Genomic DNA, 56,953 nt, shown 5'->3' with positions numbered 1-56,953 from the left:
CATTCGCCTCAGGCACTACACCGCTACTGGGCGCGTGCTTATATCGGCGTGGCCCAGATGCGCTCTGTTGCCCCCAACCGCAACCACTACGCGCTGGTGGAGTTGGAACGCGCCGGTCTGGTCAGCGGGGTGATTACCCAAAACGTCGACGGGCTCCACGGGCGTGCTGGCACGCAGCGCCTGGTGGAATTGCACGGAGATATGGACCATGTGGTCTGCCTCGACTGCGGATACCGTGAGCCCCGCGGACAGTTCGACCAGCGCCTTGAGGTGGCGAACCCCGGCTACCGCGAGTCGGTCGATGTGTCGCAGCACCAGATCAATCCGGACGGCGACATCGAACTTGACGACGAGATCACAGCACGCTTTACGACGATCACCTGCACCAAGTGCGGCTCACCCCGGTTGAAACCGGACGTGGTGTATTTCGGTGAAGCGGTACCACGTGCTCGTCGACAAGCGAGCCAAGCCTTGGTCGACGCATCGACGGGGCTGGTAGTGGTGGGATCTTCGCTGGCGGTGATGAGTGGCTACCGCGTGGTGCTTGAGGCGCAGAAACGGGGAATGCCGGTGGCTGTGATTAATGGTGGGCCGGGGAGGGCTGATCACCGGGTGGAGATTCTGTGGCGAACCCGCATCGCGCCGGCGTTAGATGCGGTGTTGGATGCCTGCGACCTGTAGGCAGCAGCGGTTGTATTTTTTGCTAACACGTCAACGGATGTCCTTGGGCTTTTGGCGAAAGCCGGATTTGCGAGAACCCGGCAGATGTGGTGGTAACACCTCAGTTCGGAGCATCGGCGCGAGTGAAGGAGTTAGTGGCTGGGTGCTCATCGGCACGCGCGCTGTCATCTCTAACTTCAGAGGTTGCAAAATGGCCGTCTTCGGCGCGATCCCAGGTTGTCTGGTCAAGGATTCCGGCGCGTTTAGCGACGACCGTGGCCACGACATTTTGGCCGGTGACATTAGTGGCGGTGCGCCCCATATCAATGATGGGCTCGGTGGCTAGCAGCAGGCCTACCCCTTCGAGTGGAAGACCCAACGTTGACAAGGTGAGGGTGAGCATAACAGTTGCGCCCGTGGTACCCGCAGTAGCAGCGGACCCAAGAACTGCGACAATGATAACTAACACATAGTGAGTAACGGTCGTTTCGATACCGTAAAACTGGGCAACGAATAATGCTGCGATAGCAGGATAAACCGACGCGCAACCATCCATTTTAGAGGTTGCGCCCAGGGGCATGGCGAAGGCTGCGTATTCACGTGGAACACCCATGGATTGTTCAGCCACGCTCTGGTTGACCGGCATAACGCCCATGGATGAACGGGTGACAAATCCTAAGGAGGTTACTGGCCACACGCGCTTGAAATAGCCGAACACTGGGATCTTTGCGAAAGCCAAGACAAGCGGGTAAAGCACGAACATGACCAGTGCACATCCCACGTAGATCGCCACTACGAATTTTCCCAGTGAGCCCATGGCTTCCCAACCGTAGGTGGCGACGGCCTTGCCGATCAAAGCCAAGGACCCCACCGGGGCGAGGCGGATGATCCACCATAAGATCACCTGGACAACCTTCAGGAGAGACTCAGAGAATTTAAGGAAAGGCTCAGCGGCCTGCCCAGCCTTCAGAGCGGCGATGCCGATGGCGATAGACAGCACAAGGATCTGCAACACGTTGAAAGCTATACTCACGTCACCGTCGGCGTTGGTGTTCGTACCCACGCCCAAGAAATTGGTTGGGACAACAGAGTTGACAAAGCCTAACCAAGATCCTTGGCGAGACGGCTCGGCTGCTTGGTCGGTACTGACCCCGGCACCGACACCCGGCTGCATGATCACACCCACCACGATGCCGATCAGCACAGAGATAAACGCGGTGATGGCGAACCACACCAAGGTGGACACCGCAAGCTTGGCTGCGTTGGCCACTTTCCGCAGGTTTGCCACAGAAGTCACCACTGCGGTGAATACCAAAGGCGGGATCATGAGGCGGAGCAACTGTACATAGGTGTTTCCGGTCCATGTCAGAACCCCGGTGAGCCAGGAGGTTTGATCGTCAGCAAGTTCTGCGTCCATGTCACGGGCGAGAAGTCCGAGGATTAACCCGATGATCATGCCGACTATAACTTGGGCACCGAACCCGGTTGCCCACTTGGGTAAGCGCATGTCTGCTCCTTTGCTGTATGAAATAATAATCGAGACCGATCGGTCTATGATCTGTGTAATTGAACAGCATAAGCCCAAGAAATGCAATAATAACATTTATGAACAAGGTTGTCTGTTTATTGAAAGTAAAGGGGTAGGGGACGGTAGGGGATTGTTCGACGCCTCTGGAATTAGTTAGGCCACATGTTCTTAGGTCATAACGAGAGATGTTTGGGCACAGAATTAGGCAGGTCCGCTCTTTTGGTATACCCACACTTGGGCCTGGCCTCCTGGGCATGTATTGCGACGAGCGCCGTCCCCTATACGAATATACGAAGTCGGTAGAGTGAGGTGCATGACCGCCTTGCTGTTTGGCCTCTACGGTGTCCTGATGGAAGACAGGACTGCCGAAGGTTGCCGTCGTATGGAAACGGCAGCCGGGGTCACAGACATCGATCGGATGTGGGCGGCGTACCACCATTTGCGCCCCGCTTATGAAGTAGGAACGTACTCGGCTCATCATTGGTGGGAAGACGTTGCCGTGCGTGCGCGAGCACCAGAATTAGATATTGAAGCTGCGATCACCGCAGACTGGGAAACCATGATGAACCCGGTCTATCACACCGTGGACGCTGCTCTTAAACTGCATGATGCCGGATATACCTGCGGGGTGTTAGGTAACCTGCCACTATGTATTGCCGAGCGGTTGCGTGACAGCCAGGAATGGCTTGCGGAGTTCGATGCCGTGATTTTCTCGTGCGATTTGGGGGTGCGTCAGCCGGATCCGCGGGCGTATGCGGTGGCCGTTGATGCCTTGGGGTCCACCGCCTCCGACACCATTTTCTTTGACCGCAACCCTACTCATGTCGCCGCAGCTGAGGCAGCAGGGTTACGGGCCCGGCTTTATACCGGCCCCAACGACATCACTGAACTCGGGGAATGAAGTTTTCGGCACTCGCCGGTAAGCGCTGTTAAGCACTGTTAAGCGCGCTTAAACTAGCACTGGGTAATCGATAATGGCTCACGCAGGACATAGTCAAGTGCTACAGCGCGGGCAATATCGCGTACAACTTCGCGGTGGGTGGGGATCATGCGCAGCTCAACCTGCCGGTCCTCGGGCAGGTTGGCGCGCACCGACCGGGCGAAAATGCTAGGTCCTGCTTGGTCATCCACGAATGCGGATCCGGCGACGACCATCGTGGTGGGTTCGTGGTCACGGATCAGTGATGCGGCCACCTCGCCGAGGGCTGCGGCGCGCCTGTCTAGGGCGGTGCGTGCCGACGAATCACTCGTGGCGTGTGTCACCGCCTCGATGAGGGTGTGCACGTGTGGGGAGTTGATGTCGTCGAGAAGCCCGGAGGTGGTCAGGTCTGGCCGGTCGATGTCGATGTGGTGCACGCCGTCTGCGGCGGAAACGGCGGCACCGATAGAGTCGTCGGCAAACAGGGTCACGATGTGCTGGGCGGCCACGGTGGTGGTCGACTGGATTTCTGAGCCGATGATGGCGGGTACCGCTGAGGAGACAGTGATGGGAACCGAGAACTGTTCGCGCAGCTGAGAGGCGATGTCCACGTTGCGCCACCCGAGGTTGGGGGCGTTGACGACGCCGTCGGAGGTGACGGTGCCGGAGGTGGTCACGCCCACGCTGGCCAATGGGCGGTCGAGGCCTGCGGTGAGCCGGTTGAGGCCGGCCATGATGTGCTGGATGAAGTCATCTTGGCTTAGTTCTGCAACCGGAGTGTCCAGGTCGGTGTCGCGCAGGGTGTGGCCTTTGATGTCGAAAAGTGCCACGTAGGTGGAGGTGGTGCCTACTGCGATTCCGGCGTGGATGCAGCGGGTTTCGGCAAGTTCGAGGGGGATGGTGGGGCGGCCTCGTCCCTGGGAGCGGGTAAGATCATTGCGCTCAACGACGTAGCCGCCCTGGACGAGGGATGCGATTGCGCGAGTGACTGTGGGTTGTGAAAGGCCGGTGGCCTCAACAAGTTCACTCCGCGACGTAATCGGGTTAAGCCTAATGAGATGCAGGCACTTTGCTGCGGGGGTGCGCAGGCTCGAGAACGGGGGATGTGACGTTGTCATGATGTAAATTCTAAACGAGGAGTAGACCGGATAGTCTTTAGGTACCCCCATTTTATAGACAGAGCGGTTTAGTTGGGCCTTCTGTAGTGCGAGAACTGTGGGAAGAGCAGCATGGACACCCTCACACCCAGGATGACTAAGATTCCTCCGATAAGGGTGGTTGTGCCTGCCCCGAGGAGCTCGGCGGACCATCCGTGGAGCAGATCGGCAATGCGTGGCCCACCAACCACAATAATTATATATACACCCTGGGGTCGGCCTTGCATATCAGGGGTGGCAGACTGCTGCAAAATCGCGTTGCACAAGCTGGCCGAGAGCATGTCAGCCGCACCACCCACAACGAGCATAACGACGACCAACCACGCCCAGACCATCACAGCAGGAGGGCTAACCACAGTAAACGAACCGGCAAGGGCAACCGCCATAAAGCCCAAAAATCACGGCATCGAACTCCGCAAACCATTCCAGGCTGTCACGCATCGCTAAAAATCCTGGGCAGCCCCTGCGCCGCAGTGGTTTCAACAACCACAGAGGCGATCGTCGATAAGTCCGTCCTTTTCGGCGTTACCTCAATAATTGGCGTGCCGCGCTGATACGCGATCACCGGCAAACCAGCAGCAGGATACACCACCCCGGACGTTCCGACGATCACCACAAGGTCTGCCTCATTCATCCGCTGCTCCGCCTTCTCCCATTCGCGGGGCGGCAACGCTTCACCAAACCACACAACTCCAGGACGCACTAAATTGCCACACAACGGGCAGGTGGGCGGGGTGAGACGTTCGACGGGTTCGTCGGGAAGCTCGACGGGTGCTTTCCACGGCCGCGAGCAAATGGAACAACGGTAGTGGAAAAGAGAGCCATGGAGATGTGCTACATCAGAAGAGCCGGCGCGTTCGTGCAAATTGTCGATGTTCTGGGTGGTCACCGTGACCTTCACGTCGTGATGCGCGCCGTTGCGGGTGCCGCTACGCATGCCCCAATCAGCGATGGCGCGGTGGCCAGCATTCGGCTCGGCCTGATTAACAAGGTGGGCGCGCCACAGGTACCAAGCCCACATCGGCTCCGGATCCTGCGCCCACGCATCAATGGAGGCCAGGGCGGTAGGGTCCACGTTCTCCCACAACCCCGTTTGCGCGTCGCGGAAGGTGGCGATGCCCGAATCAGCCGACATGCCGGCACCTGTGAACACCTCGATATGTCGGGCATTGGCTACTAAGGCCTGAGCCTGTTCGGCTGCTTGCTCTACTGTTTCCTCAACTGTTTCCTCTACTGTCTTTTCCAATGGTGGCTGCATTAAAGAGTCATGTCCCGTCATGCTGCTTAAGCTTAGGCGCGCAACAGCTGAGGCGCGCAACCAATTAGGTGTCGTGTCACCTGCACAAACGGGGGTCTCAACACGAAATAGCCGATAAATAAGTAGGCAGTGACAGCGGAATTGGATACACTTTCTAGTCATGACTTCCCAGTCTCATGATTACGATTCTGAGTCTCCGGCTCGACAACCATCCCTCCTGGACGCCACCTGCGAAAACTTCGTATACGACTTGGTGGACATCTCCCCAACACGGGCCACTGAACTGGGCCTTCTCGGCTACGATGACCGGCTCCAAGACTTCTCACCCGAATACTGGGACTCCATCGCCGACCGCATCCGCGACCTCATCGCCGACGTCGATGCACTGAACGACGGCACCGACGACTCCGACGACGACGATGACTTCGACGACATCGACCACGTCACCGCAGCGATCCTCCGCGACCGCCTCGGCCTGCACCTCGAACTGCACCACCAAGGTGAGTGCCTGCGCCTGCTGAATAACATTGAGTCGCCAGTGCAGACCATCCGCGACACCTTCTCCCTCATGCCGCGCGACACCCCCGAGCAGATCGACAACATCGCCTCGCGCCTCTCCCAGGTAGCACAATCGTTGCACGGATACCGCGAGTCGTTGGCGGAAGCCGCCTCCCAAGGCAATGTTGCAGCGCACCGCCAGATCGACGCCGTAATCAGCCAGTGCGAGGAACTCTCCTACGAGGGCAGCATGCTCGAAGAACTCGGAGTTGATCCGGAGTCTGCCCCCGTTGAATCCGCAAAGCGGGCCTTTTCCGAGATGGCCGACTGGCTTTCAACCGAACTTTCACCGCTGGCACCACACGAAGACGCAGTCGGACGCGAGCGCTACGAACTACTTTCCGAGTACTACCTGGGCTTCCAAACCGACCTGGATGAGGCCTACGAGTGGGGCCTGGACCAGCTGCACCAGATCGTCGGCAAGCAAAAAAAGCTGTCACGCACGCTTTTCGACGATGACTGCCCCGTGCGCGTCGCGTACCGCCGCCTCAACGAGGAGCCACGCTATCGCCTCAACGGTACCGAAGAGCTGCAGGAATGGATGCAGAAGGTATCTGCGCGGGCAATCGAAGACCTCGATAGCACGCACTTCACCATCCCCGAAGAGCTAAAGACACTTGAATGCAGGATCGATCCGGCCGGGTCTGGCGGCATCTTCTACACCCCGCCCACTGAAGATTTCTCCCGGCCGGGCACCATGTGGTGGTCTGTGCCGAAAGGCCAAGAGACCTTTCACACCTGGCAAGAACTGGCCACCGTCTACCACGAAGGTGTGCCGGGCCACCACCTGCAAATGGGCATCACGCTGACCGAAAAAGACAACTTAAATCTGTGGCGTCGAGCCGTGAACTGGCATGCTGGCCACGGTGAGGGCTGGGCCTTGTACGCCGAATCACTGATGGCCGAGTTCGGTTACCTGCAGGATCCCGGATTCCAAATGGGCTTGCTGGATTCGCAACGCTTGCGCGCAGCCCGTGTGGTATTGGACATAGGTGTACATCTCGGCAAAAAGGTGCCTGAGGGCACCGGTGTGTGGGATGGCTCCTACGCCAAGGCGTTTCTGCGCGACAACACCGCAATGGATGAGATGAATCTGTCCTTTGAGCTGGACCGATACCTTGGTTGGGCAGGTCAAGCACCGTCGTACGCGCTGGGTGAGCGCGCCTGGCAGAACCTGCGCCACGATGCCCTGGCGGAAGGACAAACTCTGACCGAGTTCCATGACGCTGCGTTGAAGCTAGGCTCCATGCCGATGGATCTGCTGCGCAACGAAGTGCTGAACGGCTAGTTCGGCTGGGCTTTGCCTGCGCTGCTGTAGCCCCTACTGCGCTTTCCCTGCGCTGCCGTTTTCCCTACTGCGGTGCTGTAGCCCCTGCTGCGGTGCCGTTTCCCCTGCGCTGCCGCATCCCCTACGCCAAAAGGAAGTAATCACACACTGAGGTCTTTCACTCTGGCCCCAGAATTGCCTAAAACTGTGGAACCTCACAGTGTGATTACTTCCCTTTGGCGTAAAGGGCGTGAGGGTGTGCGGCCTGAGGGGTGAGGGGCGGGCGGGCGCGCGATGGCCCAACTTCCTGCCCTTATCCAAGCTCTTATCCAGGCCCTTATCCATACACTTATCCAGGCGCATGGAACCTAGACCACGTTTCGTCAGTCTAAAGGGGTATGAATCATGATCCGTCGCTGGCATGGCTGGCAGAGAATATTGTCAATGCGCGAAATCTGGGGCGCCGGGACGCTGACCTGCTGCGAGCCGTTAATACCGATGACTTTGTCACCTTGCATCCTGGTTTTCATATGAGCAAACCGGTTTATGAACAGTTATCGTGGCGCGCAAAAAGGACTGCTCATGCAGTTGCTGTCGGAACAGCGGCATACAAAGCGGTGCTCGTCGGACGCTCCGCCGCCCGGACGCAGGGAATGTGGGTGGTTAATTTCACGCCCGAAACCGTCGAGATCGCCAATCCTCATGGGTACCAGCCTCCGCGCCGTGATCGCGTTGACGGCATTACATACCGCTCGATGATTCTGCTTCCGGAGGATTACCATCGTATTGGCACATGCCGTGCTACCACACCTGCACGAACAGCTATCGATATCGCCCGGTTCCATGGGGTCACCGAAGGTGCGATTGCTTGTGATTGGGCCCTTGCGCATGGTTGGAGTAAAGCTGACCTGGAGGATCAGCTGCGTGGTCTGGGGCGCGTGCGTGGGTCTGGCAGTATTCGTCGCGCGATCGAATTGGCTGAGCGCGGTGTGGAATCACCTTTTGAGACTTATATTCGCATTTTGCTTATCGACGAAGGGTTTACCAACATCGTCGTCCAAGCGGCGGTGGGGCCGTATCGAGTTGACGTTGTGGTCAATGGGGTTCTCATCATCGAAATAGATGGGGATGTGAAGTATTCCAGTGATGCAGAGGTTGCTGAGGTGCTAAGGCGAGAAAGCAAGCGCGAAAAATATCTCCGCAACCGTGGATATTGGGTTCTGCGCTTTACACCTAGGGATCTTCTCAAACACCGCGACCGCGTATTGCAGCTGGTTAAGGATGCTTTGAGGGAGCACGTACGGGCGGAAAGCCCCAAGCCATGGGAACCGGTTCGGCAGGGATAGTTGGCTCTGCCCAGTAGCCTGCCCCTCCAAAAGGAAGTAATCACACCGTGAGGTTCCACATTTTTAGCCAATTCTGGGGCCAGAGTGACAGACCTCCAAGTGTGATTACTTCCTTTTAGGGGTGGGCTGGGAGAAGAGGTAGGGGTGGGCCGGGAGAAGAGGGAGGGTTGGGCCGGGAGAGGAGTTAGGGGCCGGGAGAGGAGGGACTGAAACGGAGAGGGAACTAGATCCGGCGCAGGATCTTTGGCAGGTAACCGGCGATCACCAAGATGCTGACCAGCCGGATCAACTGGATCGCAATCACCGCAGGACCAGCACCGCCTTCTGCACCCAGCGCCAGCACGGTCTCCAAGGCGCCGGGGCTGGTGGCCAAGTAGGCCTCAAAGTAGGAGATGTCCAGCCAGTTCATCAGCCCCACCCCGGTCAGCGCGCAGGCAACCATGATCACCACGATGAACGTGATCGTTGCAGGTAGCAGGCGTGCGAATCGCTTCAAGGCGGGCACCGACAACGCACCACCGCACTCCCAGCCGATGGCCAAGAACGCCAAGATTCCTAGCAGTGGTGGTGCCACCACCCCACCGGGGACAAAGAGGGAGACGACAACGGTAAGAATCAGCGGCCCGAACACGCTTGGCACCGGCAGCTTCACCACCTGTGCCAGAGGCGAGCCGACAAGGGCGATCACCGCCACGATGAGCCACATCCACCAGGGGATGTCGTCGTTAAGCGCGATGGTGCTTGTGCCGGGCACTGTCAAGAAAGACGCCACCACAGGCAACGTCATGGAAACGGCGAGCAGCCGCAAGTACTGGGTGAGGGCGACGTAGCGGACGTCGGCACCAAGATCGGTGGCGATGGCGGGCATGACAGAGGCGCCGCCGGCCAGCATCGACAGCACGCCGGTTTCGCGCGAGACACCGTGGCGCGACAGCAGCAGGCCGCCGCCGAAACCAATCCCGACCGTGACCGCAGAAACCACCAATCCGGGCAAAAGGCAGCTGAGCAGTTCCGACGCGGGCACACCGAACAGCGGCACCGCGGCTAACACGCCGATGATGCCACGGCCAAACCTGTGGAAGGTGCGGTCCACGCTCAGTTCGCGGCCCGTGCCGAGCGCCATCGCACCCGATGCGATGATCGCGCCGAGGATCCATGCCGCCGGAATATTGAGGTAGGTAAACAGCACGCCCAAACCGAGCGACGCTGCAATCACTAGAATCCACCTCAACACGGCCTACACATTACCCGGCGACTAGCGCCAGCCATTGTTCTACTGGAAAAACTTCGAGTGGCCTTTCGTGTCGGGGCAGGTGGGAACAACGTCGTTTCATGTGCTGACAACTATGGGGTGGGCCAGTGTTCCGGTATCGTTTTCGCCTATGGGTTTACCACAGCAATGGCAGGTGCGTCGTATTGGCGGCACTCTGCCCGACCTTGCCCGGATTCTTTCTGCCAATGCCGACGGATTTGTCTGGCTTGATAGTGCGGATAGTGAGCACCCCACGGGCCAGCGCAGCTATATCGGGGCGAATATGGGTTCTGGTTGGGCGGGGAGAACCTGTGGGCTTGACCAGCTTCCGGCGCTTCCGGTGGGTGTGGCGGACGAGCCTACTAACGGGCCTGGCTACCAGCCGGGCTATTTTGTGGCGCTGAACTACGAGTCTACGCAGGCGTTAGTGCTGGTACCTGATGTTGTGGTGGTCCAGGAGCATGGCCAGCTGTGGCTTTATCACAGCTACGAGGCGACGCTTCCGCAAGAATTGGCTGGGCAGGAGGTGGCTGCTCGCGGCGGGAATAGCGCTGGTGATCCCGCCTCTTTAGGGTTGAAGGCACCGGTGCCGGATGTGCGCCGTGACCAGTACGCGGCCATGATCGCACGGTGCCAGGAGTTGATTGCGGCAGGGCAGTGCGCGCAGTTATGCTTAACCACCTCGTGGCGGACGACGCTTTCCGACGGCACGCTTTCCGACGACGCTGTGCTGGATCTTTATCTGCGTTTGCGCGCGCACTCTCCGACACCAATGGCTAGTCTGTGGAATATTGATAACACTGCTTTCTTGTCGGCTTCGCCGGAGCGTTTCCTTCAGGTAACCAGTGATGGAAAGGTGCAGGTGAATCCGATTAAGGGCACGCGTGGCCGTGGCGTATCGCCTGCTGAGGATGCTGCGATTGTTGCTGAGCTTGCGGCCAGTAAGAAGGATTTTGAGGAAAACCGCATGATTGTGGACATCATGTGTGAAGATCTCTGCCAGGTGTGCCGCCCCGGTTCGGTGCAGGTGTCGCAGTTGTGTGAGGTGCATACGTTTTCGGATGCTCACCAGCTGATCAGTACTGTTGAGGGCCAGCTTCGGCCAGGTGTTGGGCCCGTGGATGTGGTGCAGGCGTGCATGCCTCCGGGTTCGATGACCGGCGCTCCGAAGGCCCGTGCGGTAAAGGCGTTACACGTCCTTGAACCGCAGCGGCGTGGCTGGTATTCGGGAGTAGCGGGGCATATCACGGCGGATGGTGCCGCTGACTTTTCAGTGTTGATCCGTACCGTGGTAGTAGACGGTGGTGAGCTCAGCTATGGGGTGGGCGGGGCCATCACTGCTTTAAGTGACACCGCAGCTGAGCTTGAGGAAGTGGAGGTAAAGCTCCGCCCCTTTAGGAAGCTTTTATGCTTTTAGCTGCTGATTCTTTCACTGTTCGGGATGGGAAAGTGCGCGGGCTGAGTTTGCATTTGCAGCGTTTCCACCGCGCTACTGGGGTGCCCATAGATCAGCTCCGCCGGTTGTTGTCCGGGGTGCGCGGCTCGCCACGTTTGGAGTTTACGGCTGCCGGTGTGAGTGTGCGTAGGCGTCCCGCGAGAGTGGAAGAGGATTCGGTGCGAATCATGGGTTCGCTTTTCGACGATCGCACTAGCCCACTGGTCAAAGGGCCGGATCTGGAATGGTTGGCCTCGGTGAAACCGTCTGGTGGGGAGGCGTGGCTCATCGATCACGATGGTCTTGTTGTTGAGGCCTGTTTTGCTACCCCAGTGCTTTTTAGCGGTGGTCGCGCCCTGTTTCCGCAGCACCCACGCCAGCTTGATAGTGTGACGCGCAGGTTGGTGGTTCGTGCTTTCGACGCTTTTGGGTTCCCGTATGAGTTTGTTGGCCCGTTACCGCCAGAAAAGTTTGATGCGGGGTGGTTGCTTAATGCGACTGGTGTGCGTCGTTTTGGTGCGGCTCCGGAAGGGATTCGTCGTCAAGTGCTGGGCTGGATGGATGCCCATGCCGAGCCGGTAGACGTGATCCCGTAGCTCCGGAGACTGTTGTGGTTAGTCGTCGCGCTGGCCCAGGGAGGTATCCAGGCGTAGAACGCCGGTGCCCTCGTTGTCCACTAGGCGTAGCTGGTCGACGATCTCGGAGACGTCTGCCTCTTCCTCGATTTGCTCAGCGAGGAATTCGTGGAGCAGTGGGCGCGAGTCGTAGTCTTTGACTTCATCTGCAATCCGCGCGATATCACGGATGGAGGCGGAAACCTTTTTCTCGTGTGCCAACGATGCCTCGAAGGCGTCGAGAGCAGAATTAATGTTGAGCGCTTCGATCTCGATCTTGCCGATGGTCACTTTTTCGCCACGGTCTAGGAGGTGTGCTGCGAAGCGGTTGGCGTGGTCGATTTCTTCAGCGGCTTGTTCTTCGAACCAGTTCTGCATACCTGGAAGCGACAGGCGGTCCATTTCGTAGGACAGCTGGCGGTAGACCAACGCCGCCTCAAATTCCTTGGTTACCTGATCGTTCAGAGCTGCGTATAGCTTTTCGTTCATATGTTTTAGCCTTACCTTTACGTCGTTTGGTTTTTAGTACTTGTAAAACATGCCGCTCCTCGCGAAGCGACACCGCGTATCTGTGCGCACCATCATACGCATTTCACACGCATCGTGCCGTACGGGCCGCCCACGGTCTCCTCCCTATATGCGCTTCTTCGTGCGCGTGGTAGTTGGTGTTTTTTAGGCGGCTTTGGGGGTGGTTTGGGGGTACAATGCTTACTGGGTGCGGGCTTGGAGCATTGTAATAGTTTGCTGATAACGTGCCCCCCGTTCTCTTATGTTGTTTGTTTCTCTATCGGCCTTTTTCTTCGGGTAAGCAGGCTGTATTCGACAATGTTCGAAGTCATGGGGATGTTGCTATTATTGGCTGTGTTTTAAGGTTGCATGTGAGGGATTGACGTGGTTTTTGTCTTGTATTTTGATAAGAGTGTGGAACTGGGGATGTTTAGTGGAGGGGTCGGTCAAGTTGGTGGGTGTGATGGGGTCTGAGGTTGTTTACCGGCAGGAGGCACCACGCCCGCCGTTTAAGTGGAGGGTAGAGCTTCCGCCGACGTTTTGTGTGCTTGATATTCATCCTGAGACGTGGCGGGGAAGGATTGATCGTACGGTGGAGGCGGTCTTTTCGGGGTTTCGGCTGAAATCTGCACAGAAACGGCAGGCTGGTCAGATATTGTCTCAGGCGGTGAAGGCTGCCCAGGATGCGGGTGCTGTGGCGGTGTTGTTGAAAGGTGGTGTGGTTGAGGGGTCGGTTTTGTCTGTGGCGTCGTTGACGTTTGGCTGGATGGATTCTTCACCGCAGTCGGCTTCGCTTGTGTCTGTGGAGGAGGCGTGTCAGGGCGCGTTAGTTGAGTATGGTCGTACTCGGGCTGGTGTGGGGTGGGTGTTGGCGGAGTCGACTCGACAGTCCGGCCCGATGACTGATCGGCGTGACGTGTATGTGCATCAGGGGTTTTTGCCTTTAGCGCAGACCACTTGGACACTTGTGGTATCTGGCGTAGCGCCAAGTCTGGAGACATCTGAGACCATGCGCAAGATTGTTACTCGCGTGGTTAATAGTGTGGATACTGTAGACGATTTTGCAGGCGATGAAGTTGCGGCGACGGAGAGTCAGTTCGGCGAGGAATCGGCGTGGGTTGTTGTTTCAGGGGAGGATTCTGAGTGATGTTTAGTGATAATATTCAGGTGCCTTTGGGCCAGTTGCGTAGTATTGCTGAGAATTTGTTGACGGTGCATGATGAGCTAGTTGCTGCGGAATCTGGGGCGGAGTTGCTTGTTGGTGAGGATAAGGTTCCTGGTTCTGGTGATGCTGTAGCGGAGGCGCTTTATCGTTTTTATGACGAGTGGAAGCAGTCGCGTAAGACGTTGAATGACAATGTTGGTGTGTTATCTGAGGTGACGGCCAAGATTGTTGACCATATCAGCGAGTTTGATGGGATGGTTTCCCACGAGGTTGATTCTGCTGCCGATCAGTTGCGTTCTGGTATTTCTCGTGGTGGTACTGCTTGTGGGCAGGTGTCCCCGTGACGGTGGAGTATGGTTTCCGGGATTCTTCCGCTGATGCTTATCGGGTTGAGATTGGTGCAATTCAGGCAGCGATCTTCGATGTGCTGGGATGGTGTCAGATGGTTTGTGTGTGGGATACCGATCCTGCATGAGGAGATGAACCACAATGACGACTATGACGCGACGTGATCCAGAGGATAAAGCTCGGATTGATGCTATTGAGGAGAAACTGCTTGCCAATCCTGAGGTAGCTAAAATCATCAAGGAGCTTGCAACCTCTACTACGGATGCCAATGAACTGGTCAGGGGCATGCTGCAAGCCTCGCTATCGGCAGCATTGCAGGCGGAAATGGATGTCCACCTCGGCTATCAGTCTGGTGACAGGGCAGCCAAAAACGCTGCTCGGGCTGATAACCACCGCAATGGCAGCTATCCAAAGACCGTGGATTCTAACTATGGGCCTGTCACCATTGATGTGCCCCGTGATCGGCAGGGGACGTTTGTTCCGACGATGGTGCCTAAAGGAGTACGTTGCCTGACCGATGTCGATGACATGATCGTTAGTTTGTATGCCGGTGGGATGACCATCCGTGATATCCAACACCACCTAGCCACAGCCTTGAAGATCGATGTGTCGCATGAGACGATCTCTGCGGTTACTGATGCAGTGCTCGACGAAGTACTGCAGTGGCAAAGCCGCCAGCTAGATGAGTTCTACCCCGTGGTGTTCCTCGATGCACTGCGTATCAAAGTCCGTGATGGTGGGCGAGTGGTCAACAAGTCTGCTTATCTGGCTATCGGGGTGGATATGGACGGTATTAAGCACATCCTGGGTATTTGGATTGCCAAAGAAGAAGGAGCCTCGTTCTGGGCACAGGTCTGTTCCCACCTGGCTAACCGGGGTGTTAAAGACGTTTTCATCGTGTGCTGTGATGGGTTGAAAGGCCTGCCAGAAGCAGTCGAAGCGACCTGGCCGAACTCGATGGTTCAAACCTGTATCGTCCACCTGATCAGGGCAGCCAACCGGTGGGTTGCGTACGGGGACCGTAAAGCAGTATCAGCGGCTTTAAAGCAGATCTACACCGCTGCTGATGAGGACCAGGCAGCGCAAGCGTTAGAACACTTTGCTGCAACTGAGCTGGGGCAGAAATATCCGCAATCAGTGAAAGTGTGGCGCGATGCGTGGGATCGGTTTATACCGTTTCTACAGTTCCCGCCAGCAGCGAGGAAGGTGATCTACACGACGAATTCGATTGAATCGTTTAACAATCAACTACGTAAAGCCACCCGTAATAGGGTGCAGTTCACTAACGATGAATCCGCAGTCAAGACGCTGTGGTTGATGATCTGCAATATCGAAGATCGCCGTGCCGCCAAACGAGCCAAAGAAGGCAAAAAGGTTGCTGCCACAGCCGGACGCCTCATAGAAGGTGCACGCGTGGCAGGGTGGAAACAAGCCATCAACCAAATGTCCGTAGCCTACCCCGACCGCTTCCAAAACTACCTATAAAATCAACCCCACACACAAACAACTTGACACCCTCTGTGCTGGAGGCGATTGATGCGTCGGTGCGCGAACTCTCCCAATCATGGGAGGGGAGTGAGTCGGACATGTACCAATCAATCATCACTGAATGGAATTCCGGGGCGGCAGGCCTGACTGAGGTATTGACATCTGTTTCTGAGATGTTGGGCAGTATCCAACAGGCCAATCAGCAAATGCGTGTGCCCATCAACGAGCTGTTGGATGAGCAAACTAATTAACAAGTAGAGATTTATTCCGAAAGATGCAGTTATGCCTGTTGTTCATCTTGCGGCGTTTCACAAGTATGAGTCGGATGAGTTTTTCATCGGTGGGGATCCCAGTTCTGTTGGTGATGTGGCGATTCGGTGGCGGAATTTTGGCGAAGCGGCGTGTCAGTCTGCTGATGATTTCCGGTTAGTGAATACTGCTGGGTTTGAGGGGACAGAAGCAGAGAAGTATTCCCAGATTGTCTACGATAACTTCCCCCGAGATTTAACCACCACTGGTGAGGCTCACCAAGGTGTGGCTCGTGCGTTAGACGAGTATGGTGAGACATTAACGACACATCTTACCCGGATGACATCTTTGATGGCAGTGGCGCTGCCGACGCACACGGCGCATCGTGCAGCCGTGTCTGCCTATAACACCGCCGAGGCCAATGCTATTCGTGCGCGTGCAACAGCAATGGCTGCGACGGCGACGGCGGCTGGTACCGCGCTTGTACCTGGCCTTAATGCTGTCACGGCGTCTACAGCGGCGACGGCTCAGGCCGAGGCTAGTGCGGCGCAAGCAGCTTTTGAAGCTGCGAAAGCTAAGTATCATTCGGTTAATAATGCGTGGCAGGGTCATCTCGATTCGGCACGTAGTATTAAACAGTCGTTAATATCGAGTGTTAAGTTTGTTGTGGCGAAGGTTGAATCGCAGACGAAGAAACGCTTCGAGGAAAATAAAAACTGGTTGGAACGTCGCTTAGAGGATATAGATAACTTCTTAGATAAGAACGCGGAGTGGTTGAAGAAGTTAGCCGATGGGTTAGCTAATGTGGGGGCAATTGTTGCTGGTATCGGTCTTGTTTTAGCTTTTACTCCGCTTGCTCCGCTTGCTCCGTTTCTTTTGATTGCGGGTGCTGCCTTTGGTGGCGCATCTCTGGGTCTTGATGTGGCCTTGGCTGCGTCTGGTAATCAGGGCTGGATTCCCGTTGTCATTGATGCAGCTTTGACTTTCATCCCGGCGGGGCGATTACTTAGACCTTTGAAGAATACTCCTCTTGCCCGGCATGCCGGTGATTTAGCCCAAAAGTTCCGTGGCCGGATGGATGATAACTCTTTGTTAGCGCGAGGCTATGACCGGGTTAGGCAAGCTCTTGAGCCGGTGGATTTGGCTACTGGTGCAATGATTCATGAACATACGGACGTCCATCTCGGAGGAGTGTTGCCGTTGGTGGTTGACAGGGCTGCGTTTACGTCGCATGAGATGGGCCGTGCGTTCGGCTCGCAGTGGGTTTCCCGTTTGGATGTGCGCATTGAAGTTACTCACGATCGTGTGTACATGCTTACCCCTACGGGCGCGTTGATTTCATTTCCTTCCGCACCAGAAGACGGTTCTGAGGTCCGCGGTGATGGGCGGGGGTGGTTGTTGTCCTATGGTGATGGTGCCTACCGGGTGCGGGATGTCAGCCAGGGCTTGACCTATGTCTTTGCCGTTGTGGGAACTGCTGAAACGCATGCTCACCCCGGCCCGGTAGAAGACACCTCTCCTGGAGTAGGTAGTACGTATGTGGGTATACCTAAGGGATGTATTGCTGATGATGCTGAGCTAGGTATTGAGATCGGGATTTCGTCTGTAGTTCATCACACTGGCCACCGGATTGATTATTTTTATGACCAGGCTACAGGTCATATGGTGTCAATGGTGCGCTCCGATGGGTCACACCTTGAGTTTACGTGGGATGAGGCGGTCGATCGGGTGGCCGGTATTTGGGTGTCGAACCCCCAGACTCATCCAGACGATGCGCCTGAACGTCTTATGTTGTATGAGTACGACCCGTGGGGCCGGTTGTGTCGAGTGATTAATTCACATGAGGGTGTCTTGCGCTATCACTACAACGATGGCGGGTTGATTTGTGGGTGGACAGATCGCAACGGGGTCTCCTACCATCACGTTTTCGATGATTATGGGCGTGTTATCGCGCAAGCAGGCACCGGTGGTGTGTTTGCCAACGCGGTGGTTTATCTTCCTGATACTGGTGAGGATGCACCAGTTGGCGGTGGGGTGACCGTTGCCCTGGAAACCGCGTGTACTTTTCCCCAAGACCCACTAGATATTGGTGATGATGTTATCCCGGACATTTTGCAGCGGTTACAAACGTTGCCTCTTGCGCAGGCGTTGCGTGAACATGGTCTAGAAAGTGTGGGCCTAACCGGGAGGGGGCGGACTGGTGCTCGTGATGATCAACCATGGACGATAAATCCCGAATTACTGTATGACGAGGTGTTGGGTGATATCCGTCCAACGGTGTATCGATCTACTGCACACGGTGATGTGTGGCGAGTGATTACTCCGGAAGGCACCGTGGTGGATACGGAATTCGATGCCAACCACGTGCCGGTAGCGACAACTAACACCGCTGGGGCTACGACTCGTTACGAGTACAACGAGGACGGTGTGTTAGTTTCTGTCTTTTATCCGGATGAGACAAGTACTCATGTGGAACCTGGGTCGTGGGGTGTACCGGTTCGTGTGGTCGGCCGAGACGGGCAGATCACTGAGTACGAGGTGGATGCTTTCGGCATGACTACTGGAGTCACCGACCCGACGGGGGCGCGCTCTACACTTGAGTATGAACTACGGGCTTCTGGTGCGGTGGTGGCCGCGGCTACTAACCCGGAGGGGCTGACTACACAGCTGGAGTGTGATGATGCTGGCCGGCAGGTCGCTGTTGTGGATCCGGCTGGCCGACGTACCAGTGTGATCCGCGATGTACGTGGCTTGGTCATTGAGACGTTGGATGCGGATGGCAACACCACTACCATTGATTACACGCCTGAGGGCTGGCCATCAGCAGTGACACACCCAGACGGAACCACAATCACCACTACTTACGATGGTGAAGGTAATCAACTGTCGGTTACTAACGAAATCGGGGCGACTACGCGAACCCGGTACACAGTGTTCGATAAACCGTTGGCAATAACCGATGCGGCGGGGTCAGTAACCCACCTGACCTATAACACGCAGATGCAACCGGTGGCACTAACTAACGCCGACGGTAACACCTGGAAATATGAATATAATTTGGATGGGATGATCAGCCGTGAGGTGGACTACAACGGAATTGTTACGGAGTCTGTTGTATCGTCTGATGGGTTGGTTGGGAAGGTCATCTCACCGGCGGGAACGACGACTACCACGTGGAATGCTTTAGGGCGGGTGGAGACTGTCGTCGATGCTTCAGGAACGACTGTCTACTCCTACGACGAGCTTGGGCGTATTTCTACAATTAGTAATCCGCTGACTACGGTGTCTTACACCAGGGATGATTATGGCCGTATCACCCATGAGGCTGTCGCGTTGGCATCTGGAGAGTCTGTTGTTCAGGAACTTCGTCGTAGCCCAACAGGCGTGGTAGCCAGCGATCACCTCACGCTGCCAGGTGGTGACGTTTTCAACACGGTTTATCAGCGTAACGAAGTCGGCGAGATCACAACCTCGGCGATCAGCCACACCCGTAATGGCAGAGAGATTGCCACCACGGTCACTGATATCACGTATGGGCGGGGAAGTCGTGGGCAGCGTGACCGCATTAGTGTCGGATCGCTGGTACGTAGCTTTGATTATGATGTTCGGGGCAGGCTGATAGAAGATCTCACCGGCGCATTGACTCTAGCTGCGCCTACAACTGGTGCGAAGTCCAGTGGTGCCGCTTTTGAAACACCTCGTGGGATGCGTAGTGTGGTGGGCCGGAAGTTTTCGTGGCGTGACGATACCACGTTGACTGGCATAGTCGATCAGTTACGCGGTACTACTGCTTTCGATGTGGACATCATGGGGCGTGTGACTGGGGTGCGCCGGGATGCTACAGGTGCCGACATGATTGCCCGTGGCACTCTAAGCGCAGATTCCGCCAATGGTGTGAGTGGTTCCGCAGTTGGTGGAGCAACTACATCATCGGCGGGGGCACCGACAGCAACCGAGTCGTATGGGTTTAGTCCCGCTGGTGTGCTTACCAGTATTGCTGTGCCTGCACCTGCTACCACTTCTGGTGGGATGTCGTTTGGGGTGGGTGATTCCCAGGTGGAATTAGCCGGGACGATGCCGACCCGTGTGGGGCGGACCACGTACACGTATGACAAAGCTGGCCGTGTTACTCAGACGGTGACGAAGCGGATTAGTAAAAAACCGTTGGTGCATCGTTTCTACTACGCTGCCTCGAGGCAACCCATCGGATTCGAGTCTTCTGATGAACCTGGTGTGGGCTACCGATATGTCTATGACGGTCTGGATCGTCGCGTGGCGAAAGAACGGATTGACACCTCTACTGGTGAGATCATTGGTCGTGTGGTGTTTGCTCATCGGGGTGACCGGTTGGCTGGGCAGCAGGTTGCTGTGGGACAGGATCGTGGAGCCGGATATGTATGGTCGTTTGATCCTGGTACTGGAGAAGTTATAGGTCAGATCACTCTCACTCCTAACGCACACGCTGAGGCTTTTGATGACCGACGCACACCGCCGACTATTGGTTTCACTTCAGGTAGTCCTTGCCAGGGTGAAAATACTGGAACTAGGGATGTAAATACCGGCCTAAATGCTGACCTAAATACCAATGGCCCTGATGTGTCTCGTGATGTTTGTGACTGGAGTCAGGATGAGGTCGATGCCGAGTTTTTCGCGTTGGTTAGTGACTTGGCGGGTGCGCCGCACGAGATCATTGACCCAGTCACTGGTGATGTGGTTGGTCGTTCTACACAGACGTTGTATGGGGTGCGGTCGTGGCGTGGAGCTCAGTCGTCGCCGTTGTTGTTTACTGGGCAGTACTTCGATGAGGAGTCTGGGTGGGCGTATAACCGATTCCGTTATTACCATCCGCAGGCTGGGGTGTACAACGCCCAAGACCCTCTCGGCGCATCACCGCGTCTCGCTTCTGCACAGGGCTATGTTGACCACGCCGGGTACTGGGTTGATCCGCTTGGGCTAGAAAGCTGTCCTAGGCCAGGTGCGGGAGGTGATAAGGACCTAGTTGATCCTCAGACACCGAAGAAGAGTGATGCACCTGAGGGGAAACCACACGTGCCGAAGCCTTATAATTCTGGGTCTGACGTTGTTGATCATGTGACCGAGAAGTCGATGCACGGTAGGCCGAATAGAAACGGTGTATTCGAAGTAAATAGCGCGGAAGATGTCGACGAGATCTGGGATACATTACGTCAAGGACACGAGGTCACACCCGTTGAGCGATCAAATTCTCCCGGGATGGACAAGTTTGAATTAGAGGATGGGACGAGGGTGCAGTACCGCCCGGACAGTAAGTCGGGTGGTCAAACCATTGACATTAAGTTACCGGAGGCCAAAGATTTCACCGTTAATGACAATGGGAAAGCCAAATCCTTCCAAGATCTAAAAGTGCATGTGCAGACGCAGAAGTAGAGAGGTGTGTTATGCCATCGGAGGCGTTGTTCGAGCCGAGTTTCTTGCTCGAGATGGATTTTGCAGATTGTGATTTCTCGGTATTTGAGGACGACCCAGCCTTCAATGTTGAGAGGGTCAGATCGCAGGGTGTTGAGTATCTACTAATTGACTCTGATGTGGCTGTTGGGGGGTTGTTTCCGGATACACGTTGGGTGGTGGTTGATGGGATTGTCAGGGAGTTGACTATTAGGTGGGACAACACGTTAGACCAGCTGCAACGGTTGACGATTGATGGGGTTGATGTGTCTGATCCGTACCGGTTTGTTGAGCAGTGGAACAAGCAATACGAGGGTAAACTGAGGGTGTATGGAGGGGATCAGATTTGGAATGAGGATAAATCGGTAGGGTTTCTTTATTGTTCTGAGCGTCTTGGGGCGGGGCAGTTTAGATTGCCACACTTAAAGTATTTCCATCCTAGTCATCTGTCGCATAAGCGCGATCCTGAGTATTTTGTGTTGGGGGCTTATGATGCTCCACAGAATATAGAGCGGTTTTTAGATCAGTGTTTATGGGGCGACCTTTTGCGACAGTGGCCAGTTGATTTGGATGGGTGGCTTCGGTGGTGGCCGGGAATTAACCAACGGTGGCCGGATGTGCGTTTCGACGAGGCTCAGTGGTTGGAGGCGTTGGATGCGGTGATTGGGTATGTCTTTGCTGATGGCCGGTTCGAGGTTTACGACCTTAACACCGACGAGTCGATTACCTCGTTGGAGCGTTTCCAGGAGGTAACCGCTCCGTACCGGGAGAGCGGAAACATTAGCAATCTTGAGTCGTGTTTCTTCGTCTCTGTTGCTGCGCTGGAGTTACGGCCTTAACTAGGCCTTCCGGGCAAGGGCGTGGTTGCTTAATGCGACTGGTGTGCGCCGTTTTGGCACGGCTCCGGAAGGGATTCGTCGTCAAGTGCTGGCCTGGATGGATGCCCATGCCGAGCCGGTAGACGTGATCCCGTAGCTCCGGAGCCTGTTGTGGTTAGTCGTCGCGCTGGCCCAGGGAGGTATCCAGGCGCAGAACGCCGGTGCCCTCGTTGTCTACTAGGGGTAGCTGGTCGACGATCTCGGAGACGTCTGGGCTGTCGGCTTCTTCCTCGATTTGCTCAGCGAGGAATTCGTGGAGCAGTGGGCGCGAGTCGTAGTCTCTTTGACTTCATCGGCAATCCGCGCGATATCACGGATGGAGGCGGAAACCTTCTTCTCATGCGCTAGTGCTGCCTCGAAGGCATCGAGTGGGGTGCGGTCGTGGCGTGGAACTCAGTCGTCGCCGTTGTTGTTTACAGGGCAGTACTTCGATGAGGAGTCTGGGTGGGCGTATAACCGATTCCGTTATTACCATCCGCAGGCTGGGGTGTACAACGCCCAAGACCCTCTCGGCGCATCACCGCGTATAGCCAGTGCACAAGGCTATGTTGACCACGCCGGGTACTGGGTTGATCCGCTTGGGCTAAAAAGCTGTCCTACGCCAGGTGCGGGAGGTGATAAGGACCTAGTTGATCCTCAGACACCGAAGAAGAGTGATGCACCTGAGGGGAAACCACACGTGCCGAAGCCTTATAATTCTGGGTCTGACGTTGTTGATCATGTGACCGAGAAGTCGATACACGGTAGGCCGAACAGCAAAGGTGTATTCGAAGTAAATAGCGCGGAAGATGTCGACGAGATCTGGGATACATTACGTCAAGGACACGAGGTAAAGCCTAGACCGCAAAGCGGTGAAATTAAGATCGATTATTTTGAATTAGAGGATAAAACTATGGTTCAGTACCGTTCGGATAGTAAGTCGGGTGGTCAAACTATTGACATTACGTTGCCGGAGGCCAGAGAGTTTACTGTTAATGACAATGGGCGGGCTGAAGAATTCAAGAAGCTCAAAGTGCATGTGCAGCAGCAGAAGTAGAGAGGTGTGTTATGCCGTCTGAGGTGTCGTTTGAGCCGAGTTTTTTGTTGGATCATGATTTTGGTGATTGTGATTTCTCGGTGTTTGAGGAAGATCCTGAGTTTGAGGTCCAGCGGGTGGTATCTCAGGGTGTTGAGTATGTGTATATGACCGCTGAGTTTGGCGTGCAGAACTACGTTCCCAAGTCGTTGTGGACGATTGTGGATGGCGTTATTGTGGAGAGGACGATCAAGTGGGCGTTGTCGTTGCCGTTGGTTGATGGGCTTGATGTGTCTGATCCGTACCGGTTTGTGGAGCAGTGGAACAAGCAGTACGAGGGTCGGTTGTCTGTGTTTGGTGGTGATCAGGTGTGGAATGAGGATCAGTCGGTTGCTTTTATTCTGCCTTCGGAGCGGACGAAGTCTGGGACTTTGCTCGTACCGCAGTTGACGTATTTTCATCCGGATCGGCCGTCGCATAAGCGTGATCCTGAGTATTTTGTGTTGGGTGATTTTGATGCACCGCAGAATATTGAGCGTTACTTGGATGAATGCTTTCTCGGTGATCTTCGTCAACCCTGGCCAACTGAGTTGACTGTATGGTTGTATCGGTGGCCGAGGATTGAGCAGCAGTGGCCGAGGATTAACACTGATATGGCTCAGTGGTTGGAGGCGTTGGATGCGGTGATTGGGTATGTGTTTGCTGATGGCCGGTTTGAGGTGTATGACAGCGTCCATGATGAGTCGATTACCTCGTTGGAGCGTTTCCAGGAGGTAACGGCGCCGTATCGGGAGTCGGATATTGAGTTTTTGAGGATGTGTCTTTATGTTTCGACCGCTGCGCTAGAGTTACGGCCTTAACTTGACACAGCCCAACTAAGCCTTCCGGGCAGGAGTAGGGGTGGTCTGGATGTAGGTCCGCGTGGCTGTACGGGGCTTGCAACGAGTGTGTGGGTTGTCTGGAGTAGGGATCTGACCCTGTGTCAATTTTTGTGAACCAAGGAGGTTTTGTTGTGTCTGAGTTTGTGAATCCATACGCTACCATTCCTGAGGTTAATGAATTTATAGATGGAATTATTTACCGGACGGTTCCGGACTTTGACATGGATCAGGTTTTGTGGGATAGGGAGTTACGTAAAGCAACGACGCGAGAACAGCGGAAGGAGATTATTGAGAATCTTCGTCCTTATGCGGAACGCTCGTTTGATGATCCGGCTACCCGGAAGTTCTTTTCGGTGGCGATTATGGTGGGTGCTAAAGATCTTGATATCACTTATATTGTTGATGAGATGGAAAAGTACCAGTATGCCGAAGGTCGTGAGGCAGATATGATGCTCAGTTCAGATTGGAGCATGATTGATGAAGTGCCTCATAAGCGGAATTTTGATCAGATGAATCGTTTTCTGCGTTTGGATGGTGAGATCCTGCATGAGGGGCAGGTGCTTATTGTGAGGGGGATTTCGCGGCGTAAGCAGTCTCGTCTGGATGAGAGGTTTCAGTGGTTGAAGCAGTCTCGTTTTGCTACTGATCCGTGGACTGATGTTGCTGTGGCAAACATCGGGGTGGAGCATCCTGCCACATAGTTTCTTCGAGGATTCGACTGGCTAGACAAGGCTTACGTCTGGATCATGTTTGGCGAGCAAGAGCAATCCCCCTGTACCGAAGTCGGAGATACAACGGGGCGGGTCACACGGTCACGAAACTCTGTGGTGGCATAGCCGGCTAGGCCTTGCGTGCTCCAGCTGACTAAAAATCAGGGTCTTTCACATCCGCTTTTTCGTCCGTGCGGTGGCTGGTGCTGTCCACGGGTCTTCGGGCCACGGGTGTTTGGGGTAGCGTCCGCGCATCTCCTTGCGCACGTCCTGGTACGGCCCGTCCCAGAAGCTGCTTAGGTCATCGGTTACCGCCAGCTCGCGCCCGGCCGGAGAAAGCAGATGGAACAGCACCCGCACCCCGCACACCTCTGGGCTAGCCGCCAGGCCGAAACATTCCTGCAGCTTCACCCGCACAATCGGCCTTTCGGTGGCGTAGGAAATCCGCGGACTCGACCCGCTGGGCACGCTTAAGCGCGCGGGCACCAGCTCGTCGAAACGCGATGCTTCCGGCCACGGCAGTTGACGAAGTAGTGCCGGGTACATATCGATCGCGCTTAACGACGCCCCTTTGGCCAGCTCCATCACCTCAGGTGTGTAGTCGCCCTTGCTCACATCGGGCCACGGTTCACCGAGGTGCTCGTGTGCAAAATCTAGGCGGTCTTTGAGTGCTTGGGCCTTCTCAGAAAAGTGGAAGTGCTCGATTCCAACGTTACTGAGCGCCTCGGCTGCTTCCGCAGGGGAGAGCTGCACCGGAGTTGAGCTGAGCTCAATCGCCCCGATCGCCTTCACTTTCCTCCCACGCACTTTGCCGCCGTCGAGGGTGGCTCGCGTCTCTTCGGTAATGCGCTGTTCTGGCGCCCCGCCCAGAATCGCAGCCGACCGGATGATTGCGCCGCGTGCCGTCAGTTGCACCTCGGCAGCGGCGATCCACTCGGACGCCCGCAGCGCCCCCAAGGAGTGGTCCAACGTGGCCCGCGTACCCGCCGCCAGCAGGTACTCCTCGCCCACGCGCTTGCCCACCCAGCCCGGAAAAGCGCTGGCCACAACCTCGCCAGCAGTAACCGGACCTTTGTTGTCTACCAACTTTTTCAATCTGTCGACCTGGCTTTTCGGGGCACGCACGCGGTCCAAATCACCCGACACCCCTTCTGCCAGTGCAGCCACGGTGTTCGCAGCTCCCGCACCATGTTTCACCAGCGCCGACGCCAACCGAGGATCCAACGGCATCCGGGCCAAAGCGGTGCCGTGGTCGGTGATATGTCCTGTTTCATCCACGGCACCCAGGGCACGCAGCACCTCCTCCGCGTCACGGATTGCAGGGGTCGGGGGCTCGTCGATAAGCGGGAGGCCCTCGCCGCGAGGTGTGCCCCACGCGGCCATGACCAGTGCAGCCGAAGTCAGTTCACTGGTGGCGATCTCTGGGGTGATCTCGGGAGCAAAATGCTGGTAGTCTTCCTGCGAATAAGCGCGCAGCACCGTACCGGGGCCAAGGCGGCCAGCACGGCCCGCGCGCTGATCCGCACTCGAACGCGCAGTAGACACCGTGACCAGGCCCTGCATGCTACGGGCGGCGTCGCGGCGCGGCACCCGGGCCAGGCCGGCATCCACCACGCGGTGCACACCCGGCACGGTGATGGAAGACTCAGCGATAGTTGTGGACACAACCACAGGCGCATCACCGTTGAGTGCCTCATCCTGCTCCTTGCTGGTCAGACGGCCGTGCAGGGGAGCGGCGTGGGGCAGCGCCTGGCACACCAAATCCACCTCGCGGGCGCCGGGGACGAAAACGAGGGTGCGCGCTCGTTCCTCGCGCGCATCGGAGGTTGAGGAGGCCGCACGGTTGGAGGATGCACCAGTCTCCTTTCTTTGCTCAACCCCGCCCGCGAGGTCCGCCACGTGCTGGTAAAACTCGCGCGTACCACGGGAGCGCCCCTCGTGCGGGTGGTAGCTGATCTCCAGCGGGTGGGTCACAGCTTCCGTCGATAATATTTGCGCACCCATGTGCTCGGCCAACGCCTGCGCATCCAAGGTTGCAGACATGGCAGCTAAGTACAGGTCCTCGCGCAGCGAGGCCACCTCCATCACCATGGCTAAGACCAGGTCCGTATCCAGTTGACGTTCATGCACCTCATCGACGATCACCGCGCTAATACCAGTCAGCTCCGGGTCTTTCATCAACCGGTTCAGCAGCACAGCCGGGGTGACAAACTCCACCAAGGAGCCGTCGTAATGCTCGCCCCGAATGGAGTAGCCCACACGCTGGCCAAGCTTTGACCGATCCAACTGCGCTAAACGACGAGCTGCCGCGCGCACGGCCACCCGACGCGGGGCTGTGACCAGCACCTTTCCTCCCCTGTGGGTGAGGTTGCTGATCGCGGGTGGAAGTAGTGTGGTCTTGCCGGTGCCGGGAGGGGCCTCGACGACGAGCGGGCCTTGGGTTGGCAGCTGGCCAATCACACCAGCAACAGGGAGACCGGCGCCGATCGCGTCGAGGTTGAAGGACATGGGTGTGAGTCTAGTAAATCTGCTTGGGAACTTGTCTTGGGAACTTGTCTGGGCAGCCTAACCCGCCGTTCATCCCCGCCTGGTACTGAATGCCCACTTTGTGCCACGCCCCGTCAGCGCACTTTTCGGTCGACAAATCCCGCTTCCGCAGAGGGGAAACCCGTTATTTGTCGACCAAAAAGCGCACGCGCCCCAAGGGTGGCGCAAAGGGCGGTACCTTCCGTTCCGGCTCGGCCGGTTTCGGCTAGGCCCGGCACAAGGCGACATCTTGGGCCTAGCCGGATATCGAACTACACGTACGTGGTCGCTGGCGTTGGCTTTTCCAGGCAGAGTACCTAGGGTACGGGGTATGTTGCTTGAGATCCCCCGCCCACCCGCCCGCATCGCGCCGGGCATCGTTCACCTACCAGGGATGCTTGATCTCGAACAGCAGCGCCGCCTTGTGGAACAGTCCCGCGAGATCGCCCGCCAGGTGGCCGGCACCCCGGTAAGCATGCACCGCCGCCAGGTCGGTACCGGCCAGATGGAGGCCTATATCCTCTCGCTAGGCTACTTCTGGGCCACCAACCCCTACCGCCTCGTGCGCGAGGTGGACGGGTACAAGGTCCCACCCGTGCCCCAGAATTTTCAGGTGCTTGCCGACGATGCCCTTGCCCAGGCGTATCAGTTGGATCAGCTGGTGGGAAACACTGTGCGTGCCGAGACTGCGTTGGTGAACTACTACCCACCGGGAACTGGCATGGGAATGCACGTGGATGCAGAAGAAGAGGCGAACAACGCGGTGATCAGTGTTTCAATAGGTGATGAGACGGTGTTCCGCATCGAGTCTGCCACCGGTACCCATGAAGTACTTTTGACCAGCGGGGATGTGATTGTATTTGGGGGTCCGGCGCGGCGGGCGAAACACGGGGTGTTGGGCGTGCGGGACGGCACGGGGCCAGCAGGTACCGGGTTAAAGGAAGGCCGCATCAACATCACGATCCGCCAGGTGGTGCCTTGACATCAGCGCGGTGTTTCAACCCCACCCTGCGCTGAGTGTGAAACGGGTGAAACTGACTACCCTGGGACCTATGAACAACCCAGAAAGCCAGAAGATCGCAGTGGTCACCGGCGGCTCCGAAGGCATCGGAGAGGCCAGCGCCCGAGCCCTCGCACAAGACGGGTGGACCGTGTACGTGGCCGCCCGCAACGTGGACAACATCACCCGTGTGGCAGAAGAGATCGGCGGGATTCCCGTCGAGCTTGATGTGACTAGCCAGGAATCGGTCGACGCCCTCGTCGATAAGCTCGAACGCGTGGACTTGCTGGTCAACAATGCGGGCGGGGCGCGCGGGCTGGACCCGGTGCGCGCCGCCGTGGAAGATGACTGGCGTTTTATGTACGAGGTCAACGTGCTGGGGCTGGTGCGCGTGACCAAGGCACTGTACCCCAAGCTGATTGAAGCGGAAGGGCTGATCATCAACATCGGATCGATCGCCGGCTTCAGCCCCTATGCGGGAGGTGCTGGTTATAACGCGGCGAAACATGGCGTTCGGGCGCTAACGCGTGCGATGCGTATCGAGGAAGCCGACAACCCCATCCGCATCAGCGAAATCGACCCGGGGCGGGTGTGGACAGACTTCTCCCGCAAACGCTTCAAAGGCGACGAAGCGCGAGCTGATGCCGTCTATAAGGGCAAACTCAACCTCACCGCCGAGGATGTGGCCGAAGCCGTGCGCTGGGTGGCTAGCCTGCCGAAGCACGTCAACATCGACACGATGAATATCATGCCGCGCGACCAGGCGTAGCGTCGGGCTGGCGCCCGACCGGGAAAGGGCGCGCTACGGGAGAGGTTTCGACGCCCGACCGGGAAAGGGCGCGCTACACTTTCCGCATGACTTTCGCCTCGTATCTCGCGATGATCGGTGTGTGGCTGGCCGCTATCGCCAGCCCCGGCCCCGACCTGTTCCAGATCATCCGCATCGGCACCAAGTCACGTGCCAACGCCGTGGCCTGCGCACTGGGCATCATGGTGGGCAACACTTTTTGGATTCTGGCATCACTGTTGGGCCTGTCGGCGCTCATTCAAACGTTCCCCGACATCCTCGGTGCCTTGCAGCTGATTGGTGGTGCGTACTTGTTGTGGATGGGGGCTTCGTCGATACGCGGCGGATTGCAGTCGCGCAACGCCACGAATACGCGTGTGTTGCGTGGGCCGGGGATGTCGTCGTCACGCGCGCTCCGCTTGGGCTTAACGACGAACCTCTCAAACCCCAAGGCGGTGCTATTCTTCGGGGCGGTGTTCGCGCAGTTCGTGCGCCCGGGGATGGGGTGGGAGTGGATGGTAATCATCGCTGTCACTCTCATCGTGACTGGTGTGGCGTGGTTTGTGGGGTTTGCGTTGCTGATCCATGTAATCGCGCGCCCGCTAGAGCGCTACGGCTGGTTGGTTGATGTAGTAGCCGGCGTGCTGTTCGTGGCGCTGGGAATTTGGATGGTGGTGGACGGTATGGCTGAGCTGATCATGTGAGGTGTTGGCCTGAGCTTCACACCGGATTCGGATAAGGTGGGGCACTATGGACATTGCGATTAGCGGAGAATCCATCAAACTGGGCCAATTCCTCAAGCTAGCCAACCTGGTGGAAACCGGCGGGCACGCCAAGGAGGTCATCGCCTCTGGTGAGGTGCAGGTCAATGGTGAGGTGGTGACTCAGCGCGGAAAGACGCTGCGCGATGGCGACCAAGTCTTAGTGGGGGGAGTCACAGCTACCGTCAGCACTGACACCGACGCTACCAACGCCGGCGACTACTTCGACGAACGCACCGCAAACGATGATTTTGACCCCGAAAAGTGGAGGGATCTCTAAGCCAATGCCAGCTTTTGAAGCACGACCAGGCATGCCCTACTGGGTCGACATGTCCACCAAAGATCTGCGGAAGTCCACCTACTTCTACTCCAAGGTGCTCGGGTGGAAGGTAGGAGTCCACACGGACAGCACCAGCGCAGCGGATGCAGAAAACCATGCAGAAAACCATGCGGAATCCGACTATATCGTCGCACGCCTTGAGGGTCTGCCGGTAGCCGGTTTCATTCAGCAGCCGCAAGAGGCTTCCAGCACCGACACATGGGTCACCCAATTCTTGTCAGCGGATATCACTGCGGACTGCGACCGCGTCGAAGAGCTCGGAGGACGGGTGCTTTCGCCAGCCACCGAGGTATCACTAGGGCAGATGGCACTGTGCGCCGACAACGCGGATGGTCTGTTTGGCTTGATTCAGCCAGCCGGCGAGGACTCCTTCGTGGCAGCGGGCGAGCCGGGCACCCCCGTGTGGCACGAGTACACCGCCACCGGCCACTTTGATCAGGTCGCGGACTTTTACCGGGGCTTATTCAACTGGGAAACCGCCACCCAAGACGGCTACTCGCTGGTATTGGAGGATGGCGCCGCCTTTGCCGGCTTGTGGGACGCTACTGACCAGTTCCCCAACGAGGTTCCTGGGTTCTGGCAATCCTACCTGGGTGTACGTGACATTGACGAGGCCTCCCGGCTGGTCACTGAGTTCGGTGGTGAGGTGATTCGTGGCCCGGAGCAGTCGTCGTTTGGCCCGCTGCTGCTTGTCAGCGATGCCACTGGCGCAACAGTCACATTCTGCGAGACACCGGAGCCTGTGCCTGAAGAAGATTTGAGTGAGGCAGACTCGATCCTTAATCTGTGATCCACGCTCAAACCAGTAAGAACACGCTATAATCAGCGCATACTACCTTCAGCTGGAAAATTACTCCGTAACTTCGTAAAGGCGGTAACCACCATGAAGAAGTTGTGGGGCATCCTTATCGCCCTTGCTATCGCGTTCGGCCTGGCACCTGCTGCCCAGGCCGTCACGTTGAATCCCGAAGGGATGAACCCGCGCTCCTCGCTGGCTGTGGTCTATTCCGACGGCACAGTCGCTGCCTCCCCAAACGGGTATGAGGCCCGGCCTGCACTCAGCCTGAGCAAGCTGTACCTAGGATACTGGGTGCTTTATAACGGCGCACCACACCACAAGGCACAGGTCGAACAGATGTTGCGTGTGTCTGATGACAATATTGCTAACAACATGGACCGCACCTACCCGCAGGCGATCGACGAGATCGCTCGCCAGTTCGGACTCGGCTCCACCTACCGCAATGGGTACTGGGGTAGCTCGCGGACCTCTGCTGTGGACGTCTCCCGTTTCATTGAGGCCATTAAGCCTGATCCCGTCGCAGCACCAGTGTTTCGGGGCATGGCTGGTGCCACACCGATAGCCGCCGACGGCTTCGCCCAAAACTATGGCACGTCCCGTCTGCCCGGGGTGCAGGGCACCAAGTTCGGCTGGTCGAACGACCGCGTCTCAGCGACCGCAACCGCAAGCTACGGCCACGGTTTTTCCGCAGCCGTGATGACGTACGGTGACGCGGCCACCAACACCAACGATGCTCTACGGGGCTTCGGCGTTGGCCCCGCTGTCGGCCCGATTGCTCACCCCGCACCTGGTTCTGCGCCCGGGCAGCAGCCCCTGACCAGCTCGGTAGGGCCAATCCAGGCCCCAGCCCAGCGGGTAGTTGATGCGCTGCCACCAGAGACCCCGGTGGAGATTACCAACGCGATTCCGCGCGATTGGCTGGTTCCCACTGGTGCACCTGAGCTGGTTCCCGTAGAGGTGCCAGCCATCCCGTCCATCCCGGCTCTGCCGTAGTAGTACCTTCAGGCGGGGCGTTGACGATTCTGTAGTGGGCTAACACCATTCCTGCCCTAAAAACCGCGCAAAAACGCGGCCACATCCTGGATTTTGTCACGGTTAACAGCAGGAGTCGCGATCTTGTGTGTTGAGTAATACTCTGCCACCTTCACGTGTGGCGCGTCCCCCACATCTGGTGGGGCAGCTACTTCATCTTCGAGAGCTACCTGTACAAACGTGCTAGGCCACCGCTCAACTGCTGGGACAGAGAAGCCGTCGCGCAGGTCGTCGTTAAGCGCTGCTTCCAAATCCAGGTCGGGGAAAGTAAGCACGAGCGCGTCAACCTGCGAAGCCACCAAAGTGGCTAACGCACCGCCGGCGCTGTACCCCCACGCGGCGACCGGGCCTGCAGACTGGTTGCGTGCGTAATCAATGGCGCGCACCACCGCGGCGCGAATCTCCTTCACGGTGTGCGCCGGGGCCAACGGGTAGTCAACGTCGAGGATGGTGGTGCCGGATAGCTGTGCGGCCGCAGCAACCTCGGGGCGCCACGCGTACTCGAGCGCGTCACCAGCACCGCGCCACCACCCGCCGGGATGCAACGAAATCGCCCAACGCCCAGTCGGCTCCGACGGGGTGAATTGGGCCGCGCTTATCGACGCCACCTCGGTGACCTCCACCCCTTCGCTAAACGCCACTCCTGGCATGGTGTGGTCGACGGCGGAGCCCAGCATTAGCATGGCGGCGTGCGTGATGCGGTCGGGCAACAGGGCGCTGTAGCGGTCCGCCGGGTCCGGGTCACCCGAGCCGCCCTTCCACGGTGGGGTGAACTCGGGCTCCGGGTAGGTGGCATGCAGGTAGGAGACTAACTGTTCCAACTGCTTGTTCTCGGGGAGGGTGCGGCGTACTCCGCCGACATTGAAATGGTCGGTTCCCTGCTCGTTCAGCGGGTAGTTGTCGTTGGGGTCGCCTGGTTCCAGTCGTGGGGGAGGTGTCATATCCCATAGCGTAGGCGACGGGGCCGAACGACACCCGCTTGCGAGGCGTTTTTACCAGATGGAGACGCGGTCTTCTGGGGCGACCCACATCGGCGAGGATTCGTCGATGGTGGGGAAGGCCTCGTAGAAGGCGTCAATGTTGGCGGCGATGACGTTGCAGCGGAATTCTGCCGGTGCGTGTGGGTCGATTGCCAGGTATTGCTCGGCCATTTCTGGGCGGATCGCGGTGCGCCAGATGCGTGCCCATGCGAGGAAGAGGCGTTGCATGCCACTGTATTCCTCCTCGTAGAGCGTGGGATCTGCACCGTCGACCTCGAATGGCTGCTCCGGGCCATTGTCCATGTTCTTGTCTTCGAGGTACATCTGGTAGGCCACGACGGCGATACCAAGGCCACCCAAGTCGCCGATGTTTTCACCGAGGGTGAACTCGCCGTTGACTCCGTCGATGCCTTCTTTGCCCACCAAAACGGAGGGGATGAGGCCGTCGAACTGGTCGACCAGCTTCGAAGTTAACTGGTCGAAGGCTTCGCGGTCCTGTTCGCTCCACCAGGAGTTGAGATTTCCTAGGCCGTCGTAACGCGATCCTTGGTCGTCGAAACCGTGGCCAATTTCATGGCCGATAACAGCGCCGATGGCACCGAAGTTTTCGGCGATGTCACCGTCGGGGTCATAAAACGGCGGTTGCAGGATGGCAGCGGGGAAGGTGATGTCGTTGACCACGGGGTTGTAGAACGCGTTGACGGTTTGCGGGGTGGTCACCCATTCTTCGCGGTCAGCCGGCTTACACAGTTTGTTCAGCTGGTGGTCATGCTCGAATTCGGCGCCGCGGCGCACGTTGTCTACCAGGTGGGTGCCTGCTGGGGTGAACTCGAGGCCTTCGTAGCTGCGCCAAATATCGGGGTAGCCCACCTTAGAGTTGAACTGGGCGAGTTTTTCTGCGGCGCGTGTCCTTGTTTTTTCCGTCATCCAGTCCAGTTGGGAGATGCGGATGCGGTAGGCGCGAATCAAGTAAGAAACCAGCTCGATCATGTTTTCTTTTGCTTCGCGGGGGAAGTGGCGCTTGACGTATTCCTTACCGATGTCTTCCCCAACCAGGGATTCAGCCAACCCCACGCCCCGCTTCCACCGGTCGCGCTGCTGGGTCGCACCCGACAAAGTGGTGCCGTAGAACTCGAAGTTCTTCGCCCCGATCTCTTCACTTAACACGCCTGCACGGGAACGCAGGATGCACCACGTGGCCCACAGCTGCCAGTCGGCGAGGTTCTCAGGGCGCAGCAAGTGTGCGAGGTGGTCTGTGAACGAAGGCATCATGTTGATCACACGCCCTTCGGTCAACCCGGATCCAGCGAGAAGTGTTTGGATGATCGCCGGCAGTTCAGAAATATCCACCGGGTTGTAGGTGGCTACCGCGTCGCGGGTTTTCACCACGTCCCAATGGCCAGCTGCCAGCTCCTTCTCCATGTTGACGATCCGGGTGGTGGCAGCCTCCACCGGAAGGCCAAACAGGACCTCAGGGTTTAAGAACTTGAGCATCTCCGCGACGTGTTTTTCGTAGGCGGCAAGTGTTTCCGCGTGGGGTTCGGCGCGGTAGTAGGCCTCGTCGGGAAGCCCCAGCCCCGACTGCATCAAGTAGGCCACCGCGTTTTCGCCCTGGGAGTCCTTCTCAATGAAGTAGGTGAGTGGGGCGCCCACACCAACGCGCTCTAACTTGCCTAAGTTGGTGGCAAATTCGTCGATGTCAGCCACAGACAGTAAGGCAAAGTCCTCGTCTAGTGGTGTGATGCCGGCTTGGTTGATCGTGTCAGTGTCCATGAAAGAGGAGAACAGGTCGGTGGCCAAGCCGCTGCCACCAGTTACGATGTCGTGGACGTTGGCTTCTGCATCGTCGCGTAATTTGTGGAAGGTGCCGTCAACGCCACGGTCGTCGGGAATAACATGGGTGTCTAGCCATGGTCCGTTAACAAATTGATAGAGGTCGTTCATGTCTCCACTCTAACTATTAGGCTGGGTCCATGCCTTCGTATCGTTTCGGTCCGCGTCGTACCTACAGACTTTTTTCTTCGTCACTCGCCGCGGTAGCTGCGTTTCTTGCTCTTCCGGCGCTGGTGGTGTGGGCTGTGCCAGACCCGGCGCCAGAGTTGGAGAAAGTCGAGCTTTCTGTGGGGCAGGGGTGGGCGGAGCCGATCGATCAGCTGGTGTGCACAGTGGATTATCACGCAACGTCGCAGCAGGGGTGGACCTGTGGCGATGTCACGGTGACCGCCTCCAGTTCGGAGTGGACGGACGATCCAGAGCGCACGTTACGACGCCAAGTCCGCGCCCATTCCGACTGGTTGGATGGAAAATCGGGCGAGGTGATTAGGGTGGGCGATAACCTCGTGTTTCTCTACGCGAATAAATACACTGGGCCGACCATCGCCATGACTGTGCGCGGTAACGGCGACTACGACAACACGGTACTGTATGTGCAGGTCACGGGTGCAGACACTCTGGAGGTCACTGAGGTGGCATCACGCATCTGGGAGAATCTGACAGGATCACCCTTAGCAGACGATGTTTTGGCTCACCTTCCAGAAATTGATGACAGGCCCAAACCACAACTTCCTGGACCGGAGCACCCAACCCGCCCGCTGCCGGGTGTTCAGAATCTCTAGCAGGAGGTGAGGCAACTGATGTCGACTTTGTTCCGTAATACTTTGATCATCCTGGTGGCAATTTCTATACCGGTAGTGCTTCTTTTGACAGTCTCAATGCTGCTCGTCGACCCCTTGTCAGGGTTGCTCACTAACCTTTTGGGGATGCTGCTGGTAACGGTGGTGCTGCTCATTCTGCGCAGCACCCCCATTTGGGTGCGGTCGCCGGCGGTGCGGGGGCGGGCGTCGACAAGCGCCTGGTGGGTTCTGTGCTCCTTGATGTGGGGCGCGGGTGTGTCACTTTTGATGGTGATTCCCTCAGCCGGGGCGGCGGTAGGCTTCGCGCTGTCGCTGCGCTGGCCAGAAGCGATGGCATCGTTTGGTGGGGCGTGGCCGGAGGAGCCAGCGAAGGCTTTAGGCGTGTTGTTCATTCTCATGTCATTTCGCCAGTTCACACGCCCGTGGCACGGCTTCTTGGTGGGCATGGTGGTTGGCTTGGGCTTTGAGGCGACGGAGAACGCCCTTTACGGCTCTGCGGGTGGGACGCTGCATGCCTCCTCTGACGTGCTGGGTATGCTGGAGACGTGGGCTCTGCGCCTGGTCGCAGGCCCGCTGCTGCACGTTGGTTTTACCGGCATGGTCGGGTGGGGGATTGGGCTGGCGCTGTACGTGGTGGGCAGGTCGCTGGCGTGGCGCATTCAGGTGGTCGCCGTGTATTTTCTCGCGTCGCTGACGTTGCATTTTGCGTGGAATTATGCCCACGAATCCGAGACAGCATACGTGGTCAAGTTTGCTCTGGTAGGCCTCATCTTATACGGGTTGTGGATTTACGTCTGGGTGCGTGCGGTGCGCGCCGCGCGTGCCGACGATACCTACGTGCATACTTTTGGGGCGTTGACATCGGTGAAGCAGCTTCCGCAGGGCTCACACTTTCCGCAGGGCCCGCACCGCAGGTAAGAGAAGCTACAGTTCGGGCCAGGGTTTGTGCTTCGCCCCAGCCACGTTATCCCCATGATGTGGCTTTGGCGCGCGAAAATTGCAGACAGCGTCGAAGTCGTCTGTGTCATGCGGAATAACTGCTAGCGCAGGGGATCAAACGCCTCCAACATGGGGTCTGCTTCACCAGTGGCGATCTGGCGGGCTAAGAGCTTGCCGGAGATCGGCCCCAACACAACGCCCCACATGCCGTGGCCTCCACAGGTATAAACGTTCGGCGCTTGGGTGGCACCGACCAGCGGCAACCCGTCTGGGGTGACAGGGCGTGAACCTACCCACTGATCTTGAATATCATCCCAGTTGACCCCTTGAAACAGCGGTTTAGTCACTTCGATCATGGAGCGCACCCGGCCCGGTTGGAAGGGTTCGTCAGGCCCCCGGAACTCCATGGTGCCCGCGATCTGGAACCGCCCCTCACGTGTCGGTGCTGGGGTGCAGGCCACCCGGGTGTGTGGCAGGTAGACAGAATGCGTCGACGGCTGCTCGGTTGCCACCGTGAACGAGTAGCCACGTCCCGCCTGCACTACAGTGCGCACACCCAGCTGGCGGGCAAGCTGCGGCATCCACGCCCCAGTTGCAATCACCACGGCATCAGCGTTGAGCCACTCGCCGGTGCTTAACTTGAGTGCCGGTTGACGGGTGGACTGCACATCAACAACCTCAACACCAGTGGTTATAGTGCCGCCACGCTGAATGATGCTGTCCGCTAAGGCTTCGCAGAACACCATCGGCTCGATATAGCGCTGACCCTCCATGGCGTAGATTTCTTTGACCCGTGGTGCCAGCATGGGGGCGTATTCAAGTGCTTCGTCGTAAGTAATCTTACGGAAAGGGATTTCCTGCCCGTGGCGGACAGCCCCCTCAACCTCTGTGAGGAACCCTGCTGCCTGGCCGGCCTCTTCAAACCCCACAATGAAAGGGCCTTCGTGGGTGACAGCGTCCACGCCGCCGTCGATAAGCTCATCAAAAGCAGCAAGGGCACCCAGGTCCGCCGGGGTGAGTGCGGCCATAGTCCGGTCCCATGCTCGGTCATTGGCGTGCGCCATAAACTGGGCGACGAAAGCCCACAGCTGCGGGTCGACGCGGAAAGGAACACTGAGTGCAGCGTTTTTGTCCAACAGTGCCGTAGGGCCGTAGCCCCACAGTGAAGAATTTGCCAAAGGGATTGTTTTGCCGGGTGCAAGCCAGCCAGCATTACCCCAGGATGCCCCAGCGGCCACGCCAATTTTGTCGAGTACTTCTACTTCGTAGCCGTATTCTTGCAGGTGCCATGCTGTTGCCAGCCCGGTCATCCCGGCACCGATTATCAAGGCTTTCATGTCGCGATTCTCCTCACAGTGTTAAGTCAGTTAAAGAGGTTATTTTCTCCGTCGTATCTGCGCACTAGCTTTGTGTTTACTATGTCTTATCGGCGGTAATTGCGCTAGGGGTTGACAGTGAGATCTCGGCTAGCTCCACTCGATTGGGGGATGTTGTGCTCATCATCCTTGACCTCGAATCGGCTGACACCATCCACGATCGGCCTGTATAAAGTTCCTGCATAAAGTTCCTGAATAAAACCACAGTGACTGTCCCACGGGGGAAGTACGGAATGATTCCGGGCTGGGTTTGCGCTGGTCTCCCACCCGTAGGTGGGGTCTGATCGTGCGCCCATGTGATGCTCTTGAGCTAGGGGTGGAGAATGGCTCCAGCACCGTAACTGTCGACGATGCCCATTCGGCAGCAAGCCTCATCAATACTGCGGTCGAAGCGGTGTCGGGGGATGGTGGTTGATCTGGCTGTCCACGATTGAAACCGTCACGTTTTCGCGTTTCGACGAAAAATTGTGAGATTAAGGGGTGGCCTAATCTAACAATGAATCCACCATTAGGTATTCCAGTGTTAGATTAGAAGGGTATCTAATCTAACAATCCGCAGGTGGGTGTAATGGCAGAGACCAGAGGGACGCGTGCAAAGAAGTAGACCGCTCCGAGTGGTGGCAACACCGTGACCGTGCACGCGCTTTCGATCCGATGGCGGCAGCGGCGCAAGCGTCGATAAGCGATGTGCGCCCAGAAGCCTTAGCCATTGTTCGTCGCTGGCGCGGAACTGAACCGTTGCAATACACCGACGAGGAACTGCTTCGCGCAATTGGTGCGCTGCGCAGCGATGGTAAATTGTCGGAGGCGGCAGCGCTGCTATTTACCTCACTGGGTCGTTGTGGGATTGAGCTTACCCATTTTTCTGTTCCCGCAGGTCAAGTAATCAATCGGGTCTCGCCTCGGGCTGAGCAATCGCTCGTCGAACAAATTGACGTGATCGAGCAGGCCCTAGCCGTGATGAACACTAAGGTGACAGTGGAAAAGGGCTTAAGCCATATCCAGCTGCCACGAGTGCCTGAAAGCGCTGTGCGTGAAGCGCTGCTTAACGGTGTGATCCACCGTGATTGGAATCGGTCAACGCCCACGGATGTGCGCTGGACTGAGGCGGACTCCATGCTGGAGGTCCGCAGCCCCGGAGGTTTTGTTGGCCACGTCACTTCGTCCAATATTTTAAGCCAGCGGGAGGCGCGTTACCCTGCGTTGGCAGATCTGTTTCGGGCGATCGGCCTCGTCGATAAGCAAGGTGTGGGCGTGGACCGGATGTATCTCGCGATAATTGCTGTCGGGCACAACCCACCCCATATTGAAGAAATTGATGGCGTGTACGTCCAGGCCACGCTCATCGGCGGCACCCCGAGCACGCCTGTCCTTGCCGTGATGGACGCGTTGTGGCAGACCATTCGGGCCTGGTTGGGTGAACATGACGCGATTACGACAGGCGATGTGATGGAGCTAACTGGGGTGGCGCGCGGCACAGCGAAACGAGTTTTAGACACGCTTGTCGACGAAGACCAACTGACACCGAAAGGCCAAGGGAGAGCGTCGAGGTTTGAGCTGCCCGCTCGCTAACTTGTTCATGTACATATGCTGGCCATCACTGGCGATAAACCAAGTCAGGTACGCGATATCAACACTGCTAAACAATGAGCAACCCAGCTCTGTAGGAAGAACCATGGAACTCAACGTCAGCACCTGGGATGTCAGCGAATACCTTGAAACCGAAGGAGACATTGTCGCCTCCCCGAACGCGGCTCTCGAAGACGGGGATCCAGCTCTAGTGGAAGCTGCCCTTGGCGATGTAGCTAAATCGCGTGGTATGACTGCGCTCGCTCGAGAAGTTGGCGTGGACGATAATCCGCAGTGATCTCGTCAAGTGGTTCCGTTTCGTCTTCCGTTTCTGTACACGAATGTTCAAACCCAATTTGTGAGAACTACCACTCGTAACCATAGTCTTTGGGTAAGGCTGCATCGGGACTATTGTGGAGCTACACTTCGCGCTCGTCAACTACGTTGTCGGGTACATCCGATGGTAAGTTTTGGTCCTGATGGTTGATCATCCTCACTGTCAGGGCGCTCAAATAGTTTGTTGATCCCACCCTTGAGGGATCCCGAGGCTGTTAGCTCGTACAAGAGGGTTCGGCAGAAAAGAATCGGTTAAAAGGTGAATTACTTTCTCTGGCCACGTTGTGCCGGGGGAGATTTTTCGCAGAAGATGCGACATGAAGACCATAGAGCCAAAGATCCGTTCATTTTGTGGGCCTGGAATCAGGTGGAGATTTCCATTGTGCTTCAGGATTTCGGCGGACGCTGGAGCGAAAGATTTGTTCCACAAGCGCCCGTGGTGGGCGCAGATATTTCTCACAACTGTCAACTGTTCCAACCAGCTCGCTAGCGGATGACCTTTGCTCAACCTATCCCTTTGATTATTTGAGAGGGTATTGAAGTTGATGTGGAGGTCGAGGTTTTCTGCAATTTTTCGCTGGTCATTATTTCCAAGCCCAGCAAAAAGCCTAGACATGTCTGAGAAGTCCATGACCTCCGCTAAAACCCATAACGGGTACCGTCCCCCATACTCAGCTGCGTAATGCTTGACCGCCTCATTCTTCTTTCCACGGTTGAGCCGCCCATAGATGGTGGAGAGCCATCCGACATGATCAAATCTCGTTCGGAAGCCACCAGAAGAAAGATAAAAGTCTGGTTCATTTGGCTGTTTGGCGCACAGAGTTTCAGTAATCTGGGTCCGCATCGCTATTTCGATGCGCTCCATTCCATCATGGATGAGGGTCCGGAGTTTCCGGTCTGCTTCGTAGAGCCGAGTAACATCTGAGAAATTGGTGTCTGGAACAAACTCATCAGCGCGGGTCGATCCGTCTGCAGCTATTTTGCGTGCTGGATACCAGTAAGCCGATAAACGGTAGTAGCTCACGTTTGAGAACCACTGTTCTGCTTCGACGTTTCTGACGGTCATGCCGCGTCGCCGTAAACGATACACATGTTGACCGATCGATTTAGCGGGTTTTAGAGGGCGGTTGGACATGTTCATACACACAATTCTAAAAAGATCCAGCCCACTCTTTAATCCTCAAAGATCAAAGGCGGGCTGAACGATTAAGTAACAGTCTAACACCTAAAGAAACTAAAGTCAGGTATTGACTAAAATGGGGTGTCATCGTAGGTTCCGCGACTGCAACTGTGGTAGCCCTCATCGTGTAAGCGCTTTCTCTGCTCTTTATCGGCCGGGTCTTTGCCTGATCGTGTGCTGGTTGCGTGCGCTGGCTGATCAGGTAACGCTTTTCCTGTTCGCTGACTTGGTGGTCGCCGTCACCAGACCGGGTGAATGCTGGGCCGTGCTTGCCGACGCGAAACGGGCCTCGATATTCCACGTGTCGCTACCGCTATTAAGCAGTGTTCTGACCAGCTCCGGAATGTTGATTGCATGCATAGAATCAAAGTGCATTGCACATGCAATCAAAATGCATTCAACGGGCAATGCATTTATAGCAAGGAGCGCCCGGTTTTCAACGGCCGCTCAATGGAAGCTGAGGCCCACGCAATTATTGAGACCACCGTCGCAGCAGAACCCTCACGCCGAGGAGATATCCAAAGCCCCTGGCTTGCAGATATGCTCGAACGAACTAAAGAGACCGGAGGCATTGATACGAGTATTGATGTGGTGGTAGCCGCCTTTGGCGGCCTCGGCCTCACCGTCATCAACCCGTTTGAAGCGGGCTGAGACAATGCTTTAAAGTCAGTCGCTACTCCGGGCGCTACTCCAAGCGCTACTCCAGGTCGCGGATCTTCATGTCCGAGGGGTGCCAGAGCCCGTGGCGAATAATCTCCTCATGGTCAATAGTGGCAAGTTTTGGCTCCTCGCCAATGGAGTTGGTACGCAGCTCATACTTCGCCACAGACCCCCAGTCACGCTGCCAATCATTGCGCAGGTAGCCAGGAACCTCGTAGGAGTAGTTCACGGCCTCAGCAGTGCCCAGCGAACCGCCACCGAGGAAGTCCATGAAACCCGACAACTCAGCCTTCCCTGGCGCATCCGGGGAGATGCGGAACTCAGGGATTTCGGTAACCCCTGCGTAGTGGTTGAAAGTGCGCTGGCAGGGGAACTGCAAAGCTGTCGACCAATCGATCAGCCCCGGTGTGTCAGAGTCAATGATCTCATTCATCGACTTCAGTTCCGGAACACGTGGCGGGGTCACGGCGATCCAGTCCTCGGAGGCTAGCGAGGTGTCGCTAGCCACGATACGCACAACCTCGGCTTCTTCAGGCACGTCCTTCAACGGATAGCGCAGGTTGCGCCAGGATGGGGTGGGGCCAGAATCCAGCATTTCGATTTCGCCGAGAACCTCATAGGTTCCGTCGTCGTTACGCGACCCATATTCCACCACAAGCTCCTCGCCTTCCTCCGAGATGCCGTTGATGTCTTTGTGTTCGATCTTGCCCGCGACTGAAATGACCAGCAAAGGAGCGGTGTCCGAAGCCGCAGGAAGTTCATACCACGAGGACTCCAACTCAGCAGTGCCACGTGGTTCCTCTTCCCAGGAGCCAACAACCGGGATCCGGGTGTAGTCGAGGTTGAACGGCAGGTTGACGGTGGAGCCGTTGATACCGGTTTCTTCTTCGCCACGATTGCCTTGTGTCTTACCTGTAGAAGTGGACTGCTCAGATATCGCCTCCTGGGTGGTGCTTTCTGTATTGTTGGTGGTCTCAGGAACCGCCGAATCAGAGCCCCTATCAGAGGTAGTACCGGTCGTGGTGCGGGACCCAGTATTGGCGTTGCCGGACGTCGTTTGCGAAGAATCACCGATGGCACCCACCGAAGCGGAATTCATATTCTTCGGTTCAATGAATTCTGGCACTCCCCTGGGGTGAAACCCGCGGATCTTGCCAGATTCAAGGGAGCGGCCCAGAGGCACTCCGTCGACAGGGGTGAGGAATGCATCGTTGGTGTTAGTCTCCAGCATCGCATCGACGGCTAGCGCGCACTTTTCTCCTGCGAAAGTCCGGACATTACCCATCCCCACAGAGTAGGCAGGGGCTTGGTCGATGAAAGACTTAGTAAACGACAACATGGAGAATACAACGATGCCAATCGAGGCGACCGCGATCGGTGCTGACATGATGCCACTGAACTTGCCGCCAGCGGTGCGCTGGGCCGCGTCGAATTGTTCAACAGTTCCAGCCTCCAAGGCTTTACCACGCTGATAAGAGTGCTTGAAAGACTGCCACAAGCCAATGCCCAGCACGATCAGCGCGATGATCAGCATGACATTGGCCGCCTCAATGCCCTTGAACTGTACCGGGCGGTCCCACCACGGAATGTTGAAGGAGGACACGTACCACCACGCATTCCAGCCAGCAAGGGTGATGGCCAACAGGAATAACACGGCGGCTATCGATAGGGTGCGGGCGCGCACCGACTTAATCGCGATGTGTGAGAGCACCACCGCCCCCAACGCCGCAACAGCGCCGGCGATGGAGGCATAAATACCGAAGTGGTGGGTCCACTTTGTCGGGGTGAACATGAGGAAGAACATGGACAGCGCGACGATCAGCAGCATGCGCAACGTGGGGCCCTTGGCAGCGCCCGGCACCGCGCCGAAACGCGAGAAGGACCACACCACCAAAATGAGGCAGAACAGCATGGTGAACATAGCGAAGCGACGGGTCAAAGAACCATCCACCGATTGCTGGAACAAGGTGGAGTAACGCACCCATTCCGAGTACCACTCCAGCGCCGGACCAACTTCACTGCGCACCCGGGTAGATTCCAGCACAGTGGCCAGGGTTTGGTCTGCAAACACTGGGACGAGCACCGTGGTGCCTGCGGCCAAAAACGGCGCGATATATGTGATCCATGGGGCGTACATCAGCCGCGCACGCATGATGCGGAACAGGTGCGGCAGTGAGATCAAGAAAACGCCCACGGCCATCAGGCCAGTCGGTCCAACCGTTAGCGTCCACGCTGCCGCCATGGTTCCCAAGGCCGCAGGGAACAGCCGGCCGGTGGCAATTGAGCGTTCGAACAGCGCCCACGTCACAATCACACCAAGGGCCACCATCGGCTCCGGGCGGACACCATTGTTATAGGGCAGCCAGAACGCCAGGAACATAAACGCCGCTGTCCAGTACGCCATCCGGCGCTTAGCGACGATATCGCCGAGCCGTGGGAGGATCTCCCGAGAAAGCAGCAACCAGATCAGAATACCTGCGATCAAGGTGGGCAGGCGCATCCACACAGAGGCGGTGGACACGGTGGCCAGCAACGACAGCAGATCATAAAACGGGGAGCCAAAAGGGGACTCCGGCACGCCGTACCAGCGGTAGTAGTTGGCCATATAGCCGGAATCATTGGCCACGCGCGCCATGGTCAAAATGAAGCCATCATCGGAGGTGTTCGCGCCGAAAATATGCCAGAAACCCAGCACAAACACAACGATGCCATCAAGCGGCTTGACGGTGCGCCACGTGGAGTTAAACAGCGGGAACCGGCGGCCATCAGCCTGATCCATGCGCCACAGGCACACCAGGGCCACGATGGTCAACAGGATTCCCCCCGCCATCGCCAGGAACTTTAGCGTGGTTGGAGTGGAGGTAAACCGCGAGTTGATCTCCACGTCTGCACTAAGACCAGCGTCGATCAAGGCTTGAGCATCGCCGTCGATTTCGGTGTAAATACCAGTGACCTGTGGGCGCAGATCCTCATCAGTGTTCTCCTTGTGGCTGGTGCCTGGCACAGACACAGTCACCCCCTCTTCGGAGGCGGAAATTTCCACAACGGCGTCGTTGTTAAGCGCGCCGAATTCCTCCGGGCTGAGCTCGAAGACGACCTTGTTCAGGGAGCTGACCGACGCGCCACCACCCTCGGTGGCGGTGACGAACAGCCCGCGGTCATACGCTTCCTCGGAACCATCCGGCAGCGTGCCAACAACTGTCGATTGGCCGTCGCGCACTGCATCGAAGGCGGCCACGGGCACTGTGATCTCGAGGTTTTCCGGCGCCATGGAGATCAACGGCGCGTTGACGGATTCGAGCGTGCCGTCCTGGGGCCAGCTTAACGACGACTGCGTTTGGTTAACCGGAAGAAACGGAGTGAGCACGAAAAGGAGAAAGGCCAGCAGGCCAGTCACGATCGCGGTTTTTTTCAGACCGCTCGAGGCTGACTGGTATGTTGAACCGGCTGCAGTGGCGGTGCTTCCGGTATCTCCTATTTCTACTGTCTGTACGTCATTCAATTCTCTTAATCCTGACTTGGGCTAAGGCGGTTACTGCGTGCGGACGGCCACGACGAAGGGGCCGACCTGGCTGGTGTCCCACTCTGGGCTATCGAAGACCGCCGGGTTAAAGAACAATCCCTCATAGCGTACATTCGGCTGGTTGGGGAAGATATCTTCGGCGATGTGTGTCTTCCACGGCTCCAGTGAGCCCCCGCTCGACTTACTGTTCTCCGTTGATCCGCGGAAGACAAATGCTTCTGGGGCCTGCCATGGTGTGTTCTCCAGCTCCTTAATGAATGCGGCTGGGTCATCGGCATGCTTATAGGACGCGTCTGCCCAATGGCGTAGTGCCTCATTGCGTGCATCAAACTCGCCGAGGGGGTTAGCATAGTGGCTGGTAAAAGCGTTAAATCCGTGGTACGGGTAGTAGGCCATGAAGTTGACTTCGTCGGTGTAGATGACGGTTTCGCCCGGCACATGCCCCGCAGCCTGAATTTTCTCGTCGACGTCGCTGTAGTAACGCCCGGCGTCAGGGGCGTAGCGGTCGGCACGTTCACCGTTGCCGTCGGTGTCTTGGTAAGCCTGGTCGATGAAGGATTCATTTTCCGCGGGGATCTGCTGGACGTAGTGCAGCCCGCCGAGCGCCACGACGACAACAAAAGCGGTGGTGATGCGTCGATTCGTTTCAAGGCTGAAGCGTGCTGGGTAGAGGTACTCGATACCCACCAGGCGGATATCGGCTAGCGCAAGCACACCAGCAGTAGCCAGCGTGAGCACAATGAGCGTTTCGACGCGGAACCCCAGCAGCGTGGTACCAGCAAGCGTTGCCACCTTAGAGGCGAGAACCCACAGGTAGAACACCATGAGCCCTAATGCAAGCATGCGCACGTCAGGCTCGACAAACCGCACAATCAGGTACACCAGACCGAACAAACATAGCAGGCCTACCACGCTGAAGGAGAGGAATGGAACCGGGAAGCTGGTGCCTTCTTCAGGCAAAAAGTGAGGGGCGGTGGCCCCATTCGTGGGTGCACCCGAGAGCACTTCCACGAGGTATGGGGCCCATGCGAGCAGGGCGATGGCGATGGCACCGACGCCAATCACCAACGTCTGGCGCAGTGGGATCCACGAACGCAAGAAAAGCACCGCCACCAATGCACTGAGAATGACCACCGAGAGTGCCACCACACCTGTGTAGAGGGTGTAGAAGCACGCGGAGACACCGAGGTACAGCATGAGCGCGAGCGTGGCCGGCCATGACCCCATTAGTGCCCGGCGCAGGAGGATCACCATGGCTGGTACAAAGATGGCGACGACGGCGGCGTAGGGCTCGTCCGGAGCCATGACGAGGACAATCGCGGTGGTCACTAAAGCAACGGCTGTGGCCACAGGCAACGAGCCGAGGATTTTTCGCCAGACGGGGCCAACAGCGGCCACCGCTGCAGCCATCGACACCAGCGCCCACGGTTGGTACACCTCCCAACCCGCCAGGTTCAAGATGGTGGCCAACCGGCCACCCAACCAGAACCACCCAATGGGGTAGTAGGTGGGCATGTCGATGTAGTTCATGTCCTGGTTGGCGGCCGTTTCCGTCATCCTGGTTAAAAACTGGGTGCGGAATCCTTGGTCCACCTGGATGCCGTCGAGGTACAGCTTCGTAGCCGACAGTGGGATACCCAGGCTAGTGAGGACTAATCCTGCAGGGGCGAGGTAGCAGATGGTCTCGCCGAGCAGTTCCTTCCACTTCGGTCGCGCTTGCACAGCAACCCCAGCGGTAGCCCCGGCGGTAGTTCCGCCGGTAGTTCCAGCGCCGGTGGCTTTAGCGGCGGCCTCCGCCCTGTTGATATCACGCAACCACCCCAACACCACGAGCACGACTACCAGTAGCACAATCATGGTGGCCGCCGAGCTGATCGCCCGGGTGACATTCGAGGTAGAAAACGCGGGCAAGGAGGTTGCGCGTAACACAAGCCAGCCAGCCAATACCAACACCCCACCGAGGGCTCCGTACACCAGCACGGACACGATAGTCCGAGCGCTGGAGACGGCATCCGGGGCGTACCCGGTGGTTGCCATCGGTGAGGTAGTCCCGCGTGAGGGGGGTACCGCATAGGAGGCGGATCCGCCCTCAGGGGGGTGAGCTTGGTCTTGATTGTGCTCGGTGGGAGAAACGGTCATATCTGACAGTCTCCCATATATGACCAAATTAGAGGTTCAGCCTGCGCATGATGGGGGCAGGAATGTGTTGCAGAACAAATGAAACGGGCCCGAACGCCTTGTGAACGAACAGGTGGGATTCTTTCTTCAGCACTGCCTCGACCGTCTCTTTTGCCACGTCGTCGACGTTAACGGTCAGTGGCGCTTCCTTTTCGATGTCCGCTGTCATCTTGGTGCGCACCTGGCCGGGGCGCACGACGAGGACGTTCACACCAAAGTCGCGCAAAGCTTCGCCCAGCTGGGTGTAGAAGCCATCCACACCAGCCTTGGACGCGCCGTAGACGAAGTTAGAGCGACGCACGCGCATACCGGCCACCGAGCTCATCGCGACGATGGTGCCGTGGCCCTGGGCCTTAAACTTCTGGCCCAACAGCACACCGACAGACACAGGCGCGGTGTAGTTCAGCTGCGCCGAGTCGACGGCGGCCTGCTGATCCTGCCACAGCTGCTCCTGGTCACCCAGGGAACCGAAGGCGACGATGGCGACGTCTATGTCACCATGAGAAAACGCCTCATCAATCACGGCGGGGTGAGTATCAAACGCGGTGGCATCAAAATCGATCACGTTGACCGCCCCAGCGCCGGCTGCCTCAATCTGGGCACGCGCGTCGTCGATACGCGGGGATTCCTTACGGGCAGCCAGGGTGACCGTGGGGTTACCGCCGCGGGAGACGAACTCCTCGACGATGCCCAAGCCGATTTCGGAGGTACCGCCCAGAAGGAGGATGTGTTGTGCTTGGCCTACTGCATTCAGCATGTTTTTCCTTATTCTTTATCGATCGGATCGAGCTTGCGGGATCCCTATTGCAGCTCGAGGCGGCGGGACATATCGGAGGCGAACACACCATTCGGGTCAATGGTGTTGCGGGTCTTCAGCCAGCCCTCCATGCCGGGGTACATGGCGTGGAACATCTCCGGGGTGGTGCGGGATTCCTTCGCCAGGTACAGGCGGCCACCGAACTCCAGAATCTGCTTGTCCAAACGGTCCAAGAACTCGTTGAGTCCCGGGCGGATTGGGAAGTCCACACAGATGTTCCAGCCCTTCATCGGGTAGGACAATGGTGCGCGGTTGCCCTCGCCGAACAGCTTGAACACGTTCAGCGCGGTGTAGTGGCCGGATGCCTGAATTTGGTAGACGATGCTCTTGCACTCTTCCACTGCGTGTGGTGGCACCACGAACTGGTACTGCAGGAAGCCTGCTGGGCCGTAGCCGCGGTTCCACTCGCCGATCATGTCTAGTGGCTGGTAGAACTGCGTTAGGTTCTTAATGTCGTTCTGGCTTGGCGCACCCATGGCGTAGTACAGTTCGCCGATGGTGTTCAAGGTGAACTTGTTCATGGTCCACGACGGGAAGATGTCGGGCACCGTCATCAGCTTCGGTGCACTGAACTTGAGTGGATCCTTCGCCAGTTTTGGTGCGAACTCTTCCAACTGCTCCAAGGTGGCCAGTGAGCCACGGGAGATGGTGGCACGACCCGTCTTTGGTGGCGGGTTAATGGCGTCAAACCATGCAGAGGAGTAGGAGTAGTTTTCTTCAGAACCGTTGGAGTGCTCCTCGATGGTCTCATCAAGAGTTTTGGTACGCACTGTGTCTGAGAGGAAATAAGCCGTCTCGGTTTTGGTCATCTTGATCTTGGCGCGCATGATGATGCCGGTTAAGCCCATGCCTCCCACGGTGGCCCAGAACAGCTCCCCATCCGGGTCATCGGTGCTGCCCTCAGGCTTGAGCTCAAGGATCCGGCCGTCGGCGACCAGCAGGTCCATGGACACAATGTGGTCGCCAAAGGAGCCGTCTGCATGGTGGTTCTTGCCGTGAATATCTGGCCCGATTGCGCCGCCGATGGTGACCTGGCGGGTGCCCGGCAGAACCGGAACCCACAGGCCGTACGGGATGGCGGCGCGCATCAGCTGGTCGAGGGTCACGCCACCGTCCACGTCGACGATGCCCGATTCAGGGTCGATCGAGTGAATCTGGTTCAGCGGCTGCATGTCGATGACGAGGCCACCCGCGTTTTGCGCTGGGTCGCCGTAGGAGCGGCCCATGCCACGTGCAATCACGCCACGGCGTGCGTTGGAGGGCAGGGACTCATTTTGCTCAGCCACCATTTGGACAGCCTTGACAATGGTTTCAGGGTCAGAGGTTGCCAGCACATGGGCTTTGGTTCGAGCGGTACGGCCCCAGCCGTAGAGGGACTTTTCAGTAGTGTGTAGTTCCATCTTTTCCATTCTCATTACAGACGGCGTACAGATTTGCACGTAATTAGCGCGCAGTGCACAGGACAGTCTACAGGTGTGATCTAACTAAAGTTGTAAAGAAACCTGTGAAATAAATCCCATTAATTAAAGTATGAGGCTAAAGCCTATAAATCCATCATCTCCCGGATTTCCGCAGGAAGATCGGCCTGGGAGGTGATCGTCGGCAAGCCCTGCGCTTTATGCTCGGCCAAAACCTCGTAGATCTTAATGCGCGAATGGGAATCCAAAAATGGTAGCTCTTGGGCCATCAGCCGCGTCATGAAGTCATCCAACGGGGCTTCAACAAACTGAGTTGCCACGTGAGTGGCATCCGGATCATCGCCTTGATAGTGCTTCCTCATGCCCCCACCCTACTGTCCAGATACGATAGGCAACTATGGAACACGGATCCTCCCAAGAAGCTACCCAAGAAATTACCTACGAAGCTATTGATTACAACGCCCTCGACAACACCACCGGCGGCCGCGCCCTACAAGCCGGCTTTATCGGCGCGCTGGTGGCGGTACCCGACTACGCGCACAGCGCTACAGCCCGCTGGGTCGCCCGTGGCACCATTGCCGTAGCCAATCTCGCCACCGTCGCCGCATTCAACGCGTTCGACGAAGACCCGCGTAATGACCTCACCGCAGTGCTGCAGCGCGAGGAGCGTAACGACGACGCGCCCGTCGCCTCTGTGGCTACTACCTGGGGCGTGATCGTCGCCCTATTGCTCATTGCCGCTGTCGTTGTGGCAGGTGGCAGCCGTGTCGAGCAAGCCCTGGGCACGTGGTTGGGTGCAAAGGGTGTGGCCAAGCCCCACAGTGTGTTAGGTCTTGCCACGAGCGCGCTGGCTTTCGCCGCGATGGAAGCGCAGGCGCGCCGGCCGTTGCCCGTGGGCGCGACTGACTAAACCCAAAATCGCTACGCTGGGGGCCATGCCACGCATGACCCAGCCTCGCCTCGAGCCACTCAGCTCTCTCGGTTTTTTCGGCGAGAAAAGTGACAGCGATGTCAGCAACGTGATTAATCTCGCTGCACGTCGTGTTTCGCGTAATCAGACGGAATCGCGGTTCCACACGCTGCTCGTGCGCGCCGAAACCGTTGCTGCGGGGGAACACGTGATCCGGCACATCGGCATTGACGAATCAACCCAGTTGGATCAGGTGCGCGACGGGCTCGGCATTGTTTTCGGTATGTCTTTCGGCCCAGCCCCAGCCCGCTTCACGTTGGGGCGTGACGACGCCGGCCGCCTCAACGGCGCGTTAACGCTGGGTTCGCTGCTGCTGCGTACCGGTGACCACCTGCATTTTCACTACGGGCTGCACCATTTCACCCTCATCTTGGGTGATCGTTGGCCCCGCGACGAGGATACCCCGCGCCTGCTGTGTGTCGGTGGGGTGGGGGAGCTGCCCGGCAGCAGCTTCGATCTTGCGGAGATTAACGCATCGCTTGTCGACGAGCGCGTGGTCGACTCCGTGCTTGCGGCCACGAGGCCGGATGTGCGCGATGTGATTGAGCGAGCCAAAATCTTCGATTTCATCCCGTTGCTGCAGGCCATTGACTTAGACCGGCACGTGGATTTGTCCTCTCCTGTCGAGTCTGCCCTGGAATCTTTGCCACGGGAAGCCGCACCAATTGAGGTGGATGCGTTCTGGTCGACGGTGTTGGGTCTGTCGTGTTTGGCTGCCGATGAACTGACGGACACTGTCATTGAGGAGACCATGGAGGCGTTGGGGTGGACCACCGCCACCGGTTCTGGCATGTCAGCTGCTGACACAAAGCGGCTGTGCACCAGTTCCTTGGAGACGTTGTCGTCGATCGGTGCCTACGGTGACGATGTTGTCGCTCCGGCGGACAGGCTGGACGTGTTCCGCGAGCTGCTGCGTAACTCGAGTGTCACCGACTAGGATGGACGCTCATGCCTACCATGCCCCCAGAACCCACCCCAGAGCAACAGGCTGCGATGAGTTCCACATCGCGCGATGAGCGAGCCACGGCTGAAAGCCCGAAGGAGAAGCGTTTTGATGACAGTTCTGCGATCGTGCAGCTTGTTCGTTTCACCGCGGTAGGCATCTTTACCGCGCTCATTGACTGGTCGTTGACCATGCTGTTTACCCACGTGGTGGGGTGGGACCGTCAGGTGGCCAAGGCCATCGGTTGGGTCTTCGGCACCTTGGCTGCTTATCTGCTGAACTCCAAGTTCACCTTCAAATCCGCAGTGAGCGCAAGGAAGGCTTTGGCCGTATTTATCCTGTATGCCTCCACCTTTGCCATCCAACAGCTGATGTACTGGGTGACCAACGCCCCGCTGATCGCCATCGGCTTCGAGGGGGGAGTGAAAGACACGATCTCGTTTGTGATCGCCCAAGGTGTTGCAACCATCACAAACTTCGTGCTGCAGCGTGTATTGATCTTCAAGAAAGACTAGCGGGAGCTGGCGCTAGGCTGATGCGCGGGCAGACCCAGCCACGCCCTAAGGTCTGCGGAAATCCTCGCGTGCGCCCCTGCGCAGCAGCTTAAACCACTGGAAAAACTCGCGGGGGTTTTTGCGCTGCACTAAGAAGAACCAGCCGAAACGCACGAGCTCTTGGAACTGCATCTTCTTCATGCCACGCTGGCCGATGATGTAGCCACGGTTGCGGTAGGTAAAAAAGCGCTTCGTCTCATTGTCGGGGTACTGGGCGTGCGCCTTGCCGTTCATGATGGGGTGGAACTCGCTCGACCCGTCCGGATGTACGTACGCGGTGGTCAACGCGGTGCCGTACCGCAGCCCGGACTGGGAGAGGCGGCGGTGGTACTCTACCTCGTCGCCACGGATGAACAGGCGGTAGTCCGGCACGCCGATGCGCTCCGTCGCTGCCGCAGAGATCAGCGCGCCGTTAAATAGTGAGGCGTATTGGGCAAGGAAGTCTCCCTCGAGTTCGTCGCGGCGCCGCTTCCATGTCAGACCCTGGCGCAGCGGGAATGCCAGCATGTCCGGGTGATCAATGTTGGCCACCACCGGCGAGACCTGGTGTAGGCCTTCGCGCTGTGCCACGCGATACAGTTCTTCGAGGACACCCTCGTCGGCAGGCATGCCGTCGTCGTCCGCGCACCAGATCGCGTCCGCCCCCAGTGCCAGCGCGTGCAAGAAGCCGTAGGCGAATCCGCCGGCACCACCCAAGTTAGTCTTCGAGGGCAGGTACACCGCTTTGTCGCCAGCGAGCTTGACGACGAGGTCCTCCACCGCCTGCTCGCAGCCGTTGTCCACAACGATCACCCACTGGACGGGGTGGGTTTGGTGCACCACTTTCTTAAGCGAGTTGCGAAGTAGCTCCACCCGTTTGTGGGTGACGATGACGGCGGCGGTGGTGCCAGTGGGGTTCAGTGGTGGAGTGTCAGCCATGGTGTTTATTGTGCCACTACCTTGATAGGAATTTGGTGAGTGGACACGGCCCAGTGAGCAATCCGCAATACTTGCGACTTTAATTATTTAGCGGCCGGTAGTTAAGTTAGAAATAGTTTTTCTGAAAAATTGATTAGACATCTCTGACGTGTTAGCTTAGAGCATGACGCTAATAGAAAGCGTGTTCATTTCTGAATGTTCTTTTCTGGTGTGGATATTCAGTTAGACGCGTAATCAGTCTCTTCTCGCTGGTTACGCACCTCGACTTTCTTAGCGCCCTTGCATGTGAGGCACGGCTTTCATGCAAGTGAAAACCCCCGCTGCTGACGTGGTACGGCACTGTCACTAGCGGGGGTTTTCCGTGTCAAAGGAAAGGAGATGTCTCTAATCCTCAGAAGTGTCCTGCTCATGGCGGTTCGATTGGGTTTCATTGTCGGCGTCATCACCGTGGAAGCGTTCCACAAGTGAGCGCACATGCTCGCCAGCTTCTGGGCCTTCGTACGCCTCGACCACTTCGTCGACAAGCCCTGCCTTGCGGATTTCGCCGTGGTCGATCCACAGGGCGGTGGTGCACAGCTGGGCCAGAAAGTCATTGGAGTGGGAGGCAAACACGAGGATGCCGGAGCGTTCCACCATCTCAGCTAGCCGCACGCGGGCTTTGGCCATGAATGCGGCGTCGACGGCACCGATGCCTTCGTCGAGAAGTAAAATCTCCGGCTCGATGGAGGTGACCACGCCCAGGGCGAGGCGGACGCGCATGCCGGTGGAGTAGGTGCGCAGCGGCATGGCTAGGTAATCTCCAAGCTCGGAGAATTCGGCGATCTCATCCATCTTTTGCTTCATTTGTTTGCGTGTTTGGCCGAGGAAGAGGCCGCGGATGATGATGTTTTCGTAGCCGGAGATCTCTGGGTCCATGCCCACTCCGAGGTCAAAGACGGGGGCGACGCGGCCGCGCACGTCTGCAACGCCCCGGGTGGGTTCGTAGATGCCGGACAACAGGCGCAGTAGGGTGGATTTGCCGGCACCGTTGTGGCCGACAAGCCCCACGCGGTCGCCTTCGCGCAAGTGCAGGTTGATGTCTTTGAGCGCTTCGACGACCACGGTGTTGGCATCGTTTTTGCCGATGGCGCCGCCTGCCGACGACAACACGGCCTTCTTGAGGGAGCGTGATTTTGCGTCGAAGATGGGGAAGTCTACGCACGCGTTGTAGGTGTCGATGGAAACCATGTGATGTCTTTCTGTAGGTGCGGCCAGGCTATGTGGGTTTTGTCGTGTAACGCGAGGAACGAGGTGGGTTTTGTCGTGTAACGCGAGGAACGAGCGTTACACCCAGTAGGAGACACGGAAGCGCCATTGGCGCATGGCGAGCAAGGTGAGGGCGATGCCGCCGAGGGTGCAGCCGAGGACGATCCACCAGTGGTAGGCCTCGACGTGGTGGCCGAGCATGGGGGCGCGGATGATTTCGAGGTAGTGGAACAGGGGGTTGATCTCGACGATTTTGGCCTGGTGCGCTACTTCGCCGCCACGGACTTCTAGGGTGTGGGTGGTCCACACGATGGGGGTGACGTAAAACGCGAGCTGCACTAACGCTTCTAGTAGCGGGGCGACGTCGCGGAAGCGGGTGGCTACCATGCCGAAGAACATGGTCACCCACACGCCGTTGAGCACGATGAGTAGCAGCGCCGGTACCGCCATGAGCACTTCCCAGGTCAGCGGTATGCCCAGGAGCGGAACCATGATGACCCAGATGATCAGGTTGTGGAAGAAGAACAGCAGTTGGCGCCACACTAGCCGGTAGACGTGCACTGACAGCGCTGATGGTAGCTGTTTGATCAGGCCTTCGTTGTCGATGAAGACGTTGGCTCCGTCTTTGATGCAGCCGGAGATGAAACCCCACACGATGAAGCCGACGGTGACGTGTGGGAGGAATTGGCGCCAGTCGATTTGGAACAGCAACGCGTATAACAAGCCCAGGGCGACGGCCATCACACCGGTGGCGATGGTAATCCAGAGGGGGCCGAGGGTAGAGCGGCGGTAGCGTTGCCGGATGTCTTGCCAGCCTAGTTCCAGCCACAGTTCGTATTGGCCCCATCCTTTGGTGAGGTCTTTGATGGCGGCGCCGAAAGTCTTGGATTTCGACGGTGGCGTGTTGTCGTGGGTATCCGATGTCATGCGGGCCACGTCGTGACGCAATTCTGTTTTATCAAGCACGCTTATCACACTAGTCGGGGTAGTTGGGTTCTGGGCGAAGGGCGTGGAAGTACCAGCCATCTTCTTTTTTGAAGCAGGGGGCCGTCTCGTCGGTACTCGCCCGTTGGTAGCCCGTACAGGTTCGCTCGCTGCCGTGGGGGCCTACTTCTTCCCATGTGAAGCCCTCGGGTGGCGGGGCGTTGGGGTCGGGTGTGTTCTCGGCGTCGGGGAGCGGGCCCGGCGTGTCAACGGTGGTTTCCGCGTGGACGTATTTGGTGATTGTGTCGGTTTCCGTGACGGTGTGGTCGAGGGTCTGCGTGGGGCCAGGTGAGGTTTCGGTCACGGTCACGGTGCTACGCGCGCTTGTCGACGATGGCGTGGGCTGGTCTGGGGTGCACGCACTTAAGGGGGTTGTGAGCCCGAGCGTGACGACGGCCCCTGCCATCGCCTTTGCTGAGCTCTGGGTACGTGTGGGCTTTCTTCTTGTCATCTGACCTCCGGACGTGTGCCTAGAATCTTGGCGTGAGTATAGTGTAGCTATCAAGCCACATATCAGTGCATACCAGCAGTTTTTGGTCAACTGGGCAGGCGCGCGCAGAGCGTGACTGCTCTGTCGCTCACGGTGTTGATTCTGTGAGGGAACCCGAGAGGGGATCCGGTGTGTGTTGGCGGGCGGGAAGTGGTTGAATAGCAAGGGAGGGATTGCCCGTTGCGTCGATCTAATGGGCCACTAAGGCGTTGAGGAAAGGAACTGTGCATGACATACGACGTGTTTAGTGTCCGCGGGCTGTACACTTCCCTTTCTGACGGGTGGACCTACCTCAATGCCCATGATTGTCCGCAGATTCCAGAGCGGGTGTCTGCGGCGGTAGCGCGCTCTTTTCGCATGTCCACCCAGGCCGCCGCGCCTGATACGCAGGCTGGTTCGCACTCGCGGAGCTATGCGGGCCGCCCGGAAGGTCTGGCGTTTGTTGCGGATGCGCGCCACGCTATTGCTGATCTTGTGGGCTCGACCGCGGATTGTGTGGTGTTGGGGCCGAACTTACCCACGTTGTACGCCGCCTTGTCTGCTGCAATGCGCCAGCAGTTCCGCTACAACTCGTCTGTCGTGTTGTCTACGTTGGAGAATCCGGCACATTTGGTGGCGTTTAAAAATACCAACGCCGAGACGCGGTGGGCGCAGCCGGATTTGGGCACGGGAGTGTTGCCTGCGTACCAGTATGATCAGCTTGTCGACGGTGCCACCCGGCTTGTGTCGATCCCCGCTGCTGATGGGCTCCTGGGCACGATCGTGGATGTTGCCGCTATTACGGAGTGTGTGCGCGACCGGTCGCGCGCGTGGGTGCTTCTCGACGCCACCAACTACGCCCCCTACCGCCTGATTGATGCCGACGAGTGGGGTGTGGACATTATCGCAGTTGATATTGGTGCGTTGGGTGGACCGCAGGTTGCGGCATTGGTGTTCCGTGACGAGGCGATGTTCCGCCGGTTGGATACTGTGTCCCCGCTCGGTTCAACTGAGGGTGCTAACAAGCTTGCTCTCGATGTTGCCCCCGGCCTGGCAGGTGGGGTATCACCGCTGGTCGAGCATTTGGCTGATTTGGTGCCACCTGCTGAAAAGGGCAGAGTGAGTCGCCGGATGCGGCTGGAAACGTCAATGGTGGACTTGGCGGATTACTTCGACACGTTGGCTGAGGAACTCTATCGGGCGATGCGCGTGTTGCCTGCCGTACACATCGTTGGTGTCTCGGGTGAGGCTGCAGTGGGAGCGCCTGAGCAACGCCTTCCTCGTCTCTCTTTTATCGTCAACGGTGTTCCCGCCGACACGGTGTACAAGCGCTTGGTGGACAACAGGGTGGTCACCA

51 protein-coding genes and 1 pseudogene (2 of these 52 running past the window's edge) are annotated in these 56,953 nt (G+C 57.6%); 31 read left to right on the top strand and 21 right to left on the bottom strand.

What is annotated here, in order from left to right; genetic code table 11:
* Positions 1–681, top strand: the 3' portion of a protein-coding gene (locus tag CKV99_RS11955; protein WP_092260487.1) for a Sir2 family NAD-dependent protein deacetylase. It extends 288 nt beyond the left edge of the window; the window shows 681 of its 969 coding nt (coding positions 289–969); the start codon falls outside the window, past its left edge; its stop codon occupies positions 679–681.
* A gap of 100 nt (positions 682–781) precedes the next feature.
* Here the strand turns inward: CKV99_RS11955 and CKV99_RS11950 are convergent, their stop codons facing one another.
* Positions 782–2,167 carry a dicarboxylate/amino acid:cation symporter gene (locus CKV99_RS11950; RefSeq protein WP_092260489.1) on the bottom strand — a complete coding sequence of 462 codons (1,386 nt, stop codon included), beginning with the start codon at positions 2,165–2,167 and terminating at the stop codon, positions 782–784.
* A gap of 334 nt (positions 2,168–2,501) precedes the next feature.
* On the opposite strand from CKV99_RS11950, the gene CKV99_RS11945 reads away from it, so the two are divergent.
* Positions 2,502–3,089 carry an HAD-IA family hydrolase gene (locus CKV99_RS11945; protein WP_092260491.1) on the top strand — a complete coding sequence of 196 codons (588 nt, stop codon included), beginning with the start codon at positions 2,502–2,504 and terminating at the stop codon, positions 3,087–3,089.
* A 53-nt stretch (positions 3,090–3,142) separates the two neighbouring features.
* On the opposite strand, the gene CKV99_RS11940 is transcribed toward CKV99_RS11945, so the two are convergent.
* The 3 genes from CKV99_RS11940 to CKV99_RS11930 form a co-directional block, all read right to left on the bottom strand.
* Entirely contained in the window at positions 3,143–4,225 is a 1,083-nt protein-coding gene (locus tag CKV99_RS11940; protein WP_092260493.1) for an ROK family transcriptional regulator, read from the bottom strand.
* A gap of 68 nt (positions 4,226–4,293) precedes the next feature.
* Positions 4,294–4,650 carry an MFS transporter gene (locus CKV99_RS11935; RefSeq protein WP_231910038.1) on the bottom strand — a complete coding sequence of 119 codons (357 nt, stop codon included), beginning with the start codon at positions 4,648–4,650 and terminating at the stop codon, positions 4,294–4,296.
* 47 nt (positions 4,651–4,697) lie between these two features.
* Positions 4,698–5,522 carry an NAD-dependent deacylase gene (locus CKV99_RS11930; RefSeq protein WP_092260495.1) on the bottom strand — a complete coding sequence of 275 codons (825 nt, stop codon included), beginning with the start codon at positions 5,520–5,522 and terminating at the stop codon, positions 4,698–4,700.
* A gap of 160 nt (positions 5,523–5,682) precedes the next feature.
* Between CKV99_RS11930 and CKV99_RS11925 the strand changes: the two genes are divergently transcribed.
* Both CKV99_RS11925 and CKV99_RS11920 read left to right on the top strand, forming a co-directional pair.
* Positions 5,683–7,368, top strand: coding sequence for a DUF885 domain-containing protein (locus CKV99_RS11925; RefSeq protein WP_092260497.1), 1,686 nt, complete (start codon positions 5,683–5,685; stop codon positions 7,366–7,368).
* 377 nt (positions 7,369–7,745) lie between these two features.
* Complete coding sequence (locus CKV99_RS11920) at positions 7,746–8,693, top strand: endonuclease domain-containing protein (RefSeq protein WP_092260499.1); 948 nt, start codon at positions 7,746–7,748, stop codon at positions 8,691–8,693.
* A 223-nt stretch (positions 8,694–8,916) separates the two neighbouring features.
* On the opposite strand, the gene CKV99_RS11915 is transcribed toward CKV99_RS11920, so the two are convergent.
* On the bottom strand, positions 8,917–9,909 hold the full coding sequence (locus CKV99_RS11915; RefSeq protein ID WP_231910034.1) for an AbrB family transcriptional regulator: 993 nt from the start codon (positions 9,907–9,909) through the stop codon (positions 8,917–8,919).
* A gap of 166 nt (positions 9,910–10,075) precedes the next feature.
* On the opposite strand from CKV99_RS11915, the gene CKV99_RS11910 reads away from it, so the two are divergent.
* Together CKV99_RS11910 and CKV99_RS11905 are read left to right on the top strand one after the other, a co-directional pair.
* Complete coding sequence (locus CKV99_RS11910) at positions 10,076–11,362, top strand: anthranilate synthase component I family protein (RefSeq protein ID WP_157728455.1); 1,287 nt, start codon at positions 10,076–10,078, stop codon at positions 11,360–11,362.
* Positions 11,353–11,976, top strand: a complete 624-nt coding sequence (locus tag CKV99_RS11905; protein ID WP_092260505.1) for an aminotransferase class IV — start codon at positions 11,353–11,355, stop codon at positions 11,974–11,976. The genes CKV99_RS11910 and CKV99_RS11905 overlap by 10 nt, the downstream gene beginning before the upstream one ends.
* A gap of 18 nt (positions 11,977–11,994) precedes the next feature.
* On the opposite strand, the gene CKV99_RS11900 is transcribed toward CKV99_RS11905, so the two are convergent.
* On the bottom strand, positions 11,995–12,483 hold the full coding sequence (locus CKV99_RS11900; protein WP_092260507.1) for a ferritin: 489 nt from the start codon (positions 12,481–12,483) through the stop codon (positions 11,995–11,997).
* 451 nt (positions 12,484–12,934) lie between these two features.
* On the opposite strand from CKV99_RS11900, the gene CKV99_RS11895 reads away from it, so the two are divergent.
* The 7 genes from CKV99_RS11895 to CKV99_RS11875 are packed head-to-tail and all read left to right on the top strand — an operon-like array spanning position 12,935 to position 22,014.
* Positions 12,935–13,648, top strand: a complete 714-nt coding sequence (locus CKV99_RS11895; protein WP_095114756.1) for a hypothetical protein — start codon at positions 12,935–12,937, stop codon at positions 13,646–13,648.
* Positions 13,645–14,010, top strand: coding sequence for a hypothetical protein (locus CKV99_RS11890; RefSeq protein WP_143063474.1), 366 nt, complete (start codon positions 13,645–13,647; stop codon positions 14,008–14,010). Before CKV99_RS11895 ends, CKV99_RS11890 begins: the two co-directional genes overlap by 4 nt.
* Positions 14,007–14,141 carry a hypothetical protein gene (locus CKV99_RS15000; RefSeq protein WP_269457275.1) on the top strand — a complete coding sequence of 45 codons (135 nt, stop codon included), beginning with the start codon at positions 14,007–14,009 and terminating at the stop codon, positions 14,139–14,141. The genes CKV99_RS11890 and CKV99_RS15000 overlap by 4 nt, the downstream gene beginning before the upstream one ends.
* A 23-nt stretch (positions 14,142–14,164) precedes the next feature.
* Positions 14,165–15,499, top strand: coding sequence for an IS256 family transposase (locus CKV99_RS11885; protein WP_197697190.1), 1,335 nt, complete (start codon positions 14,165–14,167; stop codon positions 15,497–15,499).
* Between the two features lie 23 nt (positions 15,500–15,522).
* Positions 15,523–15,753, top strand: a complete 231-nt coding sequence (locus tag CKV99_RS14360; RefSeq protein ID WP_157728453.1) for a WXG100 family type VII secretion target — start codon at positions 15,523–15,525, stop codon at positions 15,751–15,753.
* 31 nt (positions 15,754–15,784) lie between these two features.
* A complete protein-coding gene (locus tag CKV99_RS11880) occupies positions 15,785–21,157 on the top strand; it encodes a DUF6531 domain-containing protein (RefSeq protein WP_095114752.1) in 5,373 nt (1,790 codons plus the stop codon).
* Between the two features lie 11 nt (positions 21,158–21,168).
* A complete protein-coding gene (locus CKV99_RS11875; protein WP_092258840.1) occupies positions 21,169–22,014 on the top strand; it encodes a hypothetical protein in 846 nt (281 codons plus the stop codon).
* Positions 22,015–22,230: 216 nt separating this feature from the next.
* Here CKV99_RS11875 and CKV99_RS15130 read toward each other — a convergent pair.
* Positions 22,231–22,380, bottom strand: a pseudogene (locus CKV99_RS15130) (hypothetical protein); the annotation flags it as partial.
* On the opposite strand from CKV99_RS15130, the gene CKV99_RS11865 reads away from it, so the two are divergent.
* From CKV99_RS11865 to CKV99_RS11855, 3 genes are all read left to right on the top strand, one after another.
* The gene (locus CKV99_RS11865; RefSeq protein ID WP_092258843.1) at positions 22,370–23,089 is read left to right on the top strand and encodes an RHS repeat-associated core domain-containing protein; all 720 of its coding nucleotides are present in this window, start codon (positions 22,370–22,372) and stop codon (positions 23,087–23,089) included. The pseudogene CKV99_RS15130 and the gene CKV99_RS11865 overlap by 11 nt on opposite strands.
* Before the next feature lie 11 nt (positions 23,090–23,100).
* Positions 23,101–23,928 carry a hypothetical protein gene (locus CKV99_RS11860; protein ID WP_092258846.1) on the top strand — a complete coding sequence of 276 codons (828 nt, stop codon included), beginning with the start codon at positions 23,101–23,103 and terminating at the stop codon, positions 23,926–23,928.
* 152 nt (positions 23,929–24,080) lie between these two features.
* Positions 24,081–24,650: a hypothetical protein gene (locus tag CKV99_RS11855; protein ID WP_143063439.1), complete on the top strand. Its 570-nt coding sequence runs from the start codon at positions 24,081–24,083 to the stop codon at positions 24,648–24,650.
* 180 nt (positions 24,651–24,830) lie between these two features.
* On the opposite strand, the gene CKV99_RS11850 is transcribed toward CKV99_RS11855, so the two are convergent.
* The gene (locus CKV99_RS11850) at positions 24,831–27,167 is read right to left on the bottom strand and encodes an ATP-dependent RNA helicase (RefSeq protein WP_092258852.1); all 2,337 of its coding nucleotides are present in this window, start codon (positions 27,165–27,167) and stop codon (positions 24,831–24,833) included.
* 349 nt (positions 27,168–27,516) lie between these two features.
* On the opposite strand from CKV99_RS11850, the gene CKV99_RS11845 reads away from it, so the two are divergent.
* From CKV99_RS11845 to CKV99_RS11820, 6 genes are all read left to right on the top strand, one after another.
* On the top strand, positions 27,517–28,167 hold the full coding sequence (locus tag CKV99_RS11845) for an alpha-ketoglutarate-dependent dioxygenase AlkB (RefSeq protein ID WP_092258855.1): 651 nt from the start codon (positions 27,517–27,519) through the stop codon (positions 28,165–28,167).
* Positions 28,168–28,237: 70 nt separating this feature from the next.
* Positions 28,238–28,954 (top strand): SDR family oxidoreductase, encoded by a 717-nt coding sequence (locus tag CKV99_RS11840; RefSeq protein ID WP_092258858.1) that lies wholly within the window; start codon positions 28,238–28,240, stop codon positions 28,952–28,954.
* Between the two features lie 86 nt (positions 28,955–29,040).
* Positions 29,041–29,676, top strand: coding sequence for a LysE family translocator (locus tag CKV99_RS11835; protein WP_092258860.1), 636 nt, complete (start codon positions 29,041–29,043; stop codon positions 29,674–29,676).
* Between the two features lie 46 nt (positions 29,677–29,722).
* Positions 29,723–30,013 (top strand): RNA-binding S4 domain-containing protein, encoded by a 291-nt coding sequence (locus CKV99_RS11830; protein ID WP_092258863.1) that lies wholly within the window; start codon positions 29,723–29,725, stop codon positions 30,011–30,013.
* Positions 30,014–30,017: 4 nt separating this feature from the next.
* Positions 30,018–30,863, top strand: a complete 846-nt coding sequence (locus tag CKV99_RS11825; RefSeq protein ID WP_092258866.1) for a VOC family protein — start codon at positions 30,018–30,020, stop codon at positions 30,861–30,863.
* A gap of 93 nt (positions 30,864–30,956) precedes the next feature.
* On the top strand, positions 30,957–31,865 hold the full coding sequence (locus tag CKV99_RS11820) for a hypothetical protein (RefSeq protein ID WP_092258869.1): 909 nt from the start codon (positions 30,957–30,959) through the stop codon (positions 31,863–31,865).
* Positions 31,866–31,921: 56 nt separating this feature from the next.
* Here the strand turns inward: CKV99_RS11820 and CKV99_RS11815 are convergent, their stop codons facing one another.
* Entirely contained in the window at positions 31,922–32,845 is a 924-nt protein-coding gene (locus CKV99_RS11815; protein WP_092258872.1) for an alpha/beta hydrolase, read from the bottom strand.
* Between the two features lie 51 nt (positions 32,846–32,896).
* Entirely contained in the window at positions 32,897–34,828 is a 1,932-nt protein-coding gene (locus tag CKV99_RS11810) for a M13 family metallopeptidase (RefSeq protein ID WP_092258875.1), read from the bottom strand.
* A gap of 29 nt (positions 34,829–34,857) precedes the next feature.
* Here CKV99_RS11810 and CKV99_RS11805 point away from each other — a divergent pair, with 29 nt between their 5' ends.
* Together CKV99_RS11805 and CKV99_RS11800 are read left to right on the top strand one after the other, a co-directional pair.
* Positions 34,858–35,499 (top strand): hypothetical protein, encoded by a 642-nt coding sequence (locus CKV99_RS11805; protein WP_092258878.1) that lies wholly within the window; start codon positions 34,858–34,860, stop codon positions 35,497–35,499.
* Positions 35,500–35,517: 18 nt separating this feature from the next.
* Positions 35,518–36,435 carry a PrsW family intramembrane metalloprotease gene (locus CKV99_RS11800; protein ID WP_092258881.1) on the top strand — a complete coding sequence of 306 codons (918 nt, stop codon included), beginning with the start codon at positions 35,518–35,520 and terminating at the stop codon, positions 36,433–36,435.
* Between the two features lie 122 nt (positions 36,436–36,557).
* On the opposite strand, the gene CKV99_RS11795 is transcribed toward CKV99_RS11800, so the two are convergent.
* Complete coding sequence (locus CKV99_RS11795; protein ID WP_092258884.1) at positions 36,558–37,793, bottom strand: NAD(P)/FAD-dependent oxidoreductase; 1,236 nt, start codon at positions 37,791–37,793, stop codon at positions 36,558–36,560.
* Positions 37,794–38,486: 693 nt separating this feature from the next.
* Here CKV99_RS11795 and CKV99_RS11790 point away from each other — a divergent pair.
* Positions 38,487–39,404 carry an ATP-binding protein gene (locus CKV99_RS11790; protein WP_092258887.1) on the top strand — a complete coding sequence of 306 codons (918 nt, stop codon included), beginning with the start codon at positions 38,487–38,489 and terminating at the stop codon, positions 39,402–39,404.
* Positions 39,405–39,507: 103 nt separating this feature from the next.
* Positions 39,508–39,699: an addiction module antidote protein gene (locus CKV99_RS11785; protein WP_092258890.1), complete on the top strand. Its 192-nt coding sequence runs from the start codon at positions 39,508–39,510 to the stop codon at positions 39,697–39,699.
* A 210-nt stretch (positions 39,700–39,909) separates the two neighbouring features.
* Here the strand turns inward: CKV99_RS11785 and CKV99_RS11780 are convergent, their stop codons facing one another.
* Positions 39,910–40,878 (bottom strand): Abi family protein, encoded by a 969-nt coding sequence (locus CKV99_RS11780; protein ID WP_353959359.1) that lies wholly within the window; start codon positions 40,876–40,878, stop codon positions 39,910–39,912.
* Between the two features lie 489 nt (positions 40,879–41,367).
* On the opposite strand from CKV99_RS11780, the gene CKV99_RS11770 reads away from it, so the two are divergent.
* Positions 41,368–41,568, top strand: coding sequence for a hypothetical protein (locus CKV99_RS11770; protein WP_092258895.1), 201 nt, complete (start codon positions 41,368–41,370; stop codon positions 41,566–41,568).
* 46 nt (positions 41,569–41,614) lie between these two features.
* On the opposite strand, the gene CKV99_RS11765 is transcribed toward CKV99_RS11770, so the two are convergent.
* From CKV99_RS11765 to CKV99_RS11745, 5 genes are all read right to left on the bottom strand, one after another.
* Positions 41,615–45,079, bottom strand: coding sequence for an arabinosyltransferase domain-containing protein (locus CKV99_RS11765; protein WP_408607540.1), 3,465 nt, complete (start codon positions 45,077–45,079; stop codon positions 41,615–41,617).
* A 30-nt stretch (positions 45,080–45,109) separates the two neighbouring features.
* On the bottom strand, positions 45,110–47,239 hold the full coding sequence (locus CKV99_RS11760; RefSeq protein WP_231910033.1) for a galactan 5-O-arabinofuranosyltransferase: 2,130 nt from the start codon (positions 47,237–47,239) through the stop codon (positions 45,110–45,112).
* Positions 47,240–47,267: 28 nt separating this feature from the next.
* A complete protein-coding gene (locus tag CKV99_RS11755; protein ID WP_092258898.1) occupies positions 47,268–48,035 on the bottom strand; it encodes a decaprenylphospho-beta-D-erythro-pentofuranosid-2-ulose 2-reductase in 768 nt (255 codons plus the stop codon).
* Between the two features lie 44 nt (positions 48,036–48,079).
* Positions 48,080–49,495, bottom strand: a complete 1,416-nt coding sequence (locus CKV99_RS11750; RefSeq protein ID WP_092258901.1) for an FAD-binding oxidoreductase — start codon at positions 49,493–49,495, stop codon at positions 48,080–48,082.
* A gap of 143 nt (positions 49,496–49,638) precedes the next feature.
* Complete coding sequence (locus tag CKV99_RS11745) at positions 49,639–49,875, bottom strand: hypothetical protein (protein ID WP_092258904.1); 237 nt, start codon at positions 49,873–49,875, stop codon at positions 49,639–49,641.
* Positions 49,876–49,910: 35 nt separating this feature from the next.
* Here CKV99_RS11745 and CKV99_RS11740 point away from each other — a divergent pair, with 35 nt between their 5' ends.
* Genes CKV99_RS11740 through CKV99_RS11730 form a run of 3 tightly spaced genes read left to right on the top strand, consistent with a single transcriptional unit; the run spans position 49,911 to position 51,941 of the window.
* The gene (locus CKV99_RS11740) at positions 49,911–50,423 is read left to right on the top strand and encodes a hypothetical protein (protein ID WP_092258907.1); all 513 of its coding nucleotides are present in this window, start codon (positions 49,911–49,913) and stop codon (positions 50,421–50,423) included.
* Between the two features lie 25 nt (positions 50,424–50,448).
* On the top strand, positions 50,449–51,420 hold the full coding sequence (locus CKV99_RS11735) for a hypothetical protein (protein WP_143063441.1): 972 nt from the start codon (positions 50,449–50,451) through the stop codon (positions 51,418–51,420).
* Positions 51,421–51,431: 11 nt separating this feature from the next.
* Complete coding sequence (locus CKV99_RS11730) at positions 51,432–51,941, top strand: GtrA family protein (RefSeq protein ID WP_092258913.1); 510 nt, start codon at positions 51,432–51,434, stop codon at positions 51,939–51,941.
* A gap of 45 nt (positions 51,942–51,986) precedes the next feature.
* On the opposite strand, the gene glfT1 is transcribed toward CKV99_RS11730, so the two are convergent.
* The 4 genes from glfT1 to CKV99_RS11710 form a co-directional block, all read right to left on the bottom strand.
* Positions 51,987–52,898 carry a galactofuranosyltransferase GlfT1 gene (gene glfT1, locus CKV99_RS11725; RefSeq protein ID WP_092258916.1) on the bottom strand — a complete coding sequence of 304 codons (912 nt, stop codon included), beginning with the start codon at positions 52,896–52,898 and terminating at the stop codon, positions 51,987–51,989.
* Positions 52,899–53,282: 384 nt separating this feature from the next.
* A complete protein-coding gene (gene wzt, locus CKV99_RS11720; protein ID WP_092258919.1) occupies positions 53,283–54,125 on the bottom strand; it encodes a galactan export ABC transporter ATP-binding subunit Wzt/RfbE in 843 nt (280 codons plus the stop codon).
* Positions 54,126–54,221: 96 nt separating this feature from the next.
* Positions 54,222–55,070, bottom strand: a complete 849-nt coding sequence (gene wzm, locus CKV99_RS11715; protein ID WP_092259253.1) for a galactan export ABC transporter permease subunit Wzm/RfbD — start codon at positions 55,068–55,070, stop codon at positions 54,222–54,224.
* A 49-nt stretch (positions 55,071–55,119) separates the two neighbouring features.
* On the bottom strand, positions 55,120–55,533 hold the full coding sequence (locus CKV99_RS11710) for a hypothetical protein (protein ID WP_092258922.1): 414 nt from the start codon (positions 55,531–55,533) through the stop codon (positions 55,120–55,122).
* 312 nt (positions 55,534–55,845) lie between these two features.
* Between CKV99_RS11710 and CKV99_RS11705 the strand changes: the two genes are divergently transcribed.
* Positions 55,846–56,953: the 5' portion of an aminotransferase class V-fold PLP-dependent enzyme gene (locus tag CKV99_RS11705; protein WP_092258925.1), read on the top strand. The gene runs 137 nt beyond the window's last position; 1,108 of the gene's 1,245 nt are visible here — the first part of the coding sequence; the start codon lies at positions 55,846–55,848; its stop codon lies off the right edge, out of view.

It is taken from the genome of Corynebacterium cystitidis (assembly GCF_900187295.1).
GTDB lineage: Bacteria > Actinomycetota > Actinomycetes > Mycobacteriales > Mycobacteriaceae > Corynebacterium > Corynebacterium cystitidis.
The sequence above is the reverse complement of the archived record's forward strand: the minus strand, read 5'-3'. Positions and strand labels throughout refer to the sequence as shown.

Coding starts and splice junctions, on each gene's coding strand:
- CKV99_RS11950 (WP_092260489.1), bottom strand. CDS start 2,167: ATGCGCTTACCCAAGTGGGCAACCGGGTTCGGTGCCCAAGTTATAGTC.
- CKV99_RS11945 (WP_092260491.1), top strand. CDS start 2,502: ATGACCGCCTTGCTGTTTGGCCTCTACGGTGTCCTGATGGAAGACAGG.
- CKV99_RS11940 (WP_092260493.1), bottom strand. CDS start 4,225: ATGACAACGTCACATCCCCCGTTCTCGAGCCTGCGCACCCCCGCAGCA.
- CKV99_RS11935 (WP_231910038.1), bottom strand. CDS start 4,650: ATGGCGGTTGCCCTTGCCGGTTCGTTTACTGTGGTTAGCCCTCCTGCT.
- CKV99_RS11930 (WP_092260495.1), bottom strand. CDS start 5,522: ATGCAGCCACCATTGGAAAAGACAGTAGAGGAAACAGTTGAGGAAACA.
- CKV99_RS11925 (WP_092260497.1), top strand. CDS start 5,683: ATGACTTCCCAGTCTCATGATTACGATTCTGAGTCTCCGGCTCGACAA.
- CKV99_RS11920 (WP_092260499.1), top strand. CDS start 7,746: ATGAATCATGATCCGTCGCTGGCATGGCTGGCAGAGAATATTGTCAAT.
- CKV99_RS11910 (WP_157728455.1), top strand. CDS start 10,076: ATGGGTTTACCACAGCAATGGCAGGTGCGTCGTATTGGCGGCACTCTG.
- CKV99_RS11905 (WP_092260505.1), top strand. CDS start 11,353: ATGCTTTTAGCTGCTGATTCTTTCACTGTTCGGGATGGGAAAGTGCGC.
- CKV99_RS11900 (WP_092260507.1), bottom strand. CDS start 12,483: ATGAACGAAAAGCTATACGCAGCTCTGAACGATCAGGTAACCAAGGAA.
- CKV99_RS11885 (WP_197697190.1), top strand. CDS start 14,165: ATGACGCGACGTGATCCAGAGGATAAAGCTCGGATTGATGCTATTGAG.
- CKV99_RS11880 (WP_095114752.1), top strand. CDS start 15,785: ATGCCTGTTGTTCATCTTGCGGCGTTTCACAAGTATGAGTCGGATGAG.
- CKV99_RS11875 (WP_092258840.1), top strand. CDS start 21,169: ATGCCATCGGAGGCGTTGTTCGAGCCGAGTTTCTTGCTCGAGATGGAT.
- CKV99_RS11865 (WP_092258843.1), top strand. CDS start 22,370: ATGGAGGCGGAAACCTTCTTCTCATGCGCTAGTGCTGCCTCGAAGGCA.
- CKV99_RS11860 (WP_092258846.1), top strand. CDS start 23,101: ATGCCGTCTGAGGTGTCGTTTGAGCCGAGTTTTTTGTTGGATCATGAT.
- CKV99_RS11850 (WP_092258852.1), bottom strand. CDS start 27,167: ATGTCCTTCAACCTCGACGCGATCGGCGCCGGTCTCCCTGTTGCTGGT.
- CKV99_RS11845 (WP_092258855.1), top strand. CDS start 27,517: ATGTTGCTTGAGATCCCCCGCCCACCCGCCCGCATCGCGCCGGGCATC.
- CKV99_RS11840 (WP_092258858.1), top strand. CDS start 28,238: ATGAACAACCCAGAAAGCCAGAAGATCGCAGTGGTCACCGGCGGCTCC.
- CKV99_RS11835 (WP_092258860.1), top strand. CDS start 29,041: ATGACTTTCGCCTCGTATCTCGCGATGATCGGTGTGTGGCTGGCCGCT.
- CKV99_RS11830 (WP_092258863.1), top strand. CDS start 29,723: ATGGACATTGCGATTAGCGGAGAATCCATCAAACTGGGCCAATTCCTC.
- CKV99_RS11825 (WP_092258866.1), top strand. CDS start 30,018: ATGCCAGCTTTTGAAGCACGACCAGGCATGCCCTACTGGGTCGACATG.
- CKV99_RS11820 (WP_092258869.1), top strand. CDS start 30,957: ATGAAGAAGTTGTGGGGCATCCTTATCGCCCTTGCTATCGCGTTCGGC.
- CKV99_RS11815 (WP_092258872.1), bottom strand. CDS start 32,845: ATGACACCTCCCCCACGACTGGAACCAGGCGACCCCAACGACAACTAC.
- CKV99_RS11810 (WP_092258875.1), bottom strand. CDS start 34,828: ATGAACGACCTCTATCAATTTGTTAACGGACCATGGCTAGACACCCAT.
- CKV99_RS11805 (WP_092258878.1), top strand. CDS start 34,858: ATGCCTTCGTATCGTTTCGGTCCGCGTCGTACCTACAGACTTTTTTCT.
- CKV99_RS11800 (WP_092258881.1), top strand. CDS start 35,518: ATGTCGACTTTGTTCCGTAATACTTTGATCATCCTGGTGGCAATTTCT.
- CKV99_RS11795 (WP_092258884.1), bottom strand. CDS start 37,793: ATGAAAGCCTTGATAATCGGTGCCGGGATGACCGGGCTGGCAACAGCA.
- CKV99_RS11790 (WP_092258887.1), top strand. CDS start 38,487: ATGGCGGCAGCGGCGCAAGCGTCGATAAGCGATGTGCGCCCAGAAGCC.
- CKV99_RS11785 (WP_092258890.1), top strand. CDS start 39,508: ATGGAACTCAACGTCAGCACCTGGGATGTCAGCGAATACCTTGAAACC.
- CKV99_RS11780 (WP_353959359.1), bottom strand. CDS start 40,878: ATGAACATGTCCAACCGCCCTCTAAAACCCGCTAAATCGATCGGTCAA.
- CKV99_RS11770 (WP_092258895.1), top strand. CDS start 41,368: ATGGAAGCTGAGGCCCACGCAATTATTGAGACCACCGTCGCAGCAGAA.
- CKV99_RS11760 (WP_231910033.1), bottom strand. CDS start 47,239: ATGACCGTTTCTCCCACCGAGCACAATCAAGACCAAGCTCACCCCCCT.
- CKV99_RS11755 (WP_092258898.1), bottom strand. CDS start 48,035: ATGCTGAATGCAGTAGGCCAAGCACAACACATCCTCCTTCTGGGCGGT.
- CKV99_RS11750 (WP_092258901.1), bottom strand. CDS start 49,495: ATGGAACTACACACTACTGAAAAGTCCCTCTACGGCTGGGGCCGTACC.
- CKV99_RS11745 (WP_092258904.1), bottom strand. CDS start 49,875: ATGAGGAAGCACTATCAAGGCGATGATCCGGATGCCACTCACGTGGCA.
- CKV99_RS11740 (WP_092258907.1), top strand. CDS start 49,911: ATGGAACACGGATCCTCCCAAGAAGCTACCCAAGAAATTACCTACGAA.
- CKV99_RS11735 (WP_143063441.1), top strand. CDS start 50,449: ATGCCACGCATGACCCAGCCTCGCCTCGAGCCACTCAGCTCTCTCGGT.
- CKV99_RS11730 (WP_092258913.1), top strand. CDS start 51,432: ATGCCTACCATGCCCCCAGAACCCACCCCAGAGCAACAGGCTGCGATG.
- glfT1 (WP_092258916.1), bottom strand. CDS start 52,898: ATGGCTGACACTCCACCACTGAACCCCACTGGCACCACCGCCGCCGTC.
- wzt (WP_092258919.1), bottom strand. CDS start 54,125: ATGGTTTCCATCGACACCTACAACGCGTGCGTAGACTTCCCCATCTTC.
- wzm (WP_092259253.1), bottom strand. CDS start 55,070: ATGACATCGGATACCCACGACAACACGCCACCGTCGAAATCCAAGACT.
- CKV99_RS11710 (WP_092258922.1), bottom strand. CDS start 55,533: ATGGCAGGGGCCGTCGTCACGCTCGGGCTCACAACCCCCTTAAGTGCG.